Below are 55,282 nucleotides of genomic sequence, written 5' to 3' on the forward strand. Positions count from 1 at the left end.
GAGACGCCGTTTCGACAGGCTCAACGGCTCCTCAGGATGAGCGGATCAGGCCGATCGCACGTTGCGCCAGCGGATCAGCCGACCGGTATCACGCCGACACGCGTTCCTTGAAAATCGCGGCTTCGCGGCCGAGCACCGCCTGCCACGCCGGCCGCGCCTCGACCCGCGCAAACCATGCCGCCGTGTTGGGGTGCCGCACTGCATCGGGGCCAACCCCGACATAGCGCAGCGTCGCAAAGACCGAGGCGATCGCGATGTCGCCGATGCTGAACTGGTCGCCCGCCAGCCAGCCCTGCGCCGGGGCTGCGGTTTCGATATAATCGAGGATCGGCGCGAGCGCGACTTCGCCTGCCCTGGCCGCGTCCTCATCGCCCGGCAGACCGAGAAACTTCGGCCCGACCAGCCGGTTGAACACGATTGGCCCGCCGGCGGGCGTCAGAATCGTATCAGCCACTTCCTCGAACCAGATCGCCGTGGCGCGCGCCTTTGCCGCGGCGGGCAGCAGCGGCGGATCGGGTTGCAGCGCATCCAGGTAGGTGGCGATCGCAGTCGAATCGGCCAGCGTGAAATCGCCGTCCTGCAGCGCGGGGATCTTGCGGAACGGGCTGGCGGCGAGGAATTCGGGCTCCGGCGCCATCGGGTTGGCCAACACCGTTTCCACCGCGATGCCCTTTTCAGCCGCGACCACGTGCACCTTGCGCACGAACGGCGACAGCGGAAACCCGAAAATCTTCATGGTTCTCTCCCGTTTCGATTCGAAATCTGATCCCAAAGCTTATTGCAGCGCATCGCGCGCGCGTATAGGCGACAGGCGATGAGCGATATTCCCAACATACAGCCCGACAGCCGCGCCACCACCATTCTCGATGCGCCCGATCGGTCGCTCGACGTGCGCGAAATCTTTGGCATCGACGTGGACATGAAAGTCCCGGCGTTTTCCGAAGCGGACGAACGCGTGCCCGATCGCGACGACAGCTACGTGTTCGACGCCGACACCACGCTGGCGATCTGCGCGGGCTTCGCGTTCAACCGCCGCGTGATGGTGCAGGGCTACCACGGCACCGGCAAGTCCACGCATATCGAACAGATCGCCGCGCGGCTCAACTGGCCGTGCATCCGCATCAACCTCGATGCGCACATCAGCCGCATCGACCTGATCGGGCGCGACGCGATCGTGCTGCGCGACGGGTTGCAGGTTACCGAATTCCGCGAAGGCCTGCTGCCGTGGGCGCTGCAGACGCCGACCGCGCTGGTGTTCGACGAATACGACGCGGGCCGCCCCGACGTGATGTTCGTGATCCAGCGCGTGCTGGAAACCGAAGGCAAGCTGACGCTGCTCGACCAGAACCGCGTGATCCGCCCCAACCCGTGGTTCCGCCTGTTCGCCACCGCCAACACCGTGGGCCTGGGCGATACCAGCGGGCTGTATCACGGCACGCAGGCGATCAACCAAGGCCAGATGGACCGCTGGAACATCGTGGTGGGCCTCAACTACCTGCCCGCCGCAGTCGAGGCGCAGATCGTGCTGGCCAAGGCGCAGGGCACGCCCGAAAAGACCGTGGCCGACATGGTGCGCGTGGCCGACCTCACCCGCCAGGGCTTCATCAACGGCGACATTTCCACGGTGATGAGCCCGCGCACGGTGATCACCTGGGCGCAGAACGCCGCGATCTTCAACAACGTCGGCTTCGCCTTCCGCCTGTCGTTCCTCAACAAGTGCGACGAAGCGGAACGCGTGCTGGTCGCCGAATACTACCAGCGCGTATTCGGCACCGACTTGCCTGAGAGTGTCATCGGCAAGGGCTGAGCCGGCTGAGTTGGCGGCATAACGTCGTCCCGGATCAAGTCCGGGACGACGGATTACCGGGACGACGCCGCAACCGGGATGGCGTCACCTTACCCGTTCGGCACGATCAAATACTTCTCGCCCGTGCGCCGCGCGTTGTAGTCCACCGCCGCCTCACGCGTCAGCACCTGTTCCAGCGACACCCGCGCCTTGTAATGGCTGGCGAAGGTGGTGGTCAGCCCGTCGCGCACGCGCTGGCGCAGGCGTTCGACCCCGTGTTCGCCGATCTTGACCATGAACGGCGTCAGCAGCCAGCCCGCCACGTCCCACGTAAAGCCGAAGTTGCGCGTCAGCACCGTGGGCGACAGATCAAGCGCGCCATAGATGAACGCCTTCTTGGCGCTGTTCGAGCCATAGCGGCTGTAGGCGGCGCCCTCGTTGGCGACCTGTTCCATCGCGGTGAGGATCTGGCTGACCAGCTTGCCGCCGCCGATCGCATCGAACGCCATCGTCGCGCCGGTCGCCTCGAGCGCGACGGCGAGATCGGCGAGGAAGCTATCGCTCGACGTGTCGACCACGTGTTCGGCGCCGATGCCGCGCAGGATCGCGACTTGCGCCGGGTTGCGCACGACGTTGACCAGCCCGACGTTGTCTTCCTTGCAGATCTTCACCAGCATCTGGCCTAGGTTGGAAGCGGCGGCGGTGTGGACCAGCGCGGTGTGGCCTTCGCGGCGCATCGTCTCGACGAAACCGAGCGCGGTCAGCGGGTTGACGTAAGCCGCCGCGCCCTGTTCGGCGGTTATGCCCTCGGGCAGTTCCATGCACGCGCGCGCATCGACAATGCGGTATTGCGCATACATCCCGCCAGGCACGCAGGCGACCAGCTTGCCCAGCAGCGCCTGCGCCTCCGGAGCATCGCCCGCCGCGATCACCGTGCCCGCGCCCTCGTTGCCCACCGGCATCGCCTCACCGTGCCGCGCGGCCATCGCGCGCACTGCCGGGTCGGGCATCCGCGCGACGATCGTGCCATCGGCGAATTCGGCATTGTCGATGTCGGCCGGACCGAACAGCAGCCCCAGGTCGGACGGATTGATCGGCGCAGCGTCCACTCGCAGCAGCACTTCATGCCTCGTGGGCGCAGGCAGCACCTGTTCGGCAAGGCTCACCGTAAGGCGGCCATCGGCGTCGAGCTTAGACAGCAACTGGAGCCCTGTTGTATCAGCCATCGTCATTCTCCCGGATAGATTGCGTTCACGAAATACAGGCCTTCGGGCGGCGCGTTGTGCCCCAATGCGGCGCGATCGCGCGCGGCGAGCGCTGCGGCCAGATCGGCGCGCAACCACTTGCCCTCACCCACCAGCGCCAGGCACCCAACCATCGAGCGCACCTGGTGGTGCAGGAAACTGCGCGCCGCCGCCGCGATGATCACATGCGCTCCTTCGCGCCGCACCGCCAGCCGGTCGAGCGTCTTGACCGGGCTGGCGGACTGGCAATGGACCGACCGGAACGTGGTAAAATCGTGGCTGCCCACCAGCACCCCGGCGGCATCGTCCATCGCCAACGCATCGAGCGGGCGATTGATCCGCCATGCCTTGCCGCGTTCCAGCGTCAGCGGCGCACGGCGGTTGGCGATGCGGTATTCGTAAGCCCGTCCGATGCACGAAAAGCGCGCGTGCCAGTCGTCCGCGACGATCCGGCAATCGAGCACCGCCACCGGCGCGGGCCGCAGCCGCGCGTTGAGCGCCTCCATCAGCCGGAACGCCGCGATGTCGCGGTCGAGATCGAAATGCGCGCGCATCGCCAGCGCATGAACCCCGGCATCGGTGCGCCCGGCGGCGTGCAGCGTCACCGCCTGCCCGGTGACGGCAAACGCCGCATCTTCGACCGCCTGCTGCACCGAAGGCCCGTGCGCCTGCCGCTGCAGCCCCATGAACGGGCCGCCGTCGAACTCCAGCGTGAGCGCAAAGCGCGGCATCAGCCCAGCCGCGTCCCGGCGGGGATCGCGCGCCCGCGCAGCAAGTCCGCCGTGGACATGGCCGGGCGCCCCGCGCGCTGGACGATCATGGGGCGGATCGCAGCGGTGCCGCAGGCGATGGTCAGGGCGGAGTCGATGGTCGTGCCAGCGTCCCCGCGCAGGCGGGGACCTCGTGCCGGGTCGGCGTTGGGTCCTGTGGGCTCGAGATCCCCGCCTGCGCGGGGAATCGGGTTCTCTGCAACCTCTGCCGCCAGCACGCGATACCGCTCGCCCGCCAGCTCGAAGAACGCGCCCGGCGACGGTGCGAATGCGCGCACTTGCCGTTCGACCTCCACCGCCGCCTGCGCGAAATCCAGCCGCGCTTCGGCCTTGTCGATCTTGTGCGCGTACGTCACGCCCTCCTCCGGCTGCACAACCGCCGGATAGCGCGCCATGTCGCCCAGCACCTGCACCATCAGCCGCGCGCCCAGCGTCGCGATTTCGTCGGTCAGTTCGCCCGCCGTCTTGCCATCGACCGCCACCTCGCCCTTGAGCAGCATCGGCCCGGTGTCCAGACCGCGCTCCATCTGCATGATCGTCACCCCGGTCGCCGCGTCGCCCGCCACAATCGCGCGCTGCACCGGCGCCGCACCGCGCCAGCGCGGCAGCAGCGAGCCGTGGACGTTGAGGCACCCCAGCTTCGGCGCGGCCAGCACCGCACGGGGCAGGATCAGGCCATAGGCCGCGACCACCGCGACATCGGCGTCGAGCGCCGCGAATGCCGCCTTCTCGTCCTTGCCCTTCAGGCTTTCCGGGTGGCGCACGGGAATCCCCCGCGCCTCGGCCGCCAATTGCACCGGCGACGCCTGCAGTTTCTTGCCCCGCCCCGCCGGTCGCGGCGGCTGGCTGTAGGCGGCGACGATCTCGTGCCCGGCATCGGCCAGCGCGTTAAGCGTCGGCACCGCGAACTCGGGCGTGCCCATGAAGACTATGCGCATGGTCGTGACGGCTTCCTAATGCGGGCCGCAGTCCCTATCTGTGCCGCGATGGCATCGCAAGAGATCGAGGCGCTGAGTGCGGCACTGGCCCGCCTTCCCGGACTGGGCCCGCGTTCGGCGCGGCGCGCGGTGCTGTGGCTGATCAAGCGGCGCGAGACTTCGCTGGTCCAGCTGATCGAGGCGCTGGGCGCGGTGCGCGAAGGGCTGGTCGAATGCGCCACGTGCGGCAACGTCGATACCACCAACCCCTGCGGCATCTGCGCCGATCCCCGCCGCGACGCGCGATCGATCTGCGTGGTCGAGGAAGTGGCAGACTTGTGGGCGCTCGATCGCGCGCGGCTGTTCACCGGGCGCTATCATGTGCTGGGCGGCAAGCTGTCGGCGCTGGAGGGCGTTCGGCCTGAAGACCTTGCCATCGCCCCGCTGATCGCGCGTGTGTCGGCCGGCGGGATCGATGAAGTGGTGCTGGCGATGAACGCCACGCTGGAAGGCCAGACCACCGCGCACTACATCGCCGAGCGGCTGGAGGGCCTGCCGGTGCGGCTGACCCAGCTGGCGCACGGCCTGCCCGTGGGCGGTGAGCTGGACTACCTCGACGAAGGCACGCTGGCGCAGGCGCTGAGGGCGCGGCGGCCGGTAGGGTGAGTTCTTAGAGTACTGCTAGAGCCTCAAGGCATTCCTGAGCGCATCGGCAATCTCAGGAACCGAAGACCTTACAGTTGCTTCAGCCACTGCTCTGAACCCGCCGACTGTACCTTGAAGTGCATTGCATTTGGCACAATGCACTTCAGAAGAATCGCCAAGGGCCTCGTCCCATGACATTTCCGCCGATCCGCAATTCCCACAAGTCGCTGTCACCGCCCCAATATCGTAGATTGCCATTTTGAACTCCTACCGTTCCACATTTGATCTCATGATTTTAAATCATCGGCAAGCTACTTGACCAAAGAAACCCCCATCCATACCTGCTAGAAGATGGCTATCCGCGAAATTCTCGAAGTTCCCGATCCTCGCCTCAAGGTGGTGTCGACGCCCGTCGAAGCTTTCGACGACGAACTGCGCGCGCTGGTCGCCGACATGTTCGAGACGATGTACGATGCGCCGGGCATCGGCCTCGCCGCGGTACAGATCGGCGTGCCGCTGCGCGTGCTGGTGATCGACCTGCAGGACGCGAACGAAAGCGCGGACGAAGTGGCCGAGGATGCCGAGGCCAACGAAGGCGGCCCGCCCGCCGACGAGACCGGGCGCAACCCGCGCGTGTTCATCAACCCGGAAATCCTCGATCCGTCGGACGAGCACAGCGTGTACAGCGAAGGCTGCCTCTCGGTCCCCGAGATCTACGCCGATGTCGAACGCCCCGCCGCGATCCGCGCACGCTGGCAGGATCTGGACGGCACGGTCCACGAAGAGGCGATGGACGGGCTGATGGCCACCTGCCTGCAGCACGAGATGGACCACCTCGAAGGCGTGCTGTTCATCGACCACCTGTCGCGGCTGAAACGCAACATGGTGCTCAAGAAGCTGGAAAAGCTGCGCAAGGCGGCTTGATACCGGGATAGGGCCGGGTTAAGTTCGCGCTTCGTTCCAGAAGGGCAGGCGCCGTGAATCCGCAACTCGTCACCGTTTTCGTCCTGTTGCTCGGCCTCGCCGCCGGGGCCGCGCTCGGCTGGTTCTTCGGCTCGCGCCCGGTCGCCGAATGGCGCGCGCGTCACGCCGCGCGCGATGGCGAGGCGCGCGATCTGGACGACAAGTTCCACCGTGCGATCACCGAACTGGCGGGGGCCAGCGAACGCGCCAATCGGGCCGATGCGCTGGCGGGTGAACTGGAGCAGGCCCGCGGCGACCATGGCTTGCGGATCGATGCCTTGCGCGCCGAGCATGGCCAGCGGCTTGACGCGACCTCCCGCGAACATGCCGCCACAGTCGAGGCGATCCGTCGCGAACATAGCTTGCTGTCGGCGCAGAACGCCGCGCTCAAGGCCGACGCCGCCAACTTCGCCGACCGCGAGCGGCTGCTGTTCGAAGCGCGTGAGGCGCTGAAGAAGGAATTCGAATCGGCGGGCGCCAAAGTGCTCGAAGGTGCGCAGGAAGCCTTCCTCAAGCGCGCGCAGGACCGCTTCACCGAAAGCGAGAAGACCAACGCGGAGCGGATCAGCACGCTGCTGGCGCCGGTGGGCCAACGGCTGGCGAGCTATGAAGCGCAAGTCACCAAGCTGGAGAAGGAACGCGTCGACGCGTTCGGCAACCTCTCCGGCCTGATCGAGGGCATGCGCGTGGGCCAGGAACAGATTCGCGCCGAAGCCGCGCGGCTGGGCAACAGCTTGCGCAACGCGCCCAAGGCGCGCGGTCGCTGGGGCGAACAGCAGTTGCGCAATGTGCTGGAACAGTGCGGGCTGGCCGAACACACCGATTTCGTCACCGAACACTCGATCGACACCGACGAAGGCCGCCTGCGCCCCGATGCGATCGTGCGGGTGCCGGGCAACAAGCTGCTGGTGATCGATGCCAAAGTCTCGCTCAACGCCTATCAGGAAGCGTACGAGGCGCAGGACGATGCATCCCGCAAGGTACATCTCGATGCGCACGCTGCCTCGATGCGCAACCATATCCAGACGCTGGCGACCAAAAGCTATCAGAGCCAGTTCGAGGAGGCGCCAGATTACGTGCTGATGTTCGTACCGGGCGAGCATTTCATCGCCGCCGCGCTGGAGCACGACCCGACGCTGTGGAACTATGCGTTCGAGCGGCGCGTGCTGCTCGCCAGCCCGACCAATCTGGTCGCCATCGCGCGCACCGTGGCACAAGTCTGGCGGCAGGATGGCCTTGCCACCGAAGCGCGCGAGATCGGGCGGATGGGCGGCGAACTGTACGATCGGCTGGCCGTGGCCGCCGAGCATATGAAGCGCGTCGGCGCGGGCCTCGATTCGGCGGTGACGAACTACAACAAGTTCGTCGGCAGTTTCGAGCGCAACGTGCTGTCTGCGGGCAAGCGGCTCAAGGACAAGCACATCGAGATCGGCAAGCGCGAGATCGAGGACATTCCGCTGGTCGAGTCGAAGCCGCGCTATACCGAGGGTCCGGCGGCAGATCTCGCGCCGGAACCCCCGGTGCTGGCCGCCGTTGATGCAGCGAACGATGGGGTTTCCAGCCAGGCGGGGTAGATATGGGGCACGGCGCCGGTCGATGGGCAGCGACAACGGGATTCGCACTGGCGATTGTGCTGGGCGGATGCCGCGACCACCACCGCGCGCCCGCGGCTGACACGTCCGCAACGTCCGCAAGCCCATCGGAAAAGCGGCGGACGGCCGCATCGCCGATTTCAGTCGCAACGTCGTCCCCCGCCGATGACGCGGCAGCATCGGTCAGCGCGGCGCCTGAACCATCGCCGAGCCTGCCCAGCCCCATCGCCTCCTCCACGCCGCAGCCCGTGGCGACCGAGGCCGCCTACGCCCCGGGCGACGAGTGTTCCGCGCAGCCCGGCTGGCCCGATTTTCACCGCAAGCTGGCAACCGCCGTGTCCGCGCGCGATGCCAAGGCGCTGGCCGCGCTCGCCGCGCCCGACCTCAAGCTCGATTACGGTGGGGGCAGCGGCAGCGACGAATTCGTGCGCCGGCTGGCCGCGCCATCGCCCGATCTATGGGCCGAACTCGCCCGCATCATGCCGCTGGGCTGCGCGATCGAGGGCGGGATCGTGGCGATGCCGTGGTATTTCTGGAACCTGCCCGACGATGCCGATGCCGCCGAAACGATGCTGGTGGTGGGCAAAGCTGTGCCGCTGCGCGCCCGCGCCGGGGCCAGCGCGCCGGTGATTGCTCCGCTCGACTGGGCGATGGTCACAATCGAACCGGGCACGTTCTCCAAGACCGCGCGGTTCACGGCGGTGCGCACGCGCGCCGGTCACCTGAAGGGCTTTGTCGACAGCGCCAGCTTGCGCAGCCTGCTCGCCTACCGGCTGATCGCGGAACGCAGGAACGGCGACTGGCGCCTCACCGCGTTCGTCGCGGGCGACTAACGTTACCCGACCTGCTGCAGTTCCACGGTGTGTCCGCCCGAATCGAGGCGCAGCGTCGTACCGCTGCGTTCGATCTGCGGCGCGGCGGCGAGCAGTGCGTTGATCGCCTGTTCCTGGCCCCACACCGGGCCATCGCAGAACATCCGCGTCGCCATCAGCGGTCCGGCGATCAGGCGGTTGCCATCCACGCGGAAATCGCCGCCCATGCCGTTGCAGCCGACATTGGCACCGATCCGCGTACCATGGAATTCGACCTTGGCCTTGCCCGGCACGGCCGGTGCATCGCCGTCGATGCTGACCACGCGCCATTGCGTGCCCGACAGCGCCAGCGCGTTGGGCACGCCGCTGGCGCAGGCACCGAGCAGGGCAAGTCCGGGCAGGAGCAGGAAGGCGAGTCTCGTCGTCATCATGCAACGATAGAACGACGTGACTGATCCCGCGATTAACGGAGGTTATTCCAGCGAGGCGAGAATCTCGTAGGCCAGCACCGCGCCGGCCACTGCCGCGTTGAGGCTGTCGGCCCTGCCGCGCATCGGCATCGTCACGCGCAAATCGCATTGCGCCTCGTAATCCTCGGGCAGCCCGCGCGATTCGTTGCCGACCAGCACGAAGCATGGACCGGCATATGGCGCCCCGCGATAGGGCACGGCATCGCGCAATGACGCGGCGACCAGCTGCCCTTCGCCGGCGCGCAACCAGACGATGAATTCGTCCCACCGCGCCTGCGCGATGGCTTGGGTAAACACCGCGCCCATGCTCGCGCGCACCGCCTCGACCGAGAACGGATCGGCGCAATCGTCGATCAGGATCAGCCCGCCCGCGCCGACGGCATCGCCGGTGCGCAACATCGTGCCAAGGTTGCCCGGGTCGCGCAGTGCCTGCGCCACCAGCCAGATCGGCGCGCTGGCGCGGTCGAGCCGGGCCAGCCCGGTGTCGAATTCCTCGTACACGCCCGCCACGGCCTGCGGATTGTCCTTGCCGGTGATCTTGGCGAGAATGTCGGCGGGCATTTCCACCACCTCGCCCCCCGCCCGCGCGACGTCGCGTTCCAACTGCTCGATCAGCGGATGAAACTCGCGCCCCCGCGCCATCAGCAGCAGTTCGGGCACATGCCCCGCCTCGCGCGCATCGGTCAGCAACCGCAGCCCTTCGGCGAGGAACCGGCGTTCCTGGCGGCGATGCTTCTTGTCGCGCAACGATCGCACGAACTTGACCGTGGGATTGGAAAAACCGGTGATCTGGCGGCGCGTCATGGCCTGCTGCAACCCCGGCTCAGTCTTCGCCGAAGCCATCCTTGACCAGCCCGGACAGCTTGAGCAGCGCGGCCTGCGCCTCGCCATCCTCACCGCAGACGATCAGGTCGACCGTGTCGCCCCGCGCCGCGCCGAGCATCATCAGCCCGAGAATCGAGCCACCGGCGGCTTCGGTGCCGTCCTTGGCCAGCTTGATGTCGAGGCCTTCGGGAAGCTGCGCCACGGCATTGACGAACTTGGCGCTGGCACGGGCGTGGAGGCCGCGCGCGTTGACGATGGTGATCGTCTCGCGCAGCACGGTGGCGGGCAGCGGGCTGGGCGATTGCGTCATCGGATCAAGCATCCTGGCCAAGAAATTCAGACGCGATGGTGATGTAGTTGCGCCCCGCGTCGCGCGCCGCGCCGGTCGCCTCGCGCACGCCCATGCAGTTGCGCGCCTTGGCCAGCCGGATCAGCATCGGCAGGTTGATCCCCGCGATCACCTCGACCCGGCCGGCCTGCATCAGCGATATGGCCAGGTTCGATGGCGTGCCGCCGAACAGGTCGGTCAGGATGATCACGCCGTTGCCGCTGTCGACCCGCCGGATCGCGTCGGCAATTTCCTTGCGCCGCCGCTCCATATCGTCGTCGGGGCCGATGCACACCCCGACCACGTCGGTCTGGCGGCCAACGACATGCTCCATCGCGTGGATGAATTCTTCTGCCAGCGCGCCGTGGGTGACGAGAATCAAACCGATCATGAAAGGGTCAGGCTCCGAAGTGCGGCCGCGCAAGGTGCCAGCATCAAGCTGAACGAACGCTTGGCGAGCCGGGGAGCCGCCGGGCGGGATTGTCTTGCAAGTCTCAGATTCATGTCACCGGCGATCATCGCTGCTGCGCGCCCTCCAGAAGGTCCGCTGGCCGCGACGCCAGGTTGCGGTGCAGCATTGTGGGTGAAAATCCTGCATCGCGCAAGGCTGAAGCAATCTGCTCTGCCATGAACACCGAACGATGGCGGCCGCCGGTGCACCCGAACGCTATATTGACGTAAGCCTTGCCCTGCGCCTGGAAGCGCGGGATCAGCAGCAGCAGCAAGTCCCGAATGCGCGCGAACGCTTCGGAAAAGGCAGGATCGCGCCGGATGTATTCGCCCACCGCCGCATCTTTGCCGGTCAGCGGGCGCAGGCCCTCCACCCAGTGCGGATTTTCCAGAAAGCGCATGTCGAACACCAGGTCCGACAGCGGCGGCATCCCGCGCGAAAAGCCGAAGCTGCTGATCGTGACCGTGGTGGGCGTGGGGCTCGAATCGGCAAACTGGGCGCGAATTTGCTGCGACAGGTCGTTGCTGGTGAACTGGGTGGTCGAGATCACCACGTCGGCCCAGCGGCGCAACGGCTCCAGCAGCTCGCGCTCGGCGGCGATGCCCACGGCGGCGTGCTTGTCCTCGCTCAGCGGATGGCGATGGCGGGTTTCGTTGTAGCGCCGCTCCAGTTCGGTGCCGGCACAATCGAGGAAGAGCGTGGTCACCGACAGATCGGTCCGCTCCCCCAGCTGCTTGATCCGCTCGATGATGAGCGCAGGGGCAAAGCCGCGCGTGCGGGTATCGAAGCCGATCGCCATCGGTGCGCTGTCTTCGCGCCCGCCGGCCGGCTTGGTTTCGAGCAGGCGGTCGAGCAGCCGGATCGGGAAATTGTCGATCGCTTCCCAGCCCATGTCCTCCAGCGTGCGCAACGCGGTGGTCTTGCCCGCGCCGAGCAGCCCGGTCACGAGCAGGATTCGTTGCGACGGTTCCTCGGATTCGCGCGACATCACCGTTGCTTTGCGCCTTGTGCGGCGGGTTGGGAAGACAGCAATTGGTCGCAAAGCCGGACGATTGCGTCCTGTGCGAACTTATCCGATCGCCAACCCGTAGCGGTCGAGCGCCAGTTCCGCGCGCAGTGCCAGGATCGGTGTGTCGGGCCACAGCCGGATCAGCGGCACCATGCAGCCCGCGATCAGCACCGCATCCGCCTCTGCAATGTAGCGTTCGGCGCCGTCATCCAGCCGGATGACCAGCGCCAGCGGCATCGGCCCGGCCACGGGCAGGTCGATCAGGCCCAGGTTGCGCACCTCCAGCTTGCCGGCGATGAGCGGGTGGGGAGCCGCCCAGGCCCGCCCGTCGCGCGCTTCGACCAGCACGCCATCGTCGCCCACCAGCACCGCGCCGCGATCGATCAACGCCAGCGCTAGGCTCGACTTGCCGCTACCCGGCGGTCCTTCGATCAGCAGACCGCGCCCGCGTACTGCCACACAGGTCGCCTGATGCGCGACCGTCATGGCCGCGCCGCCGGCAGTTCGAGCACCAGGCACGCGCCCGACGCGCCATCGGGCCGGTCGGCGATGGTCAGCGTGCCGTCGTGCGCCTCGGCAATGGTGCGTGCGATGGCCAGGCCGAGGCCGCTGTGCGCGCCGAACTCCTCCGAATCAGGGCGCACCGAATGGAAGCGTTCGAACACCTTGTGCCGCTCGTTGGCGGGGATGCCGGGACCGTGGTCGCTGACCGACAGGGTCACGCCATCCTCATCGCCCGCCACGCGCACTTCGACCTCGCCACCCGGCGGCGAGAACGACACCGCGTTGTCGATCAGGTTTTCAAGCACGCGCTCGAGCCGGGCCGCGTCGCCCATCACCACTGCCGCGCCCGGCCCGCGCCGCAGCCGCAGCAGCGAGCCACCGGTGCCCGCCCGCGCGCCGCGCGCACCAACGGCAAGTTCCGCCATGGCCGCCAGATCGACCTGGCCGAACGTGGCGCGGCTCAACTGCGCATCGATGCGGCTGGCGTCGGCGATCTCGGTGATCAGCCGGTCGAGCCGCTGCACATCGTGCGCCGCGATCGCGGACAACTGCCGCCGCAAATCGGGATCGTCGACCTTTTCCAGCGATTCGAGCGCGCTGCGCAGGCTGGCCAGCGGGTTCTTGAGTTCGTGCGCCACGTCCGCCGCAAAGCTTTCGACCGCGTCGATGCGCAGGCGAACGGCATTGGCCATGTCGGAAAAGGCGCGCGCCAGCAGGCCGATCTCGTCGCCACGCTCAGGCAGGCGCGGCACCACCACCTCGCGATCGCGCCCCAGCCGCACGCGCACCGCCGCGCGCACCAGTTCGCGCAACGGCTGCACGATCGTGCGGGCCAGGAACAGCGACAGCTGGATCGACAGGAGCAGCGCCAGCCCGATGATGATCACCAGCGTCTGGCGCGCATCGCGCACGGCCTGCGTGATATCCAGCGCATTGCGGGTGGTCATCAGCGTTTCACCGCGCGCGCCGACGGGCGCGGCAGCGGTGATCACCGGGGTGCGATCGGGAGCATAGCGCAAGAACACGGTGCTCGCGTTCGTGCGGCGCGCGGTCGCGATTTCGGGCCAGGCGGCGGCATCGCGGTCCAGCGGTTCGCGGTAATCGGCGATGGCCGGCGCGCCGACTATGAAATCCACCCCCCGGTCGAGCAGACGGGCGGCATGCTGATACCACGGCTCCATTCGCGGATCGACCAGCGCGAACGAGGGCCCGGCGATGGCGAAGCTGTCGATCTCCAGCGCGCCTGCCGCATCGTACAGCCGCAACCGCAGCTTCTGTTCGCTGCCGATCCGGGCCACCAGCGCGCGGCGCTGCGCCATCGGTGCTTCCGACAGCGAATCGGCGGCGATCTCCACTTCGGCGCGGGCCAGCTTGAACCGTTCGGCCAGCAACTGCTTGCGATACGTATCGAGGTAGAAAAAGCTGCCGGCCATCAGCGCCAGCGCGATCACGTTGACCGCCAGGATGCGCGCGGTCAGCGAAACGCCGCGCGTCCAGAACGATGGGCGGCCCGTCCTGCCCGGATGGCCCAGCGCCAGCTCAGTCACCGGTGTAGCTGTAGCCGGCGCCATACAGCGTCTCGATCGCACCGAAATCGTTGTCGACGCTGCGGAACTTGCGCCGCAGCCGCTTGATGTGGCTGTCGATGGTGCGATCATCGACGAACACGTCGTCCTGATAGGCCGCGTCCATCAGCTGGTTGCGCGTCTTGACCACGCCGGGCCGCACGGCCAGCGCCTCCAGGATCAGGAACTCGGTCACCGTCAGCGATACCGGCGTTCCCGCCCATTCGACCTGGTGGCGCGCGGGGTCCATCACCAGCCGTCCGCGCCGGATCGGCTCGGGCAGCGCCTCGTCGCGGTCCTGCCCCTGTTCCAGCCGGGCCATATCGCGCCGCACGATCTCGCTGCGGCGCAGAATTGCGCGGATCCGCGCCACCAGCAACCGCTGGCTGAACGGCTTGGCGATGTAATCGTCGGCCCCCATCAGCAGGCCCAGCGCCTCGTCCGCCTCGTCGTCCTTGCTGGTCAGGAGGATCACCGGCAGGTCGCTCTTCTCGCGCAGCAGGCGCAGCATTTCCAGACCGTCCATGCGTGGCATCTTGATGTCGCACACCGCGACGTCGGGCGGGTTCTCGATCAGCGCCTTGAGCGCGGCGTGGCCATCGCTGTACACCCGCGTGGCGAAACCTTCGGTCTGCAACGCGATCGAGACGGCGGTGAGGATGTTGCGATCGTCGTCGACCAGCGCGATCACCGCCAGCCGGTCCTGCGCTGCGGCCCCGCCCGGCCAGGCCGGCGCATCCGGTCGGGACTCTGCCCGTGGGGATTCTGGAGCTTCGGCCATGGTGCGCATCAGTCAAGCTGGTTACGGCGGGAACCAGCGGGTTAGTCGGATCGACCGGGACTGGCAACGCTCACTGTCGAACCCCGCTTCCAACTGCCGTATCCCAGCACGTGCGCCATTTTCGGGAGTGCTCAAAAATAGCGATGTTGCGCCATTTGACGCAAGCGGGACCCTAGACTATGCGCGAAGCGGTAACACGCATTCGTATTCATACGCGGCACGTTTGCTCCTTCGGGCCTGGCCCCGTGGCAAGCAGATGCAGCCGATCGGGAGATCAACAGTGTCCGAGACCAGCCTGCACGTGCCGCTTTCTGCCCAGGGCCTGCCGGAGCCGGCGACGCTGTTCGCCAACCTCGGCACCGCCCCGCTGGTCGAACATGCGGTGCGCAACGGCGAAGGCCTGCTCGCGGCCGAAGGCCCGCTGGTGGTCGAAACCGGCAAGCACACCGGCCGTTCGGCCAAGGACAAGTTCATCGTCCGCGATGCCGAAACCGAAAACACCGTGTGGTGGGGCAAGACCAACGTCGCCATGACGCCCGAACATTTCGCCGCGTTGAAGGCCGATTTCATCAAGGCGCTGGGCGAGAAGGACACGCTCTATGTCGCCGACCTGTTCGGCGGATCGCAGCCCGAATATCGCGTCAACGTGCGCATCGTCAACGAACTGGCGTGGCACAACCTGTTCATCCGCACGCTGCTGGTGCGCCCGTCCGATGCCGAACAGGCCAGCTTCGTGCCCGAATACACGATCATCGACCTGCCCAGCTTCCGCGCCGATCCGGCGCGCCACGGCTGCCGCAGCGAGACCGTGATCGCGGTCAATTTTACCGAGAAGCTGATCCTGATCGGCGGCACCGCCTATGCCGGCGAGATGAAGAAAAGCGTGTTCGGCATCCTCAACTACCTGCTGCCGGTCAAGGGCGTGATGCCGATGCACTGTTCGGCCAACATCGGCGCCAACGGCGATACCGCGGTGTTCTTCGGGCTTTCGGGCACGGGCAAGACCACGTTGTCGGCCGACGCCAGCCGCACGCTGATCGGCGATGACGAACATGGCTGGTCGGACACCGCCGTGTTCAACTTCGAAGGCGGCTGCTACGCCAAGATGATCCGCCTTTCGCCCGAAGCGGAGCCCGAGATTTTCGCCACGACCAAGCGGTTCGGCACCGTGCTGGAAAACGTGGTGATCGATCCGGAAACGCGCACCCTCGATTTCGACGACAACAGCCTGGCTGAGAACAGCCGCGGTTCGTACCCGATCGACTTCATCCCCAATGCCAGCGTCGAGAACATGGGCCCGGTGCCCAAGAACATCATCATGCTCACTGCCGATGCCTATGGCGTGCTGCCGCCGATCGCGCGGTTGACCCCCGACCAGGCGATGTACCACTTCCTCTCGGGTTACACCGCGCGCGTTGCCGGCACCGAGATCGGCGTGACCGAGCCCGAAGCCACGTTCAGCACCTGTTTCGGCGCGCCGTTCATGCCGCGCCATCCCTCAGTCTACGGCAATCTGCTCAAGGAGCGCATCGCCAAGGGCGCGGTGTCGTGCTGGCTGGTCAACACCGGCTGGACCGGCGGCAAGGCGACGATGGACGGGATCAAGCGCATGCCGATCAAGGCCACGCGCGCGCTGCTCAACGCCGCGCTCGACGGCAGCCTCAACGACGCCGAATTCCGCAAGGACCCCAACTTCGGCTTCGAAGTGCCGGTCGCGGTGCCGGGCGTAGACAGCAAGCTGCTCGATCCGCGCGGCGCCTGGGCCGATGTCAACGAATACGACAAGACGGCGCAAACGCTGGTCCACCAGTTCGTCGACAATTTCGCGCAATTTGCCGAACACGTCGATGAGGGTGTCCGCCAGGCCGCCCCGGTCGCGGCGCAAGCGTTCGCCGCCTGATCCTGAACACCTGATTTCAAACGCCTGAAACGCGTCCCCGCGCAGGCGGGGACCGGCCGCTCCGGGTACCCGCAAAAGCGGGGCCCGGAGACTCCCTTGCCAGACCATCAGGCCACACCGGACCTGCCTCCGCGCCTGTTTGCCAGCGATGCCGCTATCGTGCGCGTCGGCGAAGGCCTGCTCGACCGCTCGCTGCCCAGGGATGACTGGACGCACGAGGCGCACCTCGCTGCGTGCCTGTGGCTGGTCACCGAACGCCCGGATTTCGATCCCGAGCGCGATCTGCCCGACACCATCCGCGCGTTCAACGCCGCCAAGGGCGGGGTGAACGATGACACCCAAGGCTATCACGAAACGCTGACCCAGCTGTACATTCGCGGCGTGCGCGCCTTCGTGGCACGATCGGCGGACACGACGCTGGTCGATCGCGTCAACGCGCTGCTGGCCAGCGACACCGGCCACCGCGACTGGCCCTTGCGCTTCTACAGCCGCGAGCGCCTGTTTTCCGTCACTGCCCGCCGCGGATGGGTGGCGCCCGATCGCAATGAGGTGCCGGGCTGACCCCCGCCGGCGCCGCTCGCCGTCATCGCCGCGAGCGATTGACCCGACGCCGCGCTTGGTGCAGAGCGCGCCCGCTGGCGCTGGTCGCCGGGCGATCCGGCAACGCGATCGCACCCGGCCCCGAAACGACCGATCCGCGGGTGTAGCTCAATGGTAGAGCAGCAGCTTCCCAAGCTGAATACGAGGGTTCGATTCCCTTCACCCGCTCCATTTTCCTGTCCGCCGATGTTCATAGGCGTCTAGACAAACCCCCAAAATCCAAGGTATTTAGCGGCTGTAAGGCCGATAGCATCCGCTTGCGTCCGCATACAGCCACTATCCGGTGGGGGTATGATTGGGGGGCATTTGCGAAATGGCCAAGTCGATACCCCCACGCTTGGGGGTATATTGGGGGTATAGGCCCCGGAAAGGCTGGCAATCCCGTGGCTCTAACCGATGTAGCCATCCGAAATGCCAAGCCAGCCGCGAAAGCGATCAAGCTGGCGGACGGCGGCGGCATGTTCCTGCTGATTACGCCAGCCGGGGGTAAGCTCTGGCGGCTCAAGTATCGCGTCGATGGGCGCGAAAAGTTGCTGGCCATCGGGGCCTATCCTGAAATCGGGCTTGGCGAGGCTCGCCGTCGCCGGGAGGAAGCGCGGGAGCTGATTGCCCTTGGCAAAGACCCGTCGCGCGAAAAGCAACGCGACAAAGTGCGTGCTCGCGTACAGGCGGCAGACACGTTCGCGGCAATCTGCGACGAATATTGCGAGAAGCGCCGCCGCGACGGTTCCAAAGGCTGGGCACCCTCCACGGCCATTCGCAGCGAATATCTGCTTTCTCTGGTTTGCGGCTCGATTGGCAAATTGCCCATTGGCGAGATTGAACCGGCGGACGTGCTGACTGCCGTTCGCAGGATCGAAGGCAAGGGGAAGCTGGAAAGTGCCCGGCGTAGCCTGCAACTGGCTGGCGCGGTGTTCCGCTATGCTGTGGCGACTGCGCGGCTGGCGTCCGATCCTACCCGCGATCTGCGCGGGGCGCTGGCAACGCCCAAGGTGACGCACTATGCGGCCATCCTTGAGCCGGTGAAGGTGGGCGAGCTGCTGCGCGCAATAGACGGCTATGAAAGCCTTGGGCTTACCCGGCTGGCGCTGCAACTGGCTCCCCATGTCTTTGCCCGCCCCGGTGAGCTGCGCCATGCCCGCTGGGATGAAATAGACCTGGACGGCGCGCTGTGGACCATCCCAGCCGAGAAAACCAAAATGCGGAAGGATCACCGCGTTCCTCTGTCCCGGCAGGCTGTGGCGATCCTGCGAGAGATTCACGCCCTCACCGGCCCGGCTGGCTATGTCTTTCCGTCTGTCCGCACCCGTGCCCGCCCCATGAGCGAGAACACGTTGAACGCCGGGCTGCGGCGGCTTGGCTACGCCAGCGACGAAATGACCGCGCACGGGTTCCGGGCGATGGCTGCAACGCTGCTGAACGAAAGCGGCAAGTGGCACCCGGATGCAATTGAGCGGGCGCTTGCCCATGGCGATGCCGACAAGGTGCGGGCCGCCTACACGCGGGGCGCTTACTGGCAAGAGCGGGTGGAAATGGCCCAATGGTGGAGCGACCATCTCGATACGCTGCGCAAGGGCGCGGATGTTGTGCCGATCGATCGTGCGAAGGGGAAAGGCAAATGAGCAAGTGGGATGCTGTGCAGGTGGCTTTTGAAATCGCCCGCGAAACGGAGAACAGCCACCATCGGTCCGTCTGGCTGCCACGATACGAGTCTGCCGGGCGCGGCGGCCCGCCGATCCCGGATGGCATCGAGGCCGAAGCCGAACGGCTTACGGAAGTGCGCTGCGCTGCGGAGGATGTGCTGATTGCAACGCCCGCGCCCGATCTGCCCGCCGCGATCTGGAAAATCGAATATGCCCGCGAGCGGTGGGAGGACTTCGACGATTGGCCAGCGACCTGGTGGACGGCAGTCATGGGCGATCTGCGCCGCCTTGCGTCTTGACCGGAGGCCATGCGCAACCCGTCAATACGTGAGCTGCGGCGGGCTTGCCCGGCGAACGTGGTCATTCTGCCGACCGCTGCGGCGCGGCAAGTCCAGCAACATTCAGGGCGAGTTGCGGAGCGTCGCGCTCACATGCAGGCAAAGCGAGAGCTGATCGAAAGTCAGCCCGTGGCCTTCCCCTTCAAGTTCCCTGGGGAACGAGAAAGGGAGCGACAGGCGCTGTCGCTGGAGCTGCGGGCCGATGTGCCGCCGTTCGATCCCGGCAACCCGAAACACCTTCGCGCATGGGAAGCGATATGGGATTTCGGCAAGCGGTCGTGGCCATCGGACGGGGAATGAACAGGCCGCGAAGCGGTGATGGCGCGCGGCGGTGAGGGGATGGGGGAGCCACACGCGCGCGGCATTCCATGGTAGTTTCGCCATGCGGCTGGCCAGCCGCGCCCGGCGCAGACGGGGGGGGGCAAAAGTCCAGAGCCGCACCTGGCGTAGGACCGCAGTCCCTCCCATCGGCAGGTTTTTTTCTTGTTCTCCGCATTTTCGGACGGCTTGGCAGAGACGGCGCGGACAGCCGGGCAGAGAGATGCCAGCCGGGCCGCCGGGGACTTCGCCCGCCCAAACGTTGCGCGGCCTCACCTCCACGCCCTTGCCAGCCCAATCAGGGCGCTATCGCTGCCCGGGTTTGCGATCCTGCGCAGAGGCCTGACTTCCAGCGGATTATTTTCCTATTTCTCGGACGGCTATCGGGAAGCTATGTTTTGCAAGGGAACAGTGGGAACTTGGGAACAAGCTATGTCAAACAAGCAGAAAGCCTTGCCTTTGCGAAGTGCCAGCATGTTCCCAAGCCATCGGGCCGCTTTGGGAACATGGGAACAGAAATGGCCTATCCCGATGCAGGAAAATCCGCGCGCGTGTGGCTACCCCCTGCCCCCTCCAGCCGGTGAGCGGGGTTGATGGCGGACGATTTCCAGCCTGATCCCAACGCCGGGCGGATGCCTTGGGATGCCGATGATCCGGCAGAGACGGTGCGGCTGGCTGTCGGTGTCGTAGCCAAGGCGCTGGGTGAATATGGCCTGGGGATGCCGGGCCAGTTGCCTGCGGCGCAGGCAGGCGAGGCGCTTGAGGCTGCAAGCTCGCTCTTGGGCAGCATCGCGGCTGATTTGCGGGAGCGGGCGGCGGAGGAACAAGCTGAAGCCGATGATGACGCGCCAGAGCTGCTATCACCAGCAATCCGGCAGGCATTCGCAAAGGGCTGCGCGCCTGCCTCGCCCGATGGGCTGGAAAAAGCCATCTGCGACTATCGCATGGCGCACCTGGTGCTGCCAAAAATTGGCGCGCGGCTGGCTACTTGGAATGATCCTTCGGCGGGCGATGCTCCGTCGCCTGGCACCGTTCGCGCCGACATTTCGCGTATTCTCAAGGCCGCCCAAGCATTGCAGGAAACTATGGCGGACGTTTCTGGCGAGGCAATTGGGCGAGTAAGCGCCGTGCCGTACAAGGCTGGGAAGGCGGCGGGCTTTACCAGCGACATATTCGAGCAATTGGGCGAATTAATCGGCCATGCCGAGACGGCGCTTGACGATCTGGGCGGCAACGCCAGCCCTGGCCGCACCGTGTCTCCCAAGACACGGCTGGCCCTGTGGCTGGGGGATTTTCTGGCGTCCAGCGGGGTTCCGGTCGTGGTTGACGACAAGCCCTCTACCCAATGGGCCTTGGCCTATGACCTGGCACTGGAGGCGGCTGGCGATGGCCCCTGCCCCCATGCCCGCAAGACGCTGCAAAACTCGATTGCGCTGCGCCGTAAGGAAAGAATGCCCCCAGCCGCCTAGGATTGTTCACGCGCCCTTGTAGCGGACGCTGCAACTGTGCGTACTGATCCGAACTCCCATGAACAAGGGAGTTGGGAAATGAACGACACACCATCGGGCGCGCCTCTCGCCTATTCGATCAAAGAGGCCAGCCGGGTCACGTCGCTTGGCCGGACGCGGCTCTATCAGTTAATTGCCGAAGGGCGGCTGGAGGCCATCAAGATCGGCAACCGGACGCTGATCCCCGCCCATGCCCTGCAAAAGCTGCTGGAGGGCGACCGATGATCGGCGATGGCGGGGCCGTGCGGTCTGGCAGGATCGATTTCGGACGGGTCAACAGTGCCGCGCTGGCCCGCGCTGGTGCGGTCGTGCGGGGTCTGCTGCCCGAAGGGCGGGTGGAAGGCCATGAATACGTTGCTCGCAACCCGCTGCGCCCTGACAGGCGGCTGGGCAGCTTCAAGGTCAATATCTCGACAGGCCGCTGGGCAGACTTCGCAACGGGTGACGGCGGCGGCGACCTGGTGAGCCTTGCCGCTTTCGTGTCGGGCCTGCCCCAGCGCGAAGCCGCCATTCGGCTGGCGGAATCGATGGGGGTTTCCCCGTGGGCATGAACGACAAGCCGGATGATCCCTTCGCCAATGTTTCCAAGGCCATTGCGGCTGGGGGCGACGTGCCAGACGGTGACGTGCCCGAAACGAAACGAAAGGGCGCGCCCAAGCAAAAGGGCGAATGGGTTTGCCCGGTGCCCGCCGATGCACCGGACGCGCGGGCCTCGCACAATCACCACGGCAAGCCCTCTGCATCTTGGCGCTACTGCGATGCTGGCGGCGGGCTGATCCATTGGGTTTGCCGTTTCGACAAGCCGGACGGGTCCAAGGAAATCCTGCCGCAAACCCTGTGGCGTGAAGCCGGGCGGCTGGGCTGGCGCTGGGGTGCGCCGCCTGTACCTCGCCCGCTCTATGGGCTGGACCGGCTCGCCCTGGCCCCTGCCGCGCCCGTGCTGATTGTCGAAGGGGAAAAGACGGCGGACGCGGCGGCTGGCCTGCTTCCGGGCTTCGCAGTGGCGTCATGGTCCGGGGGTTCAAAGGCAGTCGGCAAAGCCGATTGGGCGGCGCTGGCAGGCCGCCGGGTGGCCATCCTGCCCGATGCCGACACACCGGGCCGCGAAGCCGCGCAAGCTGTCCGAAAGGCTGCGCTGGCGGCTGGGGCGGAAGGTGCGGCTATCGTCCAGCTCCCCGCCACGTTGCCAGCCGCATGGGATTGCGCTGATCCATTCCCGCCGGGCTTTGCCCAAGCTGACTTGCTGGGGCTGATTGGTGCGACGCTGGAGACCGCCAGCGCCGGGCGGCTGGAAATTCCGCCTGGCTACACGCTCGATGCCGATGGCCTCTATTGGCTGGAGCCGGGCAAGGACGGTGCGGACGCGCGGGCCGTGCGGCTATCCGATCCCTTCGACATCATGGGCGAGGCCCGCGACGGTGACGGCGGCGATTGGGGCCTGTTGATCCGGTTTCGGGACCGCGACGGGGTGCAAAAGCGCAGAACGGTCAAGCGGGCGGCGCTGGCGTCCGATGCCGGTGCGGTGCGGGCCGAGCTGGCGGGCGCGGGAATGTTGATCCTGTCCGCGACGGGCCAGAGCGACCGCTTCATTCGCTTCCTTCGGGCAGTGACGCATAGTGCTCGTCTCACCTTGGCGGAAAGGACCGGCTGGGTTGATGCCAGCCGCTTTGTCCTGCCCCATACGGTGATTGCGCCGCCGGGCGCGGAGCCGGTGCATTTTGATGGGGCGGCCTCTGCGCTGCACTATAGGGAAAAGGGCAGTCTGGACGGCTGGAAACGCGACATAGCATCGCTTGCGCCGGGTAACAGTCTGCTGACTTTCGCCATATCCCTGGCCTTCGTCGGACCAATCATGCGCTGTCTGGATATGGAGGGCGGCGGCTTTCATTTTCGCGGGGCCTCAAGCACCGGGAAAACGTCGCTGGCCATGGCGGCTGGCAGCATATGGGGCGGTGGCGGGCCGCTAGGCTTCGCTTCGAGTTGGCGGGCCACCGGGAACGCGCTGGAGGGCGTTGCGCATGGTCATACGGAAACGCTCCTGATCCTGGATGAGCTGGCGCTGGTGGACCCGATAGAGGCGGGCAACGCGGCCTATGCGCTCGCCAGCGGGCAGGGGAAGGCGCGGGCGCAACAGAGTGGGGCTTTGCGCCGCCGCGCCGAATGGCGGGTCATGGTGTGCAGCACCGGGGAAATCGGCCTTGCCGATCATATGCGCGCCGCCAAGCGAGGCGAACGGACAATGGCCGGGCAGGAATTGCGCTTGCTCGATTTGCCAGCCGATGCCGGAGCGGGTTTCGGGGCTTGGGAAGCCCTGCACAACATGGCCGGTCCAGCCGTCTTTTCCGATGTGATCAAATCGGCTTGCGCCGCCCATTATGGCCACGCCGGACCTGCCTTCGTTCGCGGGCTTGTTGCCGATCGCGCGTATTGGGAGTGCGAAGCGAAGCGGCTGGCCAAGGCGTTCGTGACGAAGGCCTCGCAAGACGGGGACAGCGGGCAGGCCAATCGCGGTGCCGCCCGTTTCGCTGCCGTCGCGGCTGCTGGGGAAATGGCGGCGGCGCTTAGCGTCGTGCCATGGCGCGCCGGAGTGGCAGAGGCGGCGGCGCTGGCTTGCTTCGGTGCCTGGGTTGCTGGTTTCGGTCGCACCGGCTTGCGGGAGCACCGGCAGATTCTGGAGCGGGTCCGCAACGCCATACAGGCCGGTCAATCCCGCTTCGGGCGTATCGCCCATGGCAAGGTGCAATCGTTCTATGGGGACGATTCAGGCGATGGCGACGGCGGGGCCAGCAACCGGGAAGGGGAAGCCCGTTCGCTATCCACGCTGGGCTATCTGCACGACATTGAGCCGGGCAAGGCCTGCTACCTGTTCCATGATAGCGGCTGGGGTGAAATCCTGACTGGCTTCGATCCGAAAGAAGCGGCTGCGGTTCTGCAACAGCGTGGCTTCCTTGTCTCTGGCGACGGCGGTCGGCTCAAGCGCAAGCAACGTGTCGGCGACCAAACCCCACGGTTCTACACCGTGAGGGCGACCATTCTGGAATGGGATGCAAGCGACCTGGCCAAAGCCGCCGCTCCGCCCGCCGATGCCCCAGCCGGGCCGGTGGCGTGGCCGATGGATGATCCCGCCGCGCCGGGGGCGGATGACTATGACTATGGGGCCGATCCGTACAGCGACGGCGGGGCCGGCTGGTAATGCCAGCTCCCAGCCGTCCGCCGCAATTCGATCTGTTCGAGGCGCGGCCAGAGCCTTCCCGCCAGCGCGTCGGCAGAAAGCCGCACGTTCCTACGCCGGAGCAAATGTTGCTTGCGAACGAATTGAAGGCGGCTGGGGCGACCTGGCCGACCATCGCACGGGCCTTGGGCGTCTGTGTGAACACCGTTGCAAGGCACTATTTCCCGGGCAATCTGGCTAGACCGCCTAAGGGCCGCCGTCGCCACTCTCCCACTCCAGCAAGGCGCAAGATCGTTCGGCGCGCAATCCTTGGGGGCATGACGCCAGCGGAAGTTGCCAAGCTGATCGGAATATCGCTGCCAACCCTTCGGCTGTACTATCGGGATGAATTGCAGCCATAGGCGCGGCTGGCAGCGAGCGGCGCTAGCCTCGCGCTGTTCCCAAGGAAAATGACTGGGAACAGGCATGGCGATTTCTGGGAACACAATTTTGGATGGCAGGCCAAGCATTTAGGCCGCGTGTTCCCAATTTCCCGCTGTTCCCGCCATTTGTAGAGCCACCCCACAACGCGATGCGCCAGCCGCGCTGGCTGGCCTCGTGCGATCTGGGATGAGCAATTCACACTAAGTCGAGCCTTGCCCAGTTGGGATGGCGGCCAAATGTCAGAAACAAAACAGTTTTCCAAAGCGGTGATTTGAATATGACGCGCAATTCTGTGGCCAATTTGATCTGATTGAGAAGTGACCATCGCCCGAGACGCGCGGATTTGCTGGCTTTGGTCCTGCGATTTGTCGCGTACGGTGTGTAGTCAATTGGCGGCTCATCGTGACCGGTTGAAGTGCCCGAATCGGACTGCTGGACCTGCATCGCAATGCCCTGGGGATTGCTCGCTGGGTTGCGATCAAGATTGCCCTAAACTGCTCCTACCCAGCACATTTGGGGGTATGATTGGGGGTATCATGCAAAGTGCGGTGCTCTGAAATGGCGAAATTTCGGGCTTTTCTTGATATTTCGCGGTTCCCTTCACCGCTCCAGCCGCCAGACGGCGCTTAAATGGGCACCCCGGATTGGTCGGCGTGGGCGCATAGCACATTTCGAAGTCAGAACGATCCAGCGGCCCCGCCCGCTACTTGACCGCTTCCGGTGCGAGCGACGGCAGCAGCGAAGCCAGCACGGCCAGGGCCGCAGTATCGCCGCCCATGGCGGTAGAGGCGTTGTCGACCACCAGCACGCCGTTACCCGATCCGGGAAACAGCACGACATAGGCAAACCATCGCCCATCGGAGCCGCCGTGGACCAGCACCGGCCCCGTGCGGCCAGCGATGCGGGCCTGTACGCCCCAGTCCAGTCCACTCGGTCCGTTCGGCTGGGCAGTCTGCATCAGCCGATAGGCGGGCGGCGACAACAGCTTTCCGTGCCCTTTCGCCCCGGCCAACTGATCCAGGCAGAACCGCGACCAGTCCCGCAGGCTCATATGCAGATTGCCGGCGGGGGCAAACATGTCGGGATTGCTGGCCGGGGCTGGTTTCCCGGCCTCATGCCCCGAGAGGCCGCCCGGGCCAAGGGCACCGAAGCCTGCGCTGGTCATGCCCAGCGGGCCGAACACCTCGCGCCGCATCAATCTCTCATACGTCAGCCCCGTCGCCCGTTCGGCGACCAATGCGGCGATCAGGAACCCGGTGTTGCTGTAGCCGAAAGCCGTTCCCGGCGGATAAGCGGGGGCTTCGCTCAAGGCTCGGGTTATGTACGCGAGGCGCTGTTCGCTTGCTGGCCGGCGGTCGGTGAAGAACGTCTCGAAGAAGGCCATGTCGCTGATGTTTTCCGGGAGCCCGGAGTGGTGCGACAAAAGCTGCGTCAGGGTCACCCCGCGGTATTCGGGCCGCATGCCCGCCGCCAGATCGGGCAGCATCTTTGACAACGGCGCGCGCCAGGACAGCACCCCGCGATCGGCCAGCCGGGCGATCATGGCGACGGTCTGGGACTTGCTGGTCGAGCCGATCATCCATGCATCATTCAGCTGGACCGGATCGGCCCCATCCACCCGGCGAACCCCGCGCACCGCTATGTCGGCAACACGGCCGTCGCGCAGCACCAGCACACCGGCGGCAGGGGTGTTGCCGGCGGCCATGGCGGTTGCCAGCACGAGCGGGAGTCCGGTCACAGGCTCGGCGTAAGCGGGGCCGCTCAGGCCGATGACGAAAAATGTCGCCAACAACGCGATCAAATGGGTTGGCATCGGGTGTTGCCCTTTATTTGGACGACGGCGTTGAGCCGGGAATTTCCAAAGCAAACTCCGACTAGCCGATCAGGGGCCCACGGCCAACACATCAACGGGACCAGCCGATTCCTCGTCGAATTTGCCGGACTTTGTCGCGCGTGATCCGTTCCGGCTGCGCGGGCGGGCCCCGGCAGAAAGTCAGCAGCTTCGTCTCAACGCTAACGTGGGCCTTTACTGACCGGCTGGAGCGATCCCGTTGCTGGCGCGACTGTCGGGATCGGATTGTCTTCGGACCCGATGAGGCATCGCGCAAGCATCCGGCCCGACAGCCACGCGCATTCGACGCGGGGACCGAGCAGCCAGTCTCCGCAAGCGCCAAGTCCCAGTTCGTCGTTCCACAACGCCCCGTCTCCGGTGCCCGCCGAGAGCGCATAGCGCCAGCGGTGCGACACTGCGGCAACGGGGTCGGGAACGACCGAACCTGCAGCACTGGACAGAGCGGCGAGCAGCAGCCCTGAAATCTGGTCCGGTGCGTCCTCGACCCTGGCGCTCGACCACGACGGGTTGGCCTGAACGACCCACGCCTCGGGCCCGGGGCGGTTAGGCTTTGCGTTGTTGCGGGCCGCCCAGGCGATATCGCCCTCATGCCGAAGCACCGATGGCACCCCGGCCAGCGGACGGCCGAACACGAACATGCCCGTCCAGCAAGGCTGCGATCGGGCCTTGAGCGCAATCCGCGTCATCGAAAAATCGTGCAGCGAAAGGATGACCGCCGCCTGTTCGGCCGGGATAGCCAGCATCACGGCATCGAACGGCCCGATCGAACCGGCTTCGCCGATCAGCCACCAGTCGCCATCCTTGCGAGCAATGCCGGTGACGAGATGATCCCACGCCACCGTGTGAGCAGCGGCCAGCTGCTTGACGATGGCATTCATTCCGGGCGTGCCGACCCATGCGTCCGTACCGGCCGGTGGCCACGGCGCAACAATCCCCAGATCGCGCCACAGGCCAACCATCTGGCCGAAGGCGGCATCGCGTGCGGTAAAATACTGCGCTCCGTGATCGAACGGCACTTCACCCAGCGAAGTCTGCAATCGCCGGGTCGACATTCGACCTCCGGGCCCACGGCCTTTGTCGAACAGCGAGACCGACAGGCCGGCAGCTTTGAGGAAATCAGCGCAAGCAAGCCCCGCCATGCCTGCACCGATTATGGCGACAGCCACTGTCGTTCAGCGCTTGTTGATCAGCGACAACACTTCCCTGCGGCTGTCAGAATCGTCCAGAAAGCAGCCAAGCATCCGGCTGGTGACCATGCCGACGCCGTGGGTCTTGACCCCGCGCCCAGTCATGCAGCCGTGTTGCGCTTCAATGACCACGGCAACGCCCCTGGGTTTCAAATTGTCCCAGATCGACTGCGCCACCTGAGCGGTCAGACGTTCCTGGACCTGCAAGCGCTGCGCGTAGCCATGCAGCACACGCGCCAGTTTGGATATGCCGACCACTCGGTTCGCGGGCAGATAGGCAATCGCAGCGGTGCCAGTGATGGGCGCCATGTGGTGTTCGCAATGCGACTGGAACGGAATGTCCTTCAGTAGCACGATTTCGTCGTAACCGCCGACTTCCTCGAACGTTCTGGAAAGGTGGATGCCCGGATCCGCCGCATATCCCTGACAATATTCGCGCCAGGCGCGGGCAACGCGCTTCGGCGTATCCTGCAGCCCTTCGCGGTCGGGATCGTCGCCTGCCCAGCGGATCAGATTGCGGATCGATTCCTGAATATCCTCCGGAACGAAAGCTTTTTCCTCAAGCGGATCGACATCGAAATTTCCTGCGAGATAGTTCATCGACGCATCCTATTCCGCAACGGCTGTCCTGCGATCATTTCTGGCCGGCCAGCATGCCGACCAGCACGACCAGGAGAATGGCGATGCCCTGAAAAAGCACCCGCTGGGCCATCATCCGGTTCTGCTTCACGCCAACCGGCTCCTGCAGCGCATGACCATTCTGGCGGATATGCTCAGCGTCACGGAAAAATGCCATCAGCCCCCTGACGAGCGCGGTGGCTGCGGCAACCACGAAGCCGCCTATCAACAGCACAAGGAAGAACGTCATGGCCGAATTCTCCTCAAAGCTTCATCGACCGGCTGACAGTTGCCACGGATCGCGAAGCCTTGCCGGTTTCGCAAACCGTGTGGAAATGCCAACATGTCCAAAAGGGCACTTCACGGGCAATCGGCCATCGGCTAGCTGAACTCTGGCCATGACAATGTCCTTCATGATCGCGTCCAGTCCCATAGCGGCCGTCATGAGCAACCCCCGGCTGCCGGACAATCCGATCGTCGAATGCAACGACGCCTTCGTCGCGCTGACCGGATACCAGAGCGAAGAAATCATCGGGCACAATTGCCGGTTTCTGTCAGGTGCGGGCACCGAGCCGTGGCTTACCGAAATGCTGCGCAACGGAATCCGTCGCCGCCAGCCCGTGATGGTCGAAATACTGAACTACAAGAAGGATGGCACGCCGTTTCGCAACGCCGTCATGGTCGCTCCGATCTTCGATGGAGAAGGCGAGCTTGAGTACTTTCTGGGCTCACAGGTCGAAATTGCCGAGGACGTGGCGCGGGCCAACGATGCGCGACGCGAAGCAGCCCACGATCGCGTGGCGGCGCTCAGTCGCCGCCGGCGCGAGGTCTTGCTGCAAATGGCTGCAGGCAAGCTCAACAAGCAGATCGCCTTTGAACTGGGGCTCAGCGAGCGGACGGTGAAGATGCATCGCGCAGCCGTGTTCGAAGCACTTGGGGTCAAGACAAGTGCCGACGCCATTCGCCTGGCGATCGAGGCTGGCTACTGAATCCTGAACTCGCGACTACCGGGAATGGAGCCTTGTCTGGCCTCATGGAATTGCCCTTCAGGACAGGTTCCTTCCCATCGCCGCCTCCCATAGCGTCCGAGGCGATGTCTCCACGCCTCATCCTCGTTCTTGGTGATCAATTATCGCCGGACCTGTCGTCGCTTTGCGCGGGCGATCGGGCGATCGATGTGGTGCTGATGGCCGAGGTGATGGCCGAGGCAAGCTATGTGCGCCATCACCGGAAGAAGCTGGCGTTTGTGTTTTCCGCCATGCGTCATTTTGCCGAGGAGTTGCGGCAAGCCGGCTGGCGGGTGGATTATGTGCGACTCGATAATCCGGCCAACACCGGAACGCTGCAGGGCGAGGTGCAGCGCGCGCTGGCGCGGCACAGGCTGGGGCAGACGCTGGCCACGGAGCCGGGCGAATGGCGATTGATGGAAACGATGCGCGGCTGGGACGCAACCGAGTTGCTGCCGGACGACCGGTTCGTGGCCGACCGCCACGGCTTTGCCCAATGGGCGCAGGACCGAAAAGGCCTGCGCATGGAGCACTTCTATCGGTTGATGCGGCGCAAGACCGGCCTGCTGATGGTGGGAGATCAGCCGGCAGGCGGCCAGTGGAACTTCGATATGGACAACCGCAAGCCTGCCAAAAGCAATGTTGCCATGCCCCGCCCGCTGCCCTTCCCGCCGGATCCGATCACCCGCGAGGTGCTCGACATGGTGGCCGGCCGTTTCGACGATCACTTCGGCGATCTTGAACCTTTCTGGTTCGCCACCACGCGAGCCGAGGCGGAACAAGCGTTCGCCCATTTCCTGAAGACCAGTCTGCGCGACTTCGGCGCGTATCAGGATGCGATGCTGCGCGATCACAAGTTCCTTCATCACGCCTTCGTCGCGGTCTATCTCAATGCCGGATTGCTCGATCCGCTGGAGATGTGTCGCGCCGTGGAAACAGAATGGCGCGCGGGCCGGGTACCGCTCAACAGCGCCGAGGGCTTTATCCGCCAGATCATCGGCTGGCGGGAATTCGTGCGCGGCGTCTACTGGTGGCGTATGCCCGGCTACGCCGCGAGCAACGCGCTGGAGGCCCACCGCCCGCTGCCCGAATTCTATTGGAGCGGGGACACGCCCATGGCCTGCCTGCGCGCATGCATCGCCCAGACGCGCGAAGAGGCATACGCCCATCATATCCAGCGCCTGATGGTGACCGGCAACTTCGCGCTGCTGGCCGGGATCGATCCGCACGAACTGCACGAATGGTATCTGGCGGTTTATGCCGATGCCTATGAATGGGTGGAATTGCCCAACACCATCGGCATGAGCCAGTTTGCCGATGGCGGACTGCTGGCGAGCAAGCCGTATGCAGCCAGCGGCGCATATATCCATCGGATGAGCGATTATTGCGGCGATTGCGCGTACGACGTGAAAGCCAAAGCAGGTCCCCGCGCCTGCCCGTTCAACTTGCTGTACTGGCGGTTCATCGCGCGCCACAAGCAACGCCTTTCGCGCAATCCGCGCATGGCCCAGATGGTCCGCACCTGGGAGCGCTTCAGCCCGGAAAAGCAGGCCCAGTTAGTGAACGATGCCGACGCTTTTCTCGCCGTTCTTGGCTGACCGGCAGCGGTCCGAGCAATATTTGCCCTGATCTCAGTCGCGCGCCCATTTTTTGCGCCATGCAAACGGACGGCCGCAGGCAAGGCACTCTTTGCTTGGGAGACGCCCTTCGCGTATTGGCTCATCGCTGGTGCTCCATAGTACCAACGCTAGGACCAAATCGTCAAAGAAACCCCAACGGTTCTACGGGTTTGGCAGAAAACGGCGTGTTTGGGGAAAGCTGGTGCACCCGACAGGATTCGAACCTGTGGCCTCTGCCTTCGGAGGGCAGCGCTCTATCCAGCTGAGCTACGGGTGCCCGGGGAACGGCGCACCTAGCAGCGCTGCGCGAGGCTTGCCACTGGTTTTTACCCGGCCCGCATCGCGCCGCCGTTCACGCGATCCGGCGAATTAGCGATTTGGTAGGGCAGCCGCGCTAGGGATACTTCCGATATGGCAAGCAATCCTCCCTTCGGCGGCGCGATGACCGGTTCGGGCCGGTCCGATTTCGGGCAGGCAGCGGCCAGTTCGATGTCGATGCAGTGGTCCGCGCTGCACGATGCCGCAAACCTGGTGTGCACGCTGGCTGGCCTCGCGCCCGAAAACCGCAAGTCCGAGATCCGTAATTTTCCCGCGATCATGCGCGACACCGGCGGCTGGCGCCACGCGCTGGCGCAGCAGGGGGTCGAGGATCTCGCCGCGATCATGGAACCGGGCCTGGGCGCGTTGCTCGCGGTGCATGCGCGCGGCATATCGCCGGGCGCCGCGGCGCTGGCACTGTGGCAGGAATTCCATTCGGCGCGCAGCGCGCTGATGGCGCTGGTTCCGCCGCTGGGGGTCAAGCGCCGGGCGTGAGTCTTTTTCACCGACGTGGAAGCGGCACCGGCCTGTTTCGGCCTCGCCGAAACAGACAACAACGCGCTTGTTCAGTTCCTGATATGTTCCTACAATTGGAATATGGCCGAATCGCCCGCCCTTGAATCTCCGGCCCTTGCCGCCGACAGTCTCGAAACGCGCATCGACGAGCGTCATGCGCTGGCCGTGGCGCGCGGCATCTGCCGGCTGTTTGCACGCAACGATATCTGGTGCCTGCCCGAAATGCCGCTGCGATCCAACCGCCGCGCAGACCTGATGGGCATCGACGCCAAAGGCCGGATCGTGATCGTGGAGATCAAGGTCTCGAAGGCCGATCTGCTGGGCGACGCCAAGTGGACCGATTACCTCGACCATTGCGACCGGTTCTACTGGGGGCTGGCCCCGCACCTCGATCGCGCCTGCATGGAAACCGAAGCGTTTCTGCCGCACGCCTGCGGGCTGATCGTGGCCGATGGCTATGACGCCGAAATCCTGCGCCCGGCGCCCTCGCTCCCCCTCGCGCCCGCCCGCCGCAAGGCCGAGATCGAACGCATGGCGCGCGTGTCGTTGCGGCGGCAGGTGGTCGGCGTGGACCCGCATTGCGCAACCTGGGGCGGCGGGGAATAGCGGCCGGGATGATGGCCGGAACGATCGTGCGCGTTGCCACCTGTCGCTGCGGCCAATTGCAGGCAACGTGCACGGGCGAACCGGTGCGCGTTTCGGTCTGCCACTGCCTCGATTGCCAGAAGCGCAGCGGCAGCGCCTTCGCGGTCCAGGCGCGCTGGCCCCACGCGGACGTCACCCTCGCGGGCGAATTCACCGAATGGTCGCACACTGCGGACAGCGGATCACGCGCAACGTTCCGCTTCTGCCCGCGATGCGGCGCGACGGTCACTTTCGCCATCGCAGCGTTGCCGGGGCTGACCGGCGTTCCCGTTGGCGCCTTCGCGGACCCGCAATTTCCGCCGCCCGCATTCTCGGTGTACGAGGCGCGCATGCATTCCTGGGTCGCCATCGTCGGTGCCGATGTCGAACGCTGGGATTAGCGCACCCCGCCCATCGGCCGCTTACCTGGGCTTGGGTTCCCACAGCTCGATCTTGGTGCCGTCGGGATCGACGATCCAGGCGAACTTGCCGCTGGGATCGCTGTCCTCGCGCTTCAACACGGTGACGCCTTTGGCTTTCAGGCGGTCGAGAAACGCGGAAAGATCGTCGACCGCGAAGTTGAGCATGAATTCGCGCTTCGACGGGTCCATGTAGTCGGTCGCCTGATCGAACGCGTTGACGATCACCGCCGGCGGATGCCCCGGCGCGTCATAAGGCATCACGGCGCCGCCCCACGATTCCAGCTTGATCCCCAGCACATCGCGATACCACGCCATCAGCGCCTTGGGGTCCTTGCTCCGGAAGAACACGCCGCCGACGCCGGTGATCCGCCCGATGGGATTTGCGACCGGATCGGCGATGGCGGTAACCGGGGTGATCGCGGCCATGAGCGCCATGGCGGCCAGCAGGCTGTGGAGTTGGGTCACGACGGCGGTCTCCCTTGGCTGGGAATGCAGATATACCATCGACCGGGCCTGGGTCCAATGGCCGGTCGGGCTTCGCCTGATCAGCGCAGGTCGCAGGGTGGCGGGCGTGCTTCGACAGGCTCAGCATTAGCGGGTTGGGTGCGGACGAAGCGAAGCGGCGTCCGGGCGCCAGTGATCTCGCGTTCACCGGGCGAGGCTCAGCGTCCCCGCACCCGCACCATCATCGCGCGCCTGTCCGCCTCGCTCGCCGTCGGCCACGCGGCAATTTCGTCGAGCGTGCGTTTGCAGCCGCGGCACAGGCCATGGCGGTCGATCGTGCAGATGCCCGTGCAGGGGCTGGGAATCGGTGGGGCGGCGCGCGCAATCATTGCGCATTCCTCAACCATTCCTACGTGCAACCCGCAAGCCCCGCGTAATTATCTTGCTTTATACCGCAACGCACCCTACATGGCCGCCAGCAATCGGCGCGTGGGCTCTCCAGCCTGCCGCAGTCCCGGCAGCGTGAGGTCCGCGTTAACTGCGCATGACCTGCCCGGACTTACGGTCGCCGAATTCGCCTGAAGCTTCCTTTTTCACGCAGGGTCGCATCGAACGACACCTTGCCTCGCGCACGGACCTATTCGGCCGTCTGCGCGCCGCACCACTGTGAGACTTTAATGTCCTATTTTTCTGACCTTGGCCTGGCCGAGCCGCTTCAGCGCGCGCTCGAAACCAAGGGCTATTCCGATCCCACGCCGATCCAGGTGCAGGCCATTCCGGCGCTGCTCCAGGGCCGCGACCTGCTGGGCATCGCCCAGACCGGCACCGGCAAGACCGCCGCGTTCTCGCTGCCGTCGCTGCACCGCCTGGCCGCCAACCCCCAGCCGCGCAAGCCGGCGGCGTGCCGCATGCTGGTGTTGTCCCCCACGCGTGAACTGGCGGCGCAGATCGCCGACAACATGCGCGGCTATGCCAAGTACCTTAACATGAACATCCAGTGCGTGTTCGGCGGTATCCCCGTGGGCAAGCAGTCGCGCGCCCTGGTCCCGGGCTGCGACATCCTGGTGGCGACGCCGGGCCGCCTGCTCGACCTGATCGACCAACGCGCGCTAACGCTGCGCCATGTCGAGATTTTCGTGCTCGACGAAGCCGACCAGATGATGGACCTGGGCTTCATCGTTCCCTTGAAGCGCGTGGCCAACATGCTGCCCAAGGAACGCCAGAGCCTGTTCTTCTCGGCCACGATGCCCAAGGCGATCGCCGATCTGGGCAAGCAGTTCATCAACAACCCGGTGCGCGTCGAAGTGGCCCCGCAGGCCACCACCGCCGAGCGGGTCGAGCAGTTCTCGACGTTCGTCAACCAGGCTGAAAAGCAGGCGTTGCTGACGCTGAAGCTCAAGGACGGGCTCACCCCCGACGAGGACGGCGTGAAGTCGGTCGAGCGGGCGCTGGTGTTCACCCGCACCAAGCACGGCGCGGACCGCGTGGTGCGCCACTTGTCCGCCGCCGGCGTCAACGCCGCCGCGATCCACGGCAACAAGAGCCAGGCGCAGCGCACCGCCGCCCTCGCCGCGTTCCGCCAGGGCGCGACCCCGGTGCTGGTGGCGACCGACATCGCCGCGCGCGGGATCGACGTTTCGGGGGTGAGCCATGTGTTCAACTTCGAAATGCCCAACGTGGCCGAACAGTATGTTCACCGCATCGGCCGAACGGCTCGCGCGGGTGCCGACGGCATCTCGATCAGCTTCGTTGCGCCCGATGAAAAGCCGTACTTGCGCGATATCGAAAAGCTGACCGGCGTGAAGCTGATGCCGATGCCGCTGCCCGACGATTTCCAGAAGAACGCAGCACGCCTGCCTGCGCCGACGCGCAAGCCCGACGAAGCCGCGCAGGACGCACGGCGCGACGAGCGCGATGCGCGCGGTCGCGGCGGCCAGCGTGGCGGCGGCCAGGGCCGTGGTGGCCAGGGTGGTCGCGGTGGTCAAGGCGGTCAGGGCGGCCGTGGTGGCCAGGGCGGTCGCGATGGCTTCATCCGCGGCGGTCCGGCGGGGCATGGCGATCGCCATCCGCCGCGCGAGGCCCAATCGCACCGCGACGAACGCGGTCCGGTGCGCAATCCGTTGCAGAACCCGGTCCAGGCGCACAATGATCGCCGCGTTGGTGAGGCCGCAGGCGGCGATCGCCGTCCGGCGCGCACCGATGGTCCCGCCAAGGACGGCTTCAACCCGCGCGGCCCCGGCGGGGTGGGCGCGCATCGCAACAAGGTGCGCCGCGCCAGCTGATCGCACCAACGACAGCAAGCGCAGGCGAATTGCCCCTGTCCTACAGCCTTCGGGCTTGGCATAGGAACGGCATGACGCAGCGCACATTCCTTCCGGCCCCCCGCTTGAACAAGCGCGCGGGGCCGGTCGGCGTTTTGGTGCGCAGGTCGGCACCAGCCGACGGTAGTCGGATGGAACCCCCGGGGCCCGGTTGCGGGCAGACGGGTGTGTCAACTTCGCCAGAAACAGGCGCAGTTTGATGAACGTAGCGATGCTCTCCGCGCTGGTGCTGTCCGCCGTGGCAATGACCGCGATCGTGGCGATTCGCTACCTCGCCACCAGCGGCGGCTTCGCGCTGGCCACGGCGCGCGTGCGCCCCGGGCTATACGCCGCGCTCGGCCCGCAGATCGGCCGCGAGATCGGCTGGAGCCTCGCCTCGGCCGCGATCTATGGCATACCGGCCGGCATCGTCGCATGGGGCTGGCGCCAGCACGGCTGGACGCGGATCTATACCGACGTCCACGTCTTCCCGCTGTGGTGGCTGCCCGTATCGCTGCTGCTGGCGCTGCTGGCGCACGACACCTGGTTCTACTGGACGCACCGGCTGATGCATCGCCCGGTCCCGTTCCGCATCGCCCATGCGGTGCACCACGCCAGCCGCCCGCCGACCGCGTGGGCGGCGATGAGCTTCCATCCGGTCGAGGCGCTGACCGGCGCGGTGGTGATCCCGGCGCTGGTGTTTGTGATCCCGCTGCATGTCGCGGTGCTGGGCACGGTGCTGGCGATCATGACCGTGATGGGCGTGACCAACCACATGGGCTGGGAACTGTTTCCCCGCAGGATCGTCCATGGCCGGGCCGGGCGCTGGCTGATCACCGCCAGCCATCACCAGAAGCATCACGCGATGTACCAGTGCAATTACGGCCTCTATTTCCGCCTGTGGGACCGCGCGTGCGGCACCGATCGCGGGCTGGGCCAGCTGTGAACGACACGTCGGCCACGCCCGCGATCGAACATCTTGCGCCGACCCCCGGATCGGCGCTGGCGCCGTTCCACTATCCGGCGTTCCGCGCAATCTGGATCGCCAACCTGTTTTCCTCGATCGGATCGACCATCCAGTCGGTCGGCGCGGCGTGGCTGATGACCGAGCTGACCCCGTCACACCAGATGGTCGCGCTGGTCCAGGCATCGGCGACGATCCCGATCCTGCTGTTCGGCGTGTTCGCCGGCGCGATTGCCGACAATTTCGACCGCCGCCGGGTGATGCTGGCGGCGCAAACCGGCATGCTGGTGGTGTCGGGCGTGCTGGCGGCGATGTCGTATGGCGGGCTGATCGGACCGGTTTCGCTGCTCGCGCTCACGCTGATGGTCGGCATCGGCACCGCGCTGAACGCGCCGGCGTGGCAGGCTTCGGTGCGGCTGCAGGTGGGCAAGGCCGATCTGCCGCAGGCGATCTCGCTCAACGCAATCTCGTTCAACATGGCGCGCAGCGTCGGCCCGGCGCTGGGCGGGATGCTGATCTCGATCTGGAACGTAAGCCTGGCGTTCGCGCTCAACGCGGTGAGCTACATCGGCATGATCGTGGTGCTGGCGCGGTGGAAACCGGTCAACACCGTGCCCGCGCGCCAGCCGATGCTGGCCTCGATCATGACCGGGGTGCGGTTCTGCGCGGACTCCGCGCCGATCCGCAAGGTGCTGTTGCGCGGGCTGGTGTTCGGGTTCGGCGCGGCGGGGTTCCAGGCGCTGATGCCGTCGGTCGCGCGCAGCCAGCTGGGCGGCACCGAGATCGACTACGGCCTGATGCTCGGCGCGTTCGGGATCGGGTCGATCGCCACCGCGCTGTGGGTGGGCAAGGCGCGCCGCCGCTTCGGCAGCGAAGCGGTGGTGACCGTCTCGACGATGATCTTCGGCGCGGCGCTGCTGTTGCTGGCATCGGCGCATGCCATGCCGCTGGCGCTGGCCGCGACGTTCCTCGCCGGATCGGGCTGGGTCGCGGCGATGACCAGCCTCAACGTGGCGATGCAGCTGCGCTCGCCCGACGACATCCTGGGCCGCTGCCTGTCGATCTACCAGGCAGTCACGTTCGGCGGCATGGCGGTGGGCGCCTACGCCTGGGGCGCGGTGGCCGACTGGCACGACCTGCCATTCGCCATGCGCGCTGCCGCGGCATGGATGGCGCTGACGCTGGTGCTGCGCGTGATCGCGCCGATGCCGACGCGCGAGGAAGGCCGCATCGATTCCTCCCCTCCCGTCCCGGAGACGCACCCTGCGAAACCCTGACTCATCCGGCCCTGAATCATCCGGCGCTGACTCATCAGCCCCCGATTCGCGCCCGCTGCGCTCGCTGCTGTACATGCCCGCCAGCAACCCTCGTGCGATCGACAAGGCGCGCGGGCTCGATGCCGATGCGCTGATGTTCGACCTTGAGGATGCGGTGGCGCCCGAAGCCAAGCCCGGCGCGCGCGACACGCTGCTGGCCGAACTTGGCGCGGGCGGCTTCGGCCACCGCCGCCTGATCGCCCGGATCAACGCGCTGTCGACGCCATGGGGCGAGGCCGATCTCGCCGCGCTGGCGCAGGCGCCGGTCGAGGCGCTGCTGGTGCCCAAGGTCGACGATGCCGCCGATATCGTCGCGCTGTCCGTCGCGATGGACCATGCCGGATACAATCCCGCCGTAGCGCTGTGGGTGATGATCGAAACGCCGTGCGCGGTGCTGGCGCTCGATCGCATCGCCGCCTGCGCCGCCACCACCCGGCTGGCGGGCATGGTGCTGGGGCTCAACGATCTGGCCAAGGACAGCGGCATGGCGCAATTGCCGGGCCGCGCCGCGTTCCAGCCGGTGCTGACCATGGCGGTGCTGGCGGCGCGGGCGCATGGCCTGTTCGTGCTCGACGGGGTGTGCAACGCGATCGACGATCTGGCGCGACTCGAAGCCGAAACGGTGCAGGCACGCGACGGCGGGTTCGATGGCAAGACGCTGATCCATCCGGCGCAGATCGCCACGGTCAACCACGTTTTCGCCCCGTCCGAGGCGGAACTGGCCGAAGCGCAGGCGATCGTCGATGCGTTTGCCGATCCCGCCAACGCGGGAAGAGGCGCGCTGCGGGTCGCGGGCAAGATGGCCGAGCGGCTGCATCTGGTCCAGGCGGAGCGCCTGATCGCCCGCGCCACCAGCATCGCCAACCGGTCAGGAGCGCCGGCGACATCCTGAACCGTCCGTTTCCGTGACGGTAACCATTCCCGTCAATCTTGTCCGCGCGACTTAATCCTTTCTTTACCACGTTGCGCCAAAAGCGTGGCTGAACAGGGAAGCAGGGGTGGCGTTGATGGACACGTTGCGGGGAATTGGATCGGATCGGATGGACAGCGCGGAAGCGCCGCACGACCTCGATCTGCCGGATTTCGACGACGCCGATGAAAACGACGCGATCGAGGCACCGCCCTCGATGGTCGGCCAGGACGAGCGCCGGATGCAGGTCCGCGCATACAACTACTGGGCCGGCCTGCTCGGCAATCGCACGTTCCCGACGGTCGAGGCGCTCAACCGCGCTGACATCCCCGACTTTGCCGACCACGCGGTGCTGCTGCGCTTCGACAACGGGATCGAGAACCCGGCGATCACCCTGCTGGGCGACAAGCTGGCGCACGAATGCGATGCGCAAGGCCCGATCGCCCGGCTGAACGACATTCCCGGCCGCTCGCTGCTGTCGCGCATTACCGATCATTACATGCAGATCATCGCCAACCAGGCGCCGATCGGGTTCGAGGCCGAATTCGTCAACCAGCGCGGTTCGACGATCCTGTACCGCGGCATCCTGCTGCCGTTCTCGTCCGACGATGTCGCGATCGACCACATCTATGGCGTGATCAACTGGAAGGAGCTGGCCGACCAGCAGACCACCGACGAGCTGATGCTCGAGATCGGCCATTCGCTCGAAAGCCATCGCCGCCGCGATGCCGAGCCGATCGAAAGCTGGGCCGATGGCCCGGCCGCGATCAACCCGGACCTTGGCCTTGATGACGCGACGAACGATCTGGGGCTGCCCCAGCCGCTGTTCGGGCATGGCGATCACGAGATCGATTTCGCCGCCAGTTTCATCGAGGATGCCGAACAGATGGGGCTGGCCGATTGGCTGGCCGCCGCGCGCGAACTGGCGCATGCCGCGCATTCCAACGAGGATCGCACCCGCGCCGCGCTGTACGGCGCGATCGGGCGGGCCTGGGATTTCGCGCTGGCCGCCGCCAACGCGCCCGAGGAATTCGCCGAACTGATCGCCGATGCCGGCCTCAGCCGACAGGATCGCGCGCCGATGACCCCGGTGGTCAAGCTGGTGTTCGGCGCCGATTACGACAAGACCCGGCTGACCGAATACGCCGCCGCGCTGAACCACGCGACGCGGCTAGGCCTGTCGCGCGGGACGCTGGGCCAGTTCCTTGAACACGCACCGGGCGGGCTGAAGGGCGTGGTCAACGCCGAACGCAAGTTGCGCCGTGCGGAAAACGCCGCCGCCAGCGGTCGCCGCGAACCCGAGAGCATCGGCTCGCGCCTGCGCTCGCTGCCGCCGCTGCCGCTGGCCGAAGTGGCGCGTGATGGCGAGGAGTTCGCGCTGCTGATGGTGCGGCGCCTGCCCACCGGCGAAGTGGCCCTGCTGGGCGAAGTGGCCGGCGATGCGCAACTGTTCGAACGCGCCGCGCGCCGTCTGATGGGCTGATTGAAGTACAACCGGGAGTACGCTTCCAAACACGCCTTCGCGAACCCGGCGCAAACTGCTAGCCCCCCGTTTGATGGTGGCACAGGGACGCAAACGCATGGGCTGGCTCGGCACGACGCTGCTGGTCGTGGGGATCGTGGCCGCGCTGGCGGGGTGCGGCATGGCTTATGCCCTGTCGCGCAACGGCGCGGCGGTGCTCGACGCCGGTGACCGGCTGCTGCAGGGCGATGGCGCGATCCGGCTGGTCGCCACCGCCAATTACGGCACCGATCCGCAGCAGAAGCTGGAGATGTTCGTGCCCGCCCGAACGACCGGGCCAGCGACCGGACTGTTGCCCGTGGTGGTGTTCATCCACGGCGGCGGCTGGGACAGCGGCGATCCGCACGACTACCGCTTCGTCGCCCGCACGCTGGCACCGCATGGCTATGCCGTGGTGCTCGCCGGCTACCGGCTGTATCCCAAAGTGCGCTACCCGGCGATGCTGGAAGACAGCGCCGCAGCGGTCGCGTGGGTGGCCGCGCATGCCGCGCAATACGGCGGCGATCCGGCGCGGATCGTGCTGATGGGCCATTCGGCGGGGGCCTATAACGCCGTCGCGATCACGCTGGAACGTCAGTGGCTGGGGCGCGCCGGGCTGGATGCCGATGCCTTGCGCGGCACCATCGGACTGGCCGGGCCGTACGATTTCTATCCGTTCGACAAACCGTCCGCGATCCACAGCTTCGGCGAGGCTTCCGATCCGCGCGCGACCCAGCCGATCAACCATGTGCGCGCCGATGCGCCGCCGCTGCTGCTGCTGTCGGGCGATGCCGATACCACCGTCAAAAAGCGCAACTCGATCGCGCTGGCCCGCGCGCTGACCGAAGCCGGGGCCCCGACCGAGGCGCACCTGCTGGCGGGCGTGACGCACGAGAAGATCGTGATGATGCTGGCGCAACCGTTCGCGCGCGATCGCCGGGTCATCGACGCGGTGCTGCCGTTCCTGGCCCGTGTCACGGCGCCTGTCACTGCGCCCGTCACACCGGCTTCAGCGCCGGTTCAGCCGCCGGGCGGTTAGGCGCTAAGCGTGACGTTGCGCCCGCCAGCCTTGAGGTTCTTCGCTGCGCGCATCGCCGCGATCGCGGCGGCGCTGACGCTGGCGATCCAGCCCGCCACCGCGCAATCGATCCTGCGCGATGCCGAAACCGAGGCGCTGTTCCGCGAGATTTCCGCGCCGCTGATTTCCGCCGCCGGGCTCGATCCGCGCAATGTCGACATCGTGCTGGTCAACGACGGCACGATCAACGCGTTTGTCGTGGGCGGGCAGGCGGTGTACCTCAACAGCGGCCTGATCGCGGCGGCGGATAACGCCAACCAGGTGCAGGGCGTGATCGCGCACGAGCTGGGCCACATCACCGGCGGCCACGCGGTGCGCGGCGGCGAAGGCGCGCGGCCCGCCACCGGCATCAGCATCCTGAGCCTGCTGCTCGGCGTGGCGGCGGCAGCGGCGGGCGCGCCCGATGCGGCGATGGGCATCCTCGGCGCGGGCCAGCAGGCGGCGCTGGGCAAGTTCCTGGCGTTCACCCGCGGCGAGGAAGCCTCGGCCGATGCCGCCGGGGCGCAGTTCCTGTCAAGGGCGGGCATTTCGGGGCGCGGCAGCATCGATTTCTTCAAGAAGCTGCAGAACCAGGAATTCCGCTATGGTTTCACCCGCGACGCCGACAGCGAGTTCTACAGCAGCCACCCGATGACCAGCGACCGCCTCGCCACGTTGCAGGACGTGTATGTCAGGGACCCGGCGTGGAACGCGCGGACCGATCCCAAAGTCGATGCCCGGTTCCAGCGGATCAAGGCCAAGCTGTACGGCTACTTGTCCGAACCGCAGGCCACGCTGACCGCCTATCCCGAATACCTGACCGACGTGCCCGCCCGGTACGCGCGCGCTTACGCGTTCCACAAGGAATCGTTCATGGACAAGTCCTTGGCCGAAACCGACGCCTTGCTCGCGACCGATCCGGGCGATCCCTATTTCCTCGAACTCAAAGGCCAGGTGCTGCTCGAGGAAGGGCGGCCAGTCGATGCGATACCGCCGCTCAAGCGCGCGACGCTGCTGACCAACAACGAGCCGCTGATCGCCACGACTTACGGCCACGCGCTGATCGCCACAGAGGACAAGGCCAATTTCGCCGAGGCCGAGCGCGTGTTGAAGGCGGCGGTGGCGCGCGACAAGGAGAACCCGTTCGCATGGTACCAGCTGGGCGTGGTCTACGAAGCGCGGGGCGATACGCCGCGCGCGCGGCTGGCCAGCGCCGAACAGCAGCTGATGAACGTCGAATATCTCGAAGCCATGCGCAGCGCCGAAGCGGCCGAGGCAGGCCTGCCGGCGGGGTCGCCCGACTGGCTGCGCGCGCAGGATATCGCGATGAGCGCGCGCGCCGAGATTGAGCGCAAGGGCAAGAAGAAGTAGCGCTGGTTCCCGCATGACCACTTTCCCCGCCTCCCCCGCCGACAATTCCGCCCGCGAGGCGTCGAAATCGCGATCGCGCGCATTCGTGCTGTTCGCGCTGGCGCTGCTGGTGGCGGGCGCGCTGGCCGGGTGGTGGTGGGAGAAGCATCGCGCCGCTGCCCCCGCATCGGGCGACGATGCCGCGCTGACGGGCGCGCTCGCCGATGCCGGGATCGATGGGCACGAGCGCGCCGCGATCGAAGGGTTGGTGCGCGCCTATATCCTCGATCACCCCGAAATCATTCCAGAAGCGGTCGACAAGCTGCGCCAGCGCGAGGCGCAGGCCCAGATCGCGCCGATGCGCGGGGCGCTGGAAACGCCGTTCCCCGGCGCGGTGCTGGGCAATCCGGCGGGCAAGCTGACGCTGGTCGAGTTTACCGACTTTGCCTGCACGTTCTGTCGCCGCAGCGTGGGCGATCTCGATGCGCTGATCGCCGCCAACCCCGATTTGCGCGTGGTGGTGCGCGAACTGCCGATCATTGCGCCCGCCAGCCTGCCCGCCGCGCGCATGGCGCTCGCCGCCGCCGCGCAAGGCAAGTACCCGGCCTATCACAAGGCGATGTTTGCCGGGGCCGCCCCCGATGCCGCCAGCATCGACGCGGCGGGTACGGCGGCGGGTCTCGACCTGTCCGCGGCGCGCACTTTCGCCGCAACACCGCAGGCGCAGGCGGAACTGTCGCACAATCTCGATATGGCCCGGCAGCTGGGGATCGAGGGCACCCCGGCGTGGATCGTCGGTGAGCGGTTGTTGCGCGGTGCGGTCGGGCGCGAAGCGTTGCAGCAGGCCATCGAGGCCGCCCGCAAGGGCTAGGCCGGATGCGCGCCCGCACCATGGCCACGACCAATGCAGCTGCGGCCTTGATGGCGCTGTGGGCAATGCCTGCCAGCGCGCGCGCCGTGACCCAGTTGCAGCAGGCCGATGCGCTGGTGCAGACGATCGGCTGGAAGCTGGCACACGGCAACGCTCGCTATTGCGCCCGCACCGCACCAGCCATCGGCTTGCAGCTGCAGGATATCGCCAATTACGATGATCCGGCGCTGGCGCGGCGCGTGTTGGGGTTGAGCGCGGACATCGCGGTCGAGGCAGTGGCCGATGGCTCGCCCGCGCAAGCTGCCGGGCTGGACGCCAACGATGCCGTGCTGATGCTTGCCGGGCGCGATCTGAGCGCACTGCCTGCGGTCAAGCCGGGGGATTGGCAGCGGTTGCAAGGCCAGCACGACGCGATCGACGCCGCGATGTTGCGCGATGGCAAAGTGACGCTGACCGTACGCCGTGACGGCACGACACGCACCGTGAGCATTCCCGGCGAACCGGCATGCGCCGCGCGGTTCGAACTCGACACCGATCACGGCGGCGCGCGGGCCACCGCCGTGCGGGTGATCGTCAGCAAGAAGATGGTCGACGAGGTCCGGGGCGACGAAGAACCGGTCGCGGCGGTGCTGGCGCACGAATTCGCGCACGCCGCGCTCGATCACCAGGGCGAACTGAAGCGCGCCGGGCGCGGCACCCGGCAAGTGCGGCGGACCGAGCAGGAGGCGGACCGGCTGTCGGTCTGGCTGCTCGCCAACGCCGGTTACCCGCCCGAAGCCGCCGCGCGGTTCATGCGCACCTGGGGCCCGCGCCATGACTTGTGGATCTTCGCGGTGCCCGGCCACGGCCGCTGGACCCAGCGCGCGCGGATGATGGACGCCGAAGTGTCAGCGCTGCATGCGGCACAGGCGCGCGATCCGGCGCACGCGGCCAACTGGCAGCGCGATTTCGTGCGTGCGCCGCTGCCTTAGCCTTTCCCGCCCCGACCCGCAGCAACGGCCTCGCGATCAATCCTGTTTGGCGTACATGCTGGCGAGCGGCTTCGCCATGACCCGGCGCAGCATCGGCTCGAAGAATTCCAGCGGCTCGCTGGCATAGTCGGGATCGAACGCGGCCTGATCGTACGTGGCGCAGAAATGCTCACAGGCCGCGAAATGGGGCTGGCCGCGATATTTCTCGCGCATGTCGCGATCCATGCCGATGAAGTGGAAATAGTAATAGCCCTGGAACGCGCCGTGGTGCTGGCAGATCCAATGCTCTTCCTCGGTCACGAATGGCTTGACGATCGCGGCAGCGACGTCGGGGTGGTTGTAGGTGCCCAAGGTATCGCCGATGTCGTGCAGCAGGGCCATCACCACATAGCTTTCGCCGCGCCCGTCGCGGTGGGCGCGGGTGGCAGTCTGCAAGCTGTGCTGCAACCGATCGACGGGAAACCCGCCGAAATCCCCGTCGAGCAACTTGAGATGCGCCAGCACCCGGTCAGGCAGCGACCCGGCAAACGCCATGTAATCGCGCGCGATGATCGACCAGTCTTCCTGCGTGCCTTCGGTCATCGCCCGAAACCTGGCGCGGTCCTCTGGTCCGCTTGCGTTTTCGGTGGCCGGATCGTGGCCGGCGACCTTGGCGGCAATGTCGGTCGAATGGTCCATGCCCTGCTCTCCTCGTCGGCGCAGGATACTCCCGCCGCGACGATGGCGCAAAACCTATCCGCAGGCCGCGCGACCCGCTAAGGCTGGCAGACCATGGCCGTCCTGCCCTTTCGCCCGACGCCGTTCTTCGGCAACAAGAACCGCGCTTTCTGGCGCCTGCAAATCTTGGGCTGGGGCGGCGCGATGCTGTTGCGCGCGCTGTCGAGCCTGGCCAACGCGCAGCCGTGGTCGTTTTTGATCATCGTGCTGATCGCCAGCATCACCGGGTTTTCGCTCTCGCTGATCCTGTCGGTGGTCTACCGGGCCTTGATGAACCGGCGCGCGATCGTCACCTGGGGGGTGACGGCGCTGGTGCTGGCCTTTGCGGTGGGGCTGTATGCGTTCATCGACAGCTGGGTCATCAGCCTGTACCGCCCGAACAACGACGCGGGTTTCGCGCAGCTGTTTCTGGGGGTGTTCTACCTCGATCTCACGCTGCTGGGCGCATGGTCGGCGCTGTATTACGCGATCAACTTCTTCCTGCAGGTGGAGGAACAGAACGATCAGCTGATCCAGCTGGAAAACCAGGCCACCAGCGCGCAACTGGCCATGCTGCGCTACCAGCTCAATCCGCACTTCCTGTTCAACACGCTGAACTCGATCTCGACGCTGGTGCTGCTCAAGCAGACCGAACCCGCCAACGCGATGCTCAGCCGCCTGTCGTCGTTCCTGCGCTACACCCTGATCAACGAACCCACCGCGCGGGTAACGCTGGCGCAGGAGATCGAGACGCTGAAGCTGTATCTCGACATCGAGCGGATGCGCTTCGAGGAGCGCCTGCGCACCGAATTCCGCATCGACGAATCCGCGCGCGCGGCGCTGCTGCCGTCGCTGCTGCTGCAGCCGCTGGTCGAAAACGCGATCAAGTACGCGGTCAGCCCGCTCGAGGAAGGCGCGCAGATCACCATCGCGGCGCAACTCGTCGGCCCCACGCTTCGCATCACCGTCTCGGACACCGGCCCGGGATTGCAAAACGAGGACGACCCTCCAAGACTCTCCGGCATGACAAGCGATGGCGGAGAAATCGTGTCGACCGGCGTCGGCCTCGCGAACATTCGCGACCGGCTGGGGCAGGCCTATGGCGCGAACCAGCGATTCGACATCCAGAACCGCCCCGACGGTGGCTTTGCCGTGGTCATCGAGTTGCCATTCGAGGCTCGAGACCCCATCTCGGTGGAAGCAAACGCGCCGCAACGGCTGGCGTCGACCGGTTGATGATACAGTCCGCCCCGCCTTGGCATCCCCGTCGCGGCATTTTCCGCCCCGGGGTTCTGCACAAAAGATAAGGGACCCGCATGACCATTCGCACGATCCTCGTCGATGACGAGAAGCTCGCGATCCAGGGACTCCAGCTTCGGCTGGCGAAGTTCCCCGACGTCGAGGTGATCGACTGCTGTTCGAACGGCCGCGAGGCCATTCGCAAGATCAAGACCGAAAAGCCCGACCTGGTGTTCCTCGACATCCAGATGCCCGGGTTCGACGGGTTCAGCGTGGTCAAGGGGGTGATGGAGATCGATCCGCCGCTGTTCGTGTTCGTGACCGCCTATTCCGAACATGCGCTGAAAGCGTTCGAAGCCAACGCGGTCGATTACCTGCTGAAACCCATCGACGAAGACCGGCTGGCCGACGCGCTCGACCGGGCGCGGACGCGGTTGGCTGAAAAGCGCGGGCTCGACGAAGCCGAAAAGCTCAAGACCGTGCTCGCCGAAGTCGCGCCCGAGGCGATGGACGCCATGCCCGAAGAGACCGAACACGCCGCCGGACGCTTCGAAAAGCTCATCAACATCAAGGATCGCGGCCAGATCTTCCGGGTCGATGTCGACACGATCGAACGGATCGAGGCGGCGGGCGACTACATGTGCATCTACACCGGCGACAATTCGCTGATCCTGCGCGAAACGATGAAGGATCTGGAGCGCCGGCTCGATCCGCGCGTATTCCAGCGCGTGCACCGCTCCAAGATCGTCAACCTCGATCAGGTGCGCCAGGTGAAGCCGCACACCAATGGCGAGTGCTTTCTCGTGCTTGATTCGGGCGCGGAAGTGAAAGTGTCGCGCAGTTATCGCGACGTGGTGGCACGGTTCGTCCACTAGGCCTGATTAGTGTGGGGGCCGACGTTCGGGGGCAGGCAATTTGACGCAATGGACTTTGGCAGGCTTCGATCTCGACGCCTTCGTCAGAAATACGCTGGCCGAGGATCTCGGCGTCGGCCTGCCCGGTGGCGGGCATGACGTGACCAGCGAAAGCGTGATCCCCGCAGATGCCCGCTTTGCCGGGGCGATGGACAGCCGTGACGCGATCACGGTCTGCGGGCTGCCCATCGCCGCCGCGTTCTTTCGCGCGCTCGATCCCGCCATCGAGATCGAGATCCTCGTCGACGAAGGTGCGGCGGTTGCTGCCAACAGCGACCTGATGCGGCTGTCGGGCAATGCCTGCGCCATGCTCACCGCCGAACGCAGCGCGTTGAACACCGTGCAGCACCTGTCGGGCATCGCCACGATGACGCGCGGCTATGTCGATGCGATGGGTGACGCGCACTGCGTGCTGCTCGATACGCGCAAGACCATCCCCGGCCTGCGCCATCTCGAAAAGTACGCCACGCGCATGGGCGGCGCGCAGAACCACCGCATGGGGCTGTGGGACGCCGCGATGATCAAGGACAACCACGTGATGGTCGCGGGCGGCGTGGCCGAGGCGGTGCGCCGCGCGCTGGCGGCCGGGGTGCGCGAGGTGATCTGCGAGGTCGATCGCATCGACCAGATCGAGCCCGCGCTGGCTGCGGGCGCGACCCGGCTGCTGCTCGACAACATGGGGCCGGACCTGTTGCGCCAGGCGGTTACGCTCGTCGCCGGGCGCGTGCCGACAGAGGCTTCGGGCGGGGTGCGGCTCGACACCATCGCAGCGATCGCCGCGAGCGGCGTGGACTACGTCTCGGTCGGCCGCCTGACCCAAAGCGCGCCGGCTGCGGACGTCGGGCTCGATTTCACACCGTTGTGACCGCATCGCCGGGCGGCGTTGTGCCGCGCACGCTGCCGGTTTAGCCATTGCACCCGATGCGTAACATGGGGAGCTTGCCGGTGCGTCCACGATCGATCGCGCGATCCGTACTGGCGATGCTGGCGGCGGCGCTGCTGGCGATCGCCACCGGGATCGCGCCCGCACTGGCTCAGGCCGCGCAATGCCACGCGCCATTGCTGTCCTCGGTCCCCGCGCTGCCCCGGCCCGATGGCCCGGTCAGCACCGCGCCGATTGCGGGCTATACGTTCGCGCTGAGCTGGTCGCCCGAGTTCTGCCATGGCCGTGCCGACGATGCGCGGTTCGCCACGCAATGCGGCGGCAGCACCGGTCACTTCGGCTTCATCGTCCATGGCCTGTGGCCCGAAGCGGCGGCGGGCGCGCCGCCGCAATGGTGCCCGGCGCCCGCGCAACTCGATGCCGAAGCGGTGCGGGGGGCGATGTGCACCACGCCGTCGGCCGATCTGCTGGCGCACGAATGGGCCAAGCACGGCGCCTGCATGGTCCAGACGCCCGCCACCTATTTCCGCATCGAGCGGCGATTGTTCGACGCTTTGCGCCTGCCTGACATGGCGCGCCTCTCACACCGCCCGGGCCTGAACGCCGGGATGGTGCGCGAGGCGTTTGCGCAGCGCAACCCGCTGCTGCGGTCCGAGACGATCCGCCTCAAGCTGAGCCAGTCCGGCTGGCTGCAGGAAGTCGAACTTTGCTACGGCAAGGACTTCCTGCCGGTGCGCTGCGCCGCGCGCGACTGGAAGCCCGACGATCGGACTTCGGTCAAGATCTGGCGGTCGGCGCGCTAACGCCGCTCGCGGAAGAAGTCGCGCAACAGGCTGGCCGATTCGGTTTCGCCCATGCCCGAATAGACCTCGGGCCGGTGCAGGCACGTCGGCTGGTCGAACACCCGCGCGCCGTGCTCCACCGCGCCGCCCTTGGCATCGGGCGCGGCGTAATAGACGCGGTCGAGCCGCGCGTGGACGATGGCGCCGGCGCACATCGCGCACGGTTCCAGCGTGACCCACAAGTCGCAGCCGTCGAGCCGTTCGCGACCGAGCGCGGCGGCGGCGGCGCGAATCGCCAGCAGTTCGGCATGTGCGGTCGGATCGGCCAGCCCGCGCGGGGCGTTGTGCGCCGCCGCGATCACCTGCCCGTTGCGCACGACCACTGCCCCCACTGGCACTTCGCCGGCGTCGCGCGCCGTTTGGGCTTGCTCCAGCGCGGCGCGCATGGAAGGGGGCAACGGCCAGCGGGTCATGCCCAGCGGCTAGCCGCGAAGTGTGCGAACCGCAACGCGGCAAAACTTGACTTTGCGGGGTGAATCGCTATTCGCCCCGCTTTCCCGACCGGCCTGTCGGCACTGCGATGGGCCTCGTCACGTATCGAGAGATTGAACAATGTCGCGTATTTGCGAACTGACCGGCAAAGGTCGCCAGGTTGGCCACAATGTCAGCCACGCCAACAACAAGACCAAGCGCGTGTTCCTGCCCAACCTGCAGAACGTCACGCTGATGAGCGAGAAGCTGGACCGCAGCTACAAGTTCCGCGTTTCGACGCATGGACTGCGTTCGGTCGAACACGTCGGCGGCCTCGACAACTGGCTGCTGAAGTCTTCGGATACCAAGCTCAGCCCGCGCGCCCTGAAGGTGAAGCGCGAGCTGGCCAAGGCCGCCATCGCCGCCTGATCCGGTTGCCGGTGCGATTCGCCTGAGCGAGCGCACCGGTTCCGACATTAGCACGGGTCAATTCTGACGCGCGAATCGGCGATTCGCGCGATTTTTTGCGTCAGCGGCAGATCGGCGCGTCCAGCTTCGGCCTCAGGCCGGCCGGAACACCAGCGCATCGCCATCGATGCAAAAGCGCTTGCCCGTGGGCGCGGGACCATCGTCGAACACGTGGCCGAGGTGCCCGCCGCAGCGCGAGCAGTGCACTTCGTGTCCGCCATTGAACAGCGTCGATCCGCCGGTGATCTGCGCTCCGGCGAGGTGGCGGGTGAAGCTGGGCCAGCCGGTGCCGCTGTCGAACTTGTCATGCGACGAGAACACCGGATTGCCATCGGCGGCACATGCGAACGTGCCGTTGCGGTGCTCATTGAGCAGGGCCGAGGAAAACGGGCGTTCGGTGCCTTCTTCGCGCAGGATGTAATACTGCTTGGCCGTCAGCAACTTGCGCCATTCCGCATCGGTATGGCGCAAGGGAAACGCGCTGTTCGCGGCGGCCGACGGCTTTGCACCGCACGCGGTGGCCAGCGTCATCGCCGTCCCGGCCCCCAGCCAGCCAAGCATGCCGCGACGGCCGATCTTGACGGAAGCAGCGTGCGAAAGCGATGTCGGCATGTCAGAACCTTTCGAGTTCGACTTCCAGCTTGCGGAAGCCGTGGACGAAGTTTGCCCTTACTCGCTCGACATTGCCAGCAACATGAACGCGCATGCGCCGAACGTGCATTTCTTCCAGCAGGATCCTGAGTTGCAGTTCCGCCAGCCGCGCGCCGACGCAGCGGTGGATGCCGTAGCCGAACGCAAGGTGCCGCCGGGCGTTCTCGCGCCGCACCAGCAGCTGGTCCGCATTTTCGAACACCGTTTCGTCGCTGTTGGCGGAAATGTACCACAGCGCCAGCTTGTCGCCCGCCTTGATCGCGTTGCCGAACAGATCGGTGTCCTGCGTCGCGGTGCGGCGCATGTGCGCCAGCGGAGTGACGAAGCGGATGCATTCCTGCACCGCGTTGGAGATGACCGACGGATCCTGCTCTAGAATCGTCCGCTGGTCCGGAAACTTGTCCAGCGCGTGGACGATGCCCGACATCGTGTTGCGCGTGGTATCGTTGCCGCCCACGATCAGCAGGATCAGGTTGCCCATGAATTCCTGCGGGCTCATGTGGTTCATCGCTTCGGAATGGATCATCATCGAGATGAGATCGGGCGAAGGCGGGGCATTGACCCGTTCGCCCCACAACCGCTGGAAATAATGCGCCATTTCCTCGAGGATCGCGTGGCGCGCGCTGATGAGGTCCTCGGCCAGGGTCATTTCGACATCGCCGGCCCAGTCCGACCAGAACGTCAGCAGCCGCCGATCTGCCCAGGGAAAGCCGAACAGCAGCGCCAGCATCCCGGTGGTCAGTTCGATCGAGACCGTATCGACCCAATCGAACCGCTGGCCGAACGGCAGCGAATCGAGCACTTCGCCCGTGCGCCGGCGGATTTCCTTCGCCATGCGGTCCATCTCCGCCGGCGTGAACGCCGGCGCCACGGTGCGGCGCTGGCCAGTGTGCTGCGGGCGGTCCATCGCGATGAACATCGGCAGCTGGAAATCGGATTCGGTCGTCCTGGGCGGGTCGCCGATGGTGATGCCGCCATGTTCCCATGAGGACGAGAACAGTTCGGGCAGCGACTCGACGTGGGTGATGGTCCTGGCGGTGGTGACGTTCCAGTAATCGCCGTAGGGCGTGCCGGTCACCTTGTTGACCGGCGCCTTGGCGCGCATTTCGGCGAAGATCGGCTGCCAGCGATCCTCGACGTAGATGTCGGAACGGCTGACGTCCCACGGATTGGTGTGCACCGGGCGCGCCTGCGGATTGCGCGCCATCCAGTTCTCGAACGCCTGACTGGCGGTCGGCGTCGTGCGATAGCTGAACGGCGCCTCGGGGGCGATCTGCGTGGCCATGGGGCTGTCCTCTCCGCGCCCAGGCCCGTTGGCGGGCTCCGGGTTCGGACGGGACTATCCCGTCAACCTACACCGGTGTCAATAAGCCTGTGCGGACGCAGCGGCGGGCTTGGCGCGGCGCAGGCCGAGCCGCGTCAGCAGCGGCGGCTTGTTCGCCCGCCCGCGCGCCGCGCCCGACTTCATCACCGTGCGCCGGAACACCATCGCGCCGGTGCGCACGATCACCATCACCCACACCACCTGATAGGCCAGCGCGACCAGATGCGGCCACAGCGCCGGTTCCTGCGCGGCGCGCGCCAGCATCGTGAACGGCGAACTGAACGGCACCGCCAGTGCCAGCCATTCCACCCACGTCCCCTGCTGGGTCAGCGCATAGCTGGCAAAGAAGAACACCATCAGCTGCAGCATCGTCACCGGCATCGACAGCGTCTGCACCTCGCGCACCGTGCTGGCCATGCCGCCGATCGAGAGGAACAGCGAGCCGAGCAGCAAGTAGGCCATCGCGAAATACAGGAAGCCGAGCACGAAGAACAACGGCCAGCCGACCGCCGGGGTGGCCAGCACGGGCAGCGCCTTGCCGCCGAACTCGACCGCCACCGACCCGACCACGCCCCACACCCCGATGAACACCAGGCTGACGCCCAGCATGGCGAACAGCTTGCCCAGGAACAACGCGTCCATCGGGATCGCGGCGGCGAGCACCTCGATGATCTTGTTGCCCTTTTCCTCAACCAGGTTGGACAGCACCATGCCCGCGAGCAGCATCGTCAGCAGGAACAGCAGCGTCTGCGCGCCTTGCGCGGTCATGACGCGGCCATTGTTTTCCTTGGCCGCGCTGGTCGCCACGACTTGCGTGCGCACGTCGGGGAAGTCCTGCGGGTTGGCGACCGCAGCGCGCGCGGCGATCATCGCCATCAGGCCCTGCCACTGGCCCAGCCGCTCCGACGTGCCGGTCAGCACCGGCGCGGCCAGCGTGCCGCTGACCACTGCGGCAAGCTGGTTTCCGCCGCTGTGCAACGCGGCGCGCGCATCGAAATGCCCGGCCGCGTCGGGTTGCTGCTTCAACGGCACCAGTTCGGGCACCGCGCCGCCCAGTTCTTCGGCAAAATCGTTGCGCGCCGCGATCAGCGCCTGTCCGTCATCGCCGGCCATCGCCACACCGACTTGCGGCCGGTCGAGATCCTGCGACACCTTGGCGCCGATATTACCCGCCATCGCGCCGACCAGCACCGGAAACAGCGGGCTGAGCAGGAACAAGAGGAAGCTTTTGCGCATGATCACCGCGAGGAAATCACGCCGGGCGATCACCCAGATGCTGCGAAGCTTGCTGTTCACTTGACGCGCTCCCTGCCGGTGACTTCGGCCTCTTCGGGCGTTTCCTCGAGCGCGCGGGCGGCCGCCTCGCCCGCGATGGCGACGAACGCATCGTGCAGCCCGGGCCGCTCGATCGACAGGCTGAGGATACCGGCATTGCCTTCGATCAGCGCGCGCAGCAGCGGTTCGACCCCGGTTTCCGGCAGCGTGAAGTGCCAGAACGCGCCCTCGCGGCGGGCGTCGGCGGGCAGTGCGGCGCGCCATGCGCCATCGGTCGCGCGCGTTTCGAGCCGCACTTGCGGGCGCAACCGGTCGCGCGCCACGTCGACCGGCCCGGCAAACGGCACTTTGCCACCTGCGATGATCGCCACCTGATCGCACAGTCGCTCGGCGTGGGCGATGACATGGGTTGAGAAGATCACCGTCGTCCCGCGCGCGGCGAGATCGCGAATCATCCGCTCCAGCTTGCCCTGATTGAGCGCGTCGAGCCCCGAAAACGGTTCGTCGAGCACCACCAGATCGGGTTCGTGGACCAGCGTGCCCAGCAATTGCACGGTCTGCGCCATGCCCTTGGACAGCTGCCGGATCTGGCGGTCGGCGGCATAGCCCAGGCCATGCGCCTCGAGCAGCGCGCGGCCCTTGCGGCGCCCTTCCTTGAGCGGCATCCCGCGCAGCGCGGCGAGGAACGCGATCGCCTCATACGCCTTCATCGCCGGATAGAGCCCGCGTTCTTCGGGCAGGTAGCCGACGCGCTGCGCCACTTCGGTCGGGCGTTCGTGGCCCAGCACGCGGCGATAACCGGCATCGGGGTCGATGATCCCCAGCAACATGCGCAAGGTGGTGGTCTTGCCCGCGCCGTTGGGGCCAAGGATGCCGTAGATCGAACCCTTGGGCACGGAGATGTCCACGCCATCGACGGCGGTGAAGCCGTCGAACCGCTTGACCAGGCCGCGCGCCTCGATGGCAAGCTCGACCGGACGCTCGACGCTGCCGTCAGCGTCTCCATGGTGCCCGGAGGCATCCAGCGCATTGCCCGTCACGGGCCATTCCCCTAGCTCGATCTTCATGGGACCCGCGTTAGCCGCGAGCCGTGAACGGGAGCACTAGCAGGTTTGGTTAACGGCGCATCAACTTCGCTGATCGAGCGTTTGCGCGGGGAAGCGGCGCGGCTGGGCTTCGTCGCTTGCGGCATTGCGCCCGCCACCGACGATCCGCGACAGGCCGAGCGGCTCGACACCTGGCTCGAAGCGGGGCGCCACGGTTCGATGGACTGGATGGAAAACCGCAGCGAGCAGCGGCGCGGGCCGCAATCGATGTGGCCCGAGGCGCGCAGCGTGATCGCGCTGGGCATGAGCTATGCCCCGGCCGTCGATCCGCTGGCGCTGGCGGCGCATCCGGGTCGCGCGCGGATTTCGAGCTATGCGCAAGGGTCGGACTACCACGATACGATCAAGAAGGCGCTCAAGCACCTCGCGCGCTGGCTGGTCGATGCGGCGGCGCGCGACGGCCACGGCAGCATCGGCGTCAAGGTGTTCGTCGATACCGCGCCGGTGATGGAAAAGCCGCTGGGCGAGGCGGCCGGGATCGGCTGGCAGGGCAAGCACACCAACCTGGTCAGCCGCACCCACGGCAGCTGGCTGTTTCTGGGAGCAATCTATACCACGCTTGAGGTTGTCTCCGACGCCCCTCACGCCGACCGTTGCGGGTCGTGCACCCGGTGCCAGGCCGCGTGTCCGACCGCTGCGTTTCCCGCGCCCTACCAGCTCGATGCGCGGCGCTGCATCAGCTATCTGACGATCGAGCACAAAGGCCCGATCCCGGAGGAATTCCGCGTGGCGATGGGCAACCGCATCTACGGCTGCGACGATTGCCTGGCGGTGTGCCCATGGAACAACTTTGCCCAAAGCGCCGCCGCGAACCGCGCGTTCCTGCCCCGCGCCGAACTGGCTGCGCCGCGACTGGGCGACCTGCTCGCGCTCGACGACGCAGGCTTTCGCCAGCTGTTTTCCGGATCGCCGGTCAAGCGGATCGGGCGCAACCGCTTCGTGCGCAACTGCCTGATCGCGGCGGGCAACAGCGGGGACTTGGCGCTGCTACCGCCCGTTGACGCTTTACTGGACGATCCTGACCCGGTGGTGGCAGAGGCGGCGCAGTGGGCGCAGGCGCGA

General features: G+C 66.5%; 59 protein-coding genes and 2 tRNA genes (1 of these 61 cut by a window edge). 35 read left to right on the forward strand and 26 right to left on the reverse strand.

The features are described from left to right. Nucleotides 1–88: 88 nt before the first annotated feature. The gene (locus NL2_RS16760; RefSeq protein WP_068076872.1) at nucleotides 89–736 is read right to left on the reverse strand and encodes a glutathione S-transferase family protein; all 648 of its coding nucleotides are present in this window, start codon (nucleotides 734–736) and stop codon (nucleotides 89–91) included. Nucleotides 737–814: 78 nt separating this feature from the next. Between NL2_RS16760 and cobS the strand changes: the two genes are divergently transcribed. After that, a complete protein-coding gene (gene cobS / locus NL2_RS16765; protein WP_068076874.1) occupies nucleotides 815–1,807 on the forward strand; it encodes a cobaltochelatase subunit CobS in 993 nt (330 codons plus the stop codon). An 89-nt stretch (nucleotides 1,808–1,896) separates the two neighbouring features. Here cobS and NL2_RS16770 read toward each other — a convergent pair whose 3' ends face one another. From NL2_RS16770 to fmt, 3 genes are read right to left on the reverse strand one after another with little or no spacing between them, the layout of a single operon-like run. Then, nucleotides 1,897–3,012 carry a zinc-binding dehydrogenase gene (locus NL2_RS16770; protein WP_068077008.1) on the reverse strand — a complete coding sequence of 372 codons (1,116 nt, stop codon included), beginning with the start codon at nucleotides 3,010–3,012 and terminating at the stop codon, nucleotides 1,897–1,899. 2 nt (nucleotides 3,013–3,014) lie between these two features. Continuing rightward, nucleotides 3,015–3,761 carry a tRNA pseudouridine(38-40) synthase TruA gene (gene truA, locus NL2_RS16775; RefSeq protein ID WP_068076876.1) on the reverse strand — a complete coding sequence of 249 codons (747 nt, stop codon included), beginning with the start codon at nucleotides 3,759–3,761 and terminating at the stop codon, nucleotides 3,015–3,017. Then, on the reverse strand, nucleotides 3,761–4,738 hold the full coding sequence (fmt, locus tag NL2_RS16780) for a methionyl-tRNA formyltransferase (RefSeq protein WP_068076878.1): 978 nt from the start codon (nucleotides 4,736–4,738) through the stop codon (nucleotides 3,761–3,763). Before fmt ends, truA begins: the two co-directional genes overlap by 1 nt. A gap of 48 nt (nucleotides 4,739–4,786) precedes the next feature. Here fmt and recR point away from each other — a divergent pair, with 48 nt between their 5' ends. From recR to NL2_RS16800, 4 genes are all read left to right on the forward strand, one after another. After that, entirely contained in the window at nucleotides 4,787–5,383 is a 597-nt protein-coding gene (gene recR, locus NL2_RS16785; RefSeq protein WP_068076880.1) for a recombination mediator RecR, read from the forward strand. Between the two features lie 330 nt (nucleotides 5,384–5,713). Continuing rightward, on the forward strand, nucleotides 5,714–6,286 hold the full coding sequence (gene def / locus NL2_RS16790) for a peptide deformylase (RefSeq protein ID WP_068076882.1): 573 nt from the start codon (nucleotides 5,714–5,716) through the stop codon (nucleotides 6,284–6,286). 53 nt (nucleotides 6,287–6,339) lie between these two features. Then, a complete protein-coding gene (locus NL2_RS16795) occupies nucleotides 6,340–7,899 on the forward strand; it encodes a DNA recombination protein RmuC (protein ID WP_068076884.1) in 1,560 nt (519 codons plus the stop codon). Nucleotides 7,900–8,165: 266 nt separating this feature from the next. Then, complete coding sequence (locus NL2_RS16800) at nucleotides 8,166–8,750, forward strand: hypothetical protein (protein ID WP_157083219.1); 585 nt, start codon at nucleotides 8,166–8,168, stop codon at nucleotides 8,748–8,750. Between the two features lie 2 nt (nucleotides 8,751–8,752). Here NL2_RS16800 and NL2_RS16805 read toward each other — a convergent pair whose 3' ends face one another. The 8 genes from NL2_RS16805 to NL2_RS16840 form a co-directional block, all read right to left on the reverse strand. Beyond that, nucleotides 8,753–9,157 (reverse strand): META domain-containing protein, encoded by a 405-nt coding sequence (locus NL2_RS16805; RefSeq protein WP_169799535.1) that lies wholly within the window; start codon nucleotides 9,155–9,157, stop codon nucleotides 8,753–8,755. Between the two features lie 45 nt (nucleotides 9,158–9,202). Next, nucleotides 9,203–10,003: a TrmH family RNA methyltransferase gene (locus NL2_RS16810; RefSeq protein ID WP_068076895.1), complete on the reverse strand. Its 801-nt coding sequence runs from the start codon at nucleotides 10,001–10,003 to the stop codon at nucleotides 9,203–9,205. 19 nt (nucleotides 10,004–10,022) lie between these two features. Further along, nucleotides 10,023–10,334 carry an HPr family phosphocarrier protein gene (locus NL2_RS16815; RefSeq protein WP_068077012.1) on the reverse strand — a complete coding sequence of 104 codons (312 nt, stop codon included), beginning with the start codon at nucleotides 10,332–10,334 and terminating at the stop codon, nucleotides 10,023–10,025. Nucleotides 10,335–10,338: 4 nt separating this feature from the next. Beyond that, on the reverse strand, nucleotides 10,339–10,743 hold the full coding sequence (locus NL2_RS16820; RefSeq protein ID WP_068076897.1) for a PTS sugar transporter subunit IIA: 405 nt from the start codon (nucleotides 10,741–10,743) through the stop codon (nucleotides 10,339–10,341). A gap of 124 nt (nucleotides 10,744–10,867) precedes the next feature. Beyond that, complete coding sequence (rapZ, locus tag NL2_RS16825; RefSeq protein WP_068076899.1) at nucleotides 10,868–11,791, reverse strand: RNase adapter RapZ; 924 nt, start codon at nucleotides 11,789–11,791, stop codon at nucleotides 10,868–10,870. An 81-nt stretch (nucleotides 11,792–11,872) separates the two neighbouring features. Further along, nucleotides 11,873–12,298, reverse strand: coding sequence for an HPr kinase/phosphorylase (locus NL2_RS16830; RefSeq protein ID WP_068076901.1), 426 nt, complete (start codon nucleotides 12,296–12,298; stop codon nucleotides 11,873–11,875). After that, the gene (locus NL2_RS16835; protein WP_084356165.1) at nucleotides 12,295–13,887 is read right to left on the reverse strand and encodes a sensor histidine kinase; all 1,593 of its coding nucleotides are present in this window, start codon (nucleotides 13,885–13,887) and stop codon (nucleotides 12,295–12,297) included. Before NL2_RS16835 ends, NL2_RS16830 begins: the two co-directional genes overlap by 4 nt. Next, the gene (locus NL2_RS16840) at nucleotides 13,856–14,662 is read right to left on the reverse strand and encodes a response regulator transcription factor (RefSeq protein ID WP_084356173.1); all 807 of its coding nucleotides are present in this window, start codon (nucleotides 14,660–14,662) and stop codon (nucleotides 13,856–13,858) included. The genes NL2_RS16835 and NL2_RS16840 overlap by 32 nt, the downstream gene beginning before the upstream one ends. A 280-nt stretch (nucleotides 14,663–14,942) precedes the next feature. On the opposite strand from NL2_RS16840, the gene NL2_RS16845 reads away from it, so the two are divergent. The 10 genes from NL2_RS16845 to NL2_RS16890 all read left to right on the forward strand — a co-directional run bounded on the left by NL2_RS16845 (nucleotide 14,943) and on the right by NL2_RS16890 (nucleotide 24,162). Continuing rightward, a complete protein-coding gene (locus NL2_RS16845) occupies nucleotides 14,943–16,562 on the forward strand; it encodes a phosphoenolpyruvate carboxykinase (RefSeq protein ID WP_245647733.1) in 1,620 nt (539 codons plus the stop codon). Nucleotides 16,563–16,658: 96 nt separating this feature from the next. Beyond that, a complete protein-coding gene (locus NL2_RS16850; protein WP_068076905.1) occupies nucleotides 16,659–17,123 on the forward strand; it encodes a hypothetical protein in 465 nt (154 codons plus the stop codon). A gap of 136 nt (nucleotides 17,124–17,259) precedes the next feature. Further along, nucleotides 17,260–17,333, forward strand: a tRNA-Gly gene (locus tag NL2_RS16855). Nucleotides 17,334–17,545: 212 nt separating this feature from the next. Continuing rightward, a complete protein-coding gene (locus tag NL2_RS16860) occupies nucleotides 17,546–18,784 on the forward strand; it encodes a tyrosine-type recombinase/integrase (protein ID WP_068076907.1) in 1,239 nt (412 codons plus the stop codon). Next, complete coding sequence (locus NL2_RS16865; protein WP_068076908.1) at nucleotides 18,781–19,104, forward strand: hypothetical protein; 324 nt, start codon at nucleotides 18,781–18,783, stop codon at nucleotides 19,102–19,104. Before NL2_RS16860 ends, NL2_RS16865 begins: the two co-directional genes overlap by 4 nt. 132 nt (nucleotides 19,105–19,236) lie before the next feature. Further along, complete coding sequence (locus NL2_RS16870; protein WP_068076911.1) at nucleotides 19,237–19,443, forward strand: hypothetical protein; 207 nt, start codon at nucleotides 19,237–19,239, stop codon at nucleotides 19,441–19,443. A 611-nt stretch (nucleotides 19,444–20,054) separates the two neighbouring features. Then, a complete protein-coding gene (locus NL2_RS16875; protein WP_157083220.1) occupies nucleotides 20,055–20,930 on the forward strand; it encodes a hypothetical protein in 876 nt (291 codons plus the stop codon). A gap of 78 nt (nucleotides 20,931–21,008) precedes the next feature. Continuing rightward, nucleotides 21,009–21,194, forward strand: a complete 186-nt coding sequence (locus NL2_RS16880) for a helix-turn-helix domain-containing protein (RefSeq protein WP_068076916.1) — start codon at nucleotides 21,009–21,011, stop codon at nucleotides 21,192–21,194. Further along, nucleotides 21,191–21,520: a hypothetical protein gene (locus NL2_RS16885; RefSeq protein WP_068076918.1), complete on the forward strand. Its 330-nt coding sequence runs from the start codon at nucleotides 21,191–21,193 to the stop codon at nucleotides 21,518–21,520. Before NL2_RS16880 ends, NL2_RS16885 begins: the two co-directional genes overlap by 4 nt. Then, nucleotides 21,517–24,162, forward strand: coding sequence for a DUF927 domain-containing protein (locus tag NL2_RS16890; protein WP_068076920.1), 2,646 nt, complete (start codon nucleotides 21,517–21,519; stop codon nucleotides 24,160–24,162). Before NL2_RS16885 ends, NL2_RS16890 begins: the two co-directional genes overlap by 4 nt. Before the next feature lie 1,105 nt (nucleotides 24,163–25,267). Here the strand turns inward: NL2_RS16890 and NL2_RS16895 are convergent. From NL2_RS16895 to NL2_RS16910, 4 genes are all read right to left on the reverse strand, one after another. Beyond that, entirely contained in the window at nucleotides 25,268–26,431 is a 1,164-nt protein-coding gene (locus NL2_RS16895; RefSeq protein WP_157083221.1) for a serine hydrolase domain-containing protein, read from the reverse strand. Between the two features lie 146 nt (nucleotides 26,432–26,577). Continuing rightward, nucleotides 26,578–27,582 (reverse strand): NAD(P)/FAD-dependent oxidoreductase, encoded by a 1,005-nt coding sequence (locus tag NL2_RS16900; protein ID WP_068076923.1) that lies wholly within the window; start codon nucleotides 27,580–27,582, stop codon nucleotides 26,578–26,580. Between the two features lie 6 nt (nucleotides 27,583–27,588). Next, the gene (folE, locus tag NL2_RS16905; RefSeq protein ID WP_068076924.1) at nucleotides 27,589–28,203 is read right to left on the reverse strand and encodes a GTP cyclohydrolase I FolE; all 615 of its coding nucleotides are present in this window, start codon (nucleotides 28,201–28,203) and stop codon (nucleotides 27,589–27,591) included. A gap of 34 nt (nucleotides 28,204–28,237) precedes the next feature. Beyond that, entirely contained in the window at nucleotides 28,238–28,471 is a 234-nt protein-coding gene (locus tag NL2_RS16910) for an HIG1 domain-containing protein (protein ID WP_068076925.1), read from the reverse strand. A gap of 148 nt (nucleotides 28,472–28,619) precedes the next feature. Between NL2_RS16910 and NL2_RS16915 the strand changes: the two genes are divergently transcribed. Both NL2_RS16915 and NL2_RS16920 read left to right on the forward strand, forming a co-directional pair. Next, a complete protein-coding gene (locus NL2_RS16915) occupies nucleotides 28,620–29,210 on the forward strand; it encodes a PAS domain-containing protein (protein ID WP_068076926.1) in 591 nt (196 codons plus the stop codon). A gap of 104 nt (nucleotides 29,211–29,314) precedes the next feature. Continuing rightward, on the forward strand, nucleotides 29,315–30,826 hold the full coding sequence (locus NL2_RS16920) for a cryptochrome/photolyase family protein (RefSeq protein ID WP_068076927.1): 1,512 nt from the start codon (nucleotides 29,315–29,317) through the stop codon (nucleotides 30,824–30,826). 33 nt (nucleotides 30,827–30,859) lie between these two features. Here NL2_RS16920 and NL2_RS21810 read toward each other — a convergent pair whose 3' ends face one another. Both NL2_RS21810 and NL2_RS16925 read right to left on the reverse strand, forming a co-directional pair. Continuing rightward, nucleotides 30,860–30,985, reverse strand: coding sequence for a DUF2256 domain-containing protein (locus tag NL2_RS21810; RefSeq protein ID WP_439646905.1), 126 nt, complete (start codon nucleotides 30,983–30,985; stop codon nucleotides 30,860–30,862). A gap of 62 nt (nucleotides 30,986–31,047) precedes the next feature. Then, nucleotides 31,048–31,124: transfer RNA gene (locus tag NL2_RS16925), tRNA-Arg, on the reverse strand. Nucleotides 31,125–31,258: 134 nt separating this feature from the next. Between NL2_RS16925 and NL2_RS16930 the strand changes: the two genes are divergently transcribed. The 3 genes from NL2_RS16930 to NL2_RS16940 all read left to right on the forward strand — a co-directional run bounded on the left by NL2_RS16930 (nucleotide 31,259) and on the right by NL2_RS16940 (nucleotide 32,706). Further along, nucleotides 31,259–31,660, forward strand: coding sequence for an alginate O-acetyltransferase AlgX-related protein (locus NL2_RS16930; RefSeq protein WP_245647734.1), 402 nt, complete (start codon nucleotides 31,259–31,261; stop codon nucleotides 31,658–31,660). Between the two features lie 102 nt (nucleotides 31,661–31,762). Next, on the forward strand, nucleotides 31,763–32,287 hold the full coding sequence (locus tag NL2_RS16935; protein ID WP_068076928.1) for an MmcB family DNA repair protein: 525 nt from the start codon (nucleotides 31,763–31,765) through the stop codon (nucleotides 32,285–32,287). Between the two features lie 11 nt (nucleotides 32,288–32,298). Beyond that, complete coding sequence (locus NL2_RS16940; protein ID WP_068077018.1) at nucleotides 32,299–32,706, forward strand: GFA family protein; 408 nt, start codon at nucleotides 32,299–32,301, stop codon at nucleotides 32,704–32,706. A gap of 21 nt (nucleotides 32,707–32,727) precedes the next feature. Here NL2_RS16940 and NL2_RS16945 read toward each other — a convergent pair whose 3' ends face one another. Next, nucleotides 32,728–33,192, reverse strand: coding sequence for a VOC family protein (locus tag NL2_RS16945; RefSeq protein WP_245647735.1), 465 nt, complete (start codon nucleotides 33,190–33,192; stop codon nucleotides 32,728–32,730). A 197-nt stretch (nucleotides 33,193–33,389) separates the two neighbouring features. Then, entirely contained in the window at nucleotides 33,390–33,560 is a 171-nt protein-coding gene (locus NL2_RS20875) for a DUF1289 domain-containing protein (RefSeq protein WP_084356168.1), read from the reverse strand. A gap of 288 nt (nucleotides 33,561–33,848) precedes the next feature. Between NL2_RS20875 and NL2_RS16950 the strand changes: the two genes are divergently transcribed. The 9 genes from NL2_RS16950 (at nucleotide 33,849) to NL2_RS16990 (ending at nucleotide 44,411) form a co-directional block, all read left to right on the forward strand. Further along, nucleotides 33,849–35,453: a DEAD/DEAH box helicase gene (locus NL2_RS16950; protein WP_068076929.1), complete on the forward strand. Its 1,605-nt coding sequence runs from the start codon at nucleotides 33,849–33,851 to the stop codon at nucleotides 35,451–35,453. 250 nt (nucleotides 35,454–35,703) lie between these two features. After that, nucleotides 35,704–36,417 carry a sterol desaturase family protein gene (locus tag NL2_RS16955; protein WP_068076930.1) on the forward strand — a complete coding sequence of 238 codons (714 nt, stop codon included), beginning with the start codon at nucleotides 35,704–35,706 and terminating at the stop codon, nucleotides 36,415–36,417. Next, nucleotides 36,414–37,712, forward strand: coding sequence for an MFS transporter (locus NL2_RS16960; RefSeq protein WP_068076932.1), 1,299 nt, complete (start codon nucleotides 36,414–36,416; stop codon nucleotides 37,710–37,712). Before NL2_RS16955 ends, NL2_RS16960 begins: the two co-directional genes overlap by 4 nt. A 64-nt stretch (nucleotides 37,713–37,776) precedes the next feature. Next, a complete protein-coding gene (locus NL2_RS16965; protein ID WP_281191056.1) occupies nucleotides 37,777–38,643 on the forward strand; it encodes an HpcH/HpaI aldolase/citrate lyase family protein in 867 nt (288 codons plus the stop codon). Between the two features lie 115 nt (nucleotides 38,644–38,758). Next, entirely contained in the window at nucleotides 38,759–40,144 is a 1,386-nt protein-coding gene (locus NL2_RS16970) for a PAS domain-containing protein (RefSeq protein WP_157083222.1), read from the forward strand. Nucleotides 40,145–40,241: 97 nt separating this feature from the next. Beyond that, nucleotides 40,242–41,201, forward strand: a complete 960-nt coding sequence (locus NL2_RS16975) for an alpha/beta hydrolase (RefSeq protein ID WP_084356175.1) — start codon at nucleotides 40,242–40,244, stop codon at nucleotides 41,199–41,201. 9 nt (nucleotides 41,202–41,210) lie between these two features. Further along, a complete protein-coding gene (locus NL2_RS16980) occupies nucleotides 41,211–42,590 on the forward strand; it encodes a M48 family metalloprotease (protein ID WP_439646906.1) in 1,380 nt (459 codons plus the stop codon). 13 nt (nucleotides 42,591–42,603) lie between these two features. Further along, entirely contained in the window at nucleotides 42,604–43,440 is an 837-nt protein-coding gene (locus NL2_RS16985; protein WP_084356169.1) for a DsbA family protein, read from the forward strand. 5 nt (nucleotides 43,441–43,445) lie between these two features. After that, nucleotides 43,446–44,411 (forward strand): M48 family metallopeptidase, encoded by a 966-nt coding sequence (locus NL2_RS16990; protein ID WP_068076942.1) that lies wholly within the window; start codon nucleotides 43,446–43,448, stop codon nucleotides 44,409–44,411. A 36-nt stretch (nucleotides 44,412–44,447) separates the two neighbouring features. On the opposite strand, the gene NL2_RS16995 is transcribed toward NL2_RS16990, so the two are convergent. After that, nucleotides 44,448–44,993, reverse strand: a complete 546-nt coding sequence (locus NL2_RS16995) for an HD domain-containing protein (protein WP_068077024.1) — start codon at nucleotides 44,991–44,993, stop codon at nucleotides 44,448–44,450. 189 nt (nucleotides 44,994–45,182) lie between these two features. Between NL2_RS16995 and NL2_RS17000 the strand changes: the two genes are divergently transcribed. From NL2_RS17000 to NL2_RS17015, 4 genes are all read left to right on the forward strand, one after another. Then, nucleotides 45,183–46,343, forward strand: coding sequence for a sensor histidine kinase (locus tag NL2_RS17000; RefSeq protein WP_068076944.1), 1,161 nt, complete (start codon nucleotides 45,183–45,185; stop codon nucleotides 46,341–46,343). An 80-nt stretch (nucleotides 46,344–46,423) separates the two neighbouring features. Continuing rightward, nucleotides 46,424–47,221: a LytR/AlgR family response regulator transcription factor gene (locus NL2_RS17005; protein WP_068076946.1), complete on the forward strand. Its 798-nt coding sequence runs from the start codon at nucleotides 46,424–46,426 to the stop codon at nucleotides 47,219–47,221. Between the two features lie 40 nt (nucleotides 47,222–47,261). Then, on the forward strand, nucleotides 47,262–48,125 hold the full coding sequence (nadC, locus tag NL2_RS17010; protein WP_068076948.1) for a carboxylating nicotinate-nucleotide diphosphorylase: 864 nt from the start codon (nucleotides 47,262–47,264) through the stop codon (nucleotides 48,123–48,125). Between the two features lie 80 nt (nucleotides 48,126–48,205). Next, nucleotides 48,206–48,946 (forward strand): ribonuclease T2 family protein, encoded by a 741-nt coding sequence (locus NL2_RS17015; RefSeq protein ID WP_245647736.1) that lies wholly within the window; start codon nucleotides 48,206–48,208, stop codon nucleotides 48,944–48,946. Here NL2_RS17015 and NL2_RS17020 read toward each other — a convergent pair. Continuing rightward, the gene (locus NL2_RS17020) at nucleotides 48,943–49,398 is read right to left on the reverse strand and encodes a nucleoside deaminase (protein ID WP_084356171.1); all 456 of its coding nucleotides are present in this window, start codon (nucleotides 49,396–49,398) and stop codon (nucleotides 48,943–48,945) included. The genes NL2_RS17015 and NL2_RS17020 overlap by 4 nt on opposite strands. 139 nt (nucleotides 49,399–49,537) lie before the next feature. Between NL2_RS17020 and rpmB the strand changes: the two genes are divergently transcribed. After that, on the forward strand, nucleotides 49,538–49,825 hold the full coding sequence (gene rpmB, locus NL2_RS17025; RefSeq protein ID WP_068076954.1) for a 50S ribosomal protein L28: 288 nt from the start codon (nucleotides 49,538–49,540) through the stop codon (nucleotides 49,823–49,825). A 132-nt stretch (nucleotides 49,826–49,957) separates the two neighbouring features. Here rpmB and msrB read toward each other — a convergent pair whose 3' ends face one another. The 4 genes from msrB to NL2_RS17045 all read right to left on the reverse strand — a co-directional run bounded on the left by msrB (nucleotide 49,958) and on the right by NL2_RS17045 (nucleotide 54,181). Then, complete coding sequence (gene msrB, locus NL2_RS17030; RefSeq protein WP_068076956.1) at nucleotides 49,958–50,476, reverse strand: peptide-methionine (R)-S-oxide reductase MsrB; 519 nt, start codon at nucleotides 50,474–50,476, stop codon at nucleotides 49,958–49,960. A 1-nt stretch (nucleotide 50,477) separates the two neighbouring features. Next, nucleotides 50,478–51,800 carry a cytochrome P450 gene (locus NL2_RS17035; protein ID WP_068076958.1) on the reverse strand — a complete coding sequence of 441 codons (1,323 nt, stop codon included), beginning with the start codon at nucleotides 51,798–51,800 and terminating at the stop codon, nucleotides 50,478–50,480. A gap of 78 nt (nucleotides 51,801–51,878) precedes the next feature. Continuing rightward, complete coding sequence (locus tag NL2_RS17040; protein WP_068076960.1) at nucleotides 51,879–53,135, reverse strand: ABC transporter permease; 1,257 nt, start codon at nucleotides 53,133–53,135, stop codon at nucleotides 51,879–51,881. After that, on the reverse strand, nucleotides 53,132–54,181 hold the full coding sequence (locus NL2_RS17045) for an ABC transporter ATP-binding protein (RefSeq protein WP_068076962.1): 1,050 nt from the start codon (nucleotides 54,179–54,181) through the stop codon (nucleotides 53,132–53,134). Before NL2_RS17045 ends, NL2_RS17040 begins: the two co-directional genes overlap by 4 nt. A gap of 45 nt (nucleotides 54,182–54,226) precedes the next feature. On the opposite strand from NL2_RS17045, the gene queG reads away from it, so the two are divergent. Further along, on the forward strand, nucleotides 54,227–55,282 hold the 5' portion of the coding sequence (gene queG, locus NL2_RS17050) for a tRNA epoxyqueuosine(34) reductase QueG (protein WP_068076964.1). It continues 24 nt past the right edge of the window; only the first 1,056 of its 1,080 coding nucleotides appear in the window; its start codon is at nucleotides 54,227–54,229; its stop codon lies beyond the right edge, outside the window.

Origin of the sequence: Novosphingobium lentum NBRC 107847, from assembly GCF_001590965.1 — a bacterium.
Lineage (GTDB): Bacteria > Pseudomonadota > Alphaproteobacteria > Sphingomonadales > Sphingomonadaceae > Novosphingobium > Novosphingobium lentum.

What these genes read in the sequence shown, in the direction of transcription:
- msrB (WP_068076956.1), bottom strand. Translation starts at nt 50,476, where the DNA reads ATGCCGACATCGCTTTCGCACGCTGCTTCCGTCAAGATCGGCCGTCGC.
- NL2_RS16940 (WP_068077018.1), top strand. Translation starts at nt 32,299, where the DNA reads ATGGCCGGAACGATCGTGCGCGTTGCCACCTGTCGCTGCGGCCAATTG.
- NL2_RS16930 (WP_245647734.1), top strand. Translation starts at nt 31,259, where the DNA reads ATGGCAAGCAATCCTCCCTTCGGCGGCGCGATGACCGGTTCGGGCCGG.
- NL2_RS16770 (WP_068077008.1), bottom strand. Translation starts at nt 3,012, where the DNA reads ATGGCTGATACAACAGGGCTCCAGTTGCTGTCTAAGCTCGACGCCGAT.
- NL2_RS17045 (WP_068076962.1), bottom strand. Translation starts at nt 54,181, where the DNA reads ATGAAGATCGAGCTAGGGGAATGGCCCGTGACGGGCAATGCGCTGGAT.
- folE (WP_068076924.1), bottom strand. Translation starts at nt 28,203, where the DNA reads ATGAACTATCTCGCAGGAAATTTCGATGTCGATCCGCTTGAGGAAAAA.
- NL2_RS17005 (WP_068076946.1), top strand. Translation starts at nt 46,424, where the DNA reads ATGACCATTCGCACGATCCTCGTCGATGACGAGAAGCTCGCGATCCAG.
- NL2_RS16910 (WP_068076925.1), bottom strand. Translation starts at nt 28,471, where the DNA reads ATGACGTTCTTCCTTGTGCTGTTGATAGGCGGCTTCGTGGTTGCCGCA.
- NL2_RS16890 (WP_068076920.1), top strand. Translation starts at nt 21,517, where the DNA reads ATGAACGACAAGCCGGATGATCCCTTCGCCAATGTTTCCAAGGCCATT.
- NL2_RS16950 (WP_068076929.1), top strand. Translation starts at nt 33,849, where the DNA reads ATGTCCTATTTTTCTGACCTTGGCCTGGCCGAGCCGCTTCAGCGCGCG.
- NL2_RS16870 (WP_068076911.1), top strand. Translation starts at nt 19,237, where the DNA reads ATGCAGGCAAAGCGAGAGCTGATCGAAAGTCAGCCCGTGGCCTTCCCC.
- NL2_RS16815 (WP_068077012.1), bottom strand. Translation starts at nt 10,334, where the DNA reads ATGACGCAATCGCCCAGCCCGCTGCCCGCCACCGTGCTGCGCGAGACG.
- NL2_RS16875 (WP_157083220.1), top strand. Translation starts at nt 20,055, where the DNA reads ATGGCGGACGATTTCCAGCCTGATCCCAACGCCGGGCGGATGCCTTGG.
- rapZ (WP_068076899.1), bottom strand. Translation starts at nt 11,791, where the DNA reads ATGTCGCGCGAATCCGAGGAACCGTCGCAACGAATCCTGCTCGTGACC.
- def (WP_068076882.1), top strand. Translation starts at nt 5,714, where the DNA reads ATGGCTATCCGCGAAATTCTCGAAGTTCCCGATCCTCGCCTCAAGGTG.
- NL2_RS16920 (WP_068076927.1), top strand. Translation starts at nt 29,315, where the DNA reads ATGTCTCCACGCCTCATCCTCGTTCTTGGTGATCAATTATCGCCGGAC.
- NL2_RS20875 (WP_084356168.1), bottom strand. Translation starts at nt 33,560, where the DNA reads ATGATTGCGCGCGCCGCCCCACCGATTCCCAGCCCCTGCACGGGCATC.
- truA (WP_068076876.1), bottom strand. Translation starts at nt 3,761, where the DNA reads ATGCCGCGCTTTGCGCTCACGCTGGAGTTCGACGGCGGCCCGTTCATG.
- NL2_RS16810 (WP_068076895.1), bottom strand. Translation starts at nt 10,003, where the DNA reads ATGACGCGCCGCCAGATCACCGGTTTTTCCAATCCCACGGTCAAGTTC.
- NL2_RS16915 (WP_068076926.1), top strand. Translation starts at nt 28,620, where the DNA reads ATGACAATGTCCTTCATGATCGCGTCCAGTCCCATAGCGGCCGTCATG.
- NL2_RS16865 (WP_068076908.1), top strand. Translation starts at nt 18,781, where the DNA reads ATGAGCAAGTGGGATGCTGTGCAGGTGGCTTTTGAAATCGCCCGCGAA.
- NL2_RS17035 (WP_068076958.1), bottom strand. Translation starts at nt 51,800, where the DNA reads ATGGCCACGCAGATCGCCCCCGAGGCGCCGTTCAGCTATCGCACGACG.
- NL2_RS17000 (WP_068076944.1), top strand. Translation starts at nt 45,183, where the DNA reads ATGGCCGTCCTGCCCTTTCGCCCGACGCCGTTCTTCGGCAACAAGAAC.
- NL2_RS16985 (WP_084356169.1), top strand. Translation starts at nt 42,604, where the DNA reads ATGACCACTTTCCCCGCCTCCCCCGCCGACAATTCCGCCCGCGAGGCG.
- NL2_RS16975 (WP_084356175.1), top strand. Translation starts at nt 40,242, where the DNA reads ATGGGCTGGCTCGGCACGACGCTGCTGGTCGTGGGGATCGTGGCCGCG.
- NL2_RS16840 (WP_084356173.1), bottom strand. Translation starts at nt 14,662, where the DNA reads ATGGCCGAAGCTCCAGAATCCCCACGGGCAGAGTCCCGACCGGATGCG.
- NL2_RS16835 (WP_084356165.1), bottom strand. Translation starts at nt 13,887, where the DNA reads ATGGCGCCGGCTACAGCTACACCGGTGACTGAGCTGGCGCTGGGCCAT.
- NL2_RS17020 (WP_084356171.1), bottom strand. Translation starts at nt 49,398, where the DNA reads ATGACCCGCTGGCCGTTGCCCCCTTCCATGCGCGCCGCGCTGGAGCAA.
- NL2_RS16970 (WP_157083222.1), top strand. Translation starts at nt 38,759, where the DNA reads ATGGACACGTTGCGGGGAATTGGATCGGATCGGATGGACAGCGCGGAA.
- rpmB (WP_068076954.1), top strand. Translation starts at nt 49,538, where the DNA reads ATGTCGCGTATTTGCGAACTGACCGGCAAAGGTCGCCAGGTTGGCCAC.
- NL2_RS16880 (WP_068076916.1), top strand. Translation starts at nt 21,009, where the DNA reads ATGAACGACACACCATCGGGCGCGCCTCTCGCCTATTCGATCAAAGAG.
- NL2_RS16805 (WP_169799535.1), bottom strand. Translation starts at nt 9,157, where the DNA reads ATGACGACGAGACTCGCCTTCCTGCTCCTGCCCGGACTTGCCCTGCTC.
- NL2_RS16885 (WP_068076918.1), top strand. Translation starts at nt 21,191, where the DNA reads ATGATCGGCGATGGCGGGGCCGTGCGGTCTGGCAGGATCGATTTCGGA.
- NL2_RS16955 (WP_068076930.1), top strand. Translation starts at nt 35,704, where the DNA reads ATGCTCTCCGCGCTGGTGCTGTCCGCCGTGGCAATGACCGCGATCGTG.
- NL2_RS16995 (WP_068077024.1), bottom strand. Translation starts at nt 44,993, where the DNA reads ATGACCGAAGGCACGCAGGAAGACTGGTCGATCATCGCGCGCGATTAC.
- NL2_RS16760 (WP_068076872.1), bottom strand. Translation starts at nt 736, where the DNA reads ATGAAGATTTTCGGGTTTCCGCTGTCGCCGTTCGTGCGCAAGGTGCAC.
- NL2_RS16820 (WP_068076897.1), bottom strand. Translation starts at nt 10,743, where the DNA reads ATGATCGGTTTGATTCTCGTCACCCACGGCGCGCTGGCAGAAGAATTC.
- NL2_RS16935 (WP_068076928.1), top strand. Translation starts at nt 31,763, where the DNA reads ATGGCCGAATCGCCCGCCCTTGAATCTCCGGCCCTTGCCGCCGACAGT.
- NL2_RS16990 (WP_068076942.1), top strand. Translation starts at nt 43,446, where the DNA reads ATGCGCGCCCGCACCATGGCCACGACCAATGCAGCTGCGGCCTTGATG.
- recR (WP_068076880.1), top strand. Translation starts at nt 4,787, where the DNA reads ATGGCATCGCAAGAGATCGAGGCGCTGAGTGCGGCACTGGCCCGCCTT.
- NL2_RS16830 (WP_068076901.1), bottom strand. Translation starts at nt 12,298, where the DNA reads ATGACGGTCGCGCATCAGGCGACCTGTGTGGCAGTACGCGGGCGCGGT.
- fmt (WP_068076878.1), bottom strand. Translation starts at nt 4,738, where the DNA reads ATGCGCATAGTCTTCATGGGCACGCCCGAGTTCGCGGTGCCGACGCTT.
- cobS (WP_068076874.1), top strand. Translation starts at nt 815, where the DNA reads ATGAGCGATATTCCCAACATACAGCCCGACAGCCGCGCCACCACCATT.